This is a genomic window from Agrobacterium sp. CG674 (genome assembly GCF_053521645.1).
In genome coordinates this window covers 1-57671 of record NZ_JBNWDZ010000005.1, presented here as the reverse complement: position 1 = coordinate 57671, position 57671 = coordinate 1, and the positions used below count along the sequence as shown (strand labels likewise).

53 protein-coding genes (1 of these 53 running past the window's edge) are annotated in these 57671 nt (G+C 58.0%); 25 read left to right on the top strand and 28 right to left on the bottom strand.

The genetic code is table 11. The features are described from left to right. Positions 1-137, bottom strand: the 5' portion of a protein-coding gene (gene hemE / locus ACQZ51_RS15165; protein WP_448778430.1) for a uroporphyrinogen decarboxylase. 895 nt of this gene lie to the left of the window's left edge; 137 of the gene's 1032 nt are visible here — the first part of the coding sequence; its start codon is at positions 135-137; its stop codon lies off the left edge, out of view. Positions 138-543: 406 nt separating this feature from the next. Here hemE and ACQZ51_RS15160 point away from each other — a divergent pair, with 406 nt between their 5' ends. Genes ACQZ51_RS15160 through dnaQ form a run of 5 tightly spaced genes read left to right on the top strand, consistent with a single transcriptional unit; the run spans position 544 to position 4152 of the window. Then, positions 544-1365, top strand: coding sequence for a pyruvate, water dikinase regulatory protein (locus ACQZ51_RS15160; RefSeq protein ID WP_448778428.1), 822 nt, complete (start codon positions 544-546; stop codon positions 1363-1365). Between the two features lie 34 nt (positions 1366-1399). Beyond that, positions 1400-1999 carry a Maf-like protein gene (locus ACQZ51_RS15155; protein WP_448778426.1) on the top strand — a complete coding sequence of 200 codons (600 nt, stop codon included), beginning with the start codon at positions 1400-1402 and terminating at the stop codon, positions 1997-1999. Further along, complete coding sequence (locus tag ACQZ51_RS15150; RefSeq protein WP_448778424.1) at positions 1992-2852, top strand: shikimate dehydrogenase; 861 nt, start codon at positions 1992-1994, stop codon at positions 2850-2852. Before ACQZ51_RS15155 ends, ACQZ51_RS15150 begins: the two co-directional genes overlap by 8 nt. Further along, positions 2853-3449, top strand: coding sequence for a dephospho-CoA kinase (gene coaE, locus ACQZ51_RS15145; RefSeq protein ID WP_448778423.1), 597 nt, complete (start codon positions 2853-2855; stop codon positions 3447-3449). A gap of 4 nt (positions 3450-3453) precedes the next feature. Beyond that, on the top strand, positions 3454-4152 hold the full coding sequence (dnaQ, locus tag ACQZ51_RS15140; RefSeq protein ID WP_448778421.1) for a DNA polymerase III subunit epsilon: 699 nt from the start codon (positions 3454-3456) through the stop codon (positions 4150-4152). Between the two features lie 52 nt (positions 4153-4204). Here the strand turns inward: dnaQ and secB are convergent, their stop codons facing one another. Together secB and ACQZ51_RS15130 are read right to left on the bottom strand one after the other, a co-directional pair. Next, a complete protein-coding gene (secB, locus tag ACQZ51_RS15135; protein ID WP_042615668.1) occupies positions 4205-4687 on the bottom strand; it encodes a protein-export chaperone SecB in 483 nt (160 codons plus the stop codon). A gap of 80 nt (positions 4688-4767) precedes the next feature. Next, positions 4768-5316 (bottom strand): FxsA family protein, encoded by a 549-nt coding sequence (locus ACQZ51_RS15130; protein WP_448778419.1) that lies wholly within the window; start codon positions 5314-5316, stop codon positions 4768-4770. A gap of 253 nt (positions 5317-5569) precedes the next feature. On the opposite strand from ACQZ51_RS15130, the gene ACQZ51_RS15125 reads away from it, so the two are divergent. From ACQZ51_RS15125 to gyrB, 5 genes are all read left to right on the top strand, one after another. Next, the gene (locus tag ACQZ51_RS15125; protein WP_192065111.1) at positions 5570-6265 is read left to right on the top strand and encodes a Tim44/TimA family putative adaptor protein; all 696 of its coding nucleotides are present in this window, start codon (positions 5570-5572) and stop codon (positions 6263-6265) included. After that, on the top strand, positions 6262-7383 hold the full coding sequence (mltA, locus tag ACQZ51_RS15120) for a murein transglycosylase A (RefSeq protein ID WP_448778416.1): 1122 nt from the start codon (positions 6262-6264) through the stop codon (positions 7381-7383). Before ACQZ51_RS15125 ends, mltA begins: the two co-directional genes overlap by 4 nt. Beyond that, positions 7380-7970 (top strand): Smr/MutS family protein, encoded by a 591-nt coding sequence (locus tag ACQZ51_RS15115; protein WP_448778414.1) that lies wholly within the window; start codon positions 7380-7382, stop codon positions 7968-7970. Before mltA ends, ACQZ51_RS15115 begins: the two co-directional genes overlap by 4 nt. Further along, a complete protein-coding gene (locus tag ACQZ51_RS15110; protein WP_448778413.1) occupies positions 7967-8332 on the top strand; it encodes a helix-turn-helix domain-containing protein in 366 nt (121 codons plus the stop codon). Before ACQZ51_RS15115 ends, ACQZ51_RS15110 begins: the two co-directional genes overlap by 4 nt. A gap of 160 nt (positions 8333-8492) precedes the next feature. Then, the gene (gene gyrB / locus ACQZ51_RS15105) at positions 8493-10928 is read left to right on the top strand and encodes a DNA topoisomerase (ATP-hydrolyzing) subunit B (protein ID WP_448778411.1); all 2436 of its coding nucleotides are present in this window, start codon (positions 8493-8495) and stop codon (positions 10926-10928) included. Between the two features lie 113 nt (positions 10929-11041). On the opposite strand, the gene ACQZ51_RS15100 is transcribed toward gyrB, so the two are convergent. Then, entirely contained in the window at positions 11042-11644 is a 603-nt protein-coding gene (locus ACQZ51_RS15100) for a nitroreductase family protein (RefSeq protein ID WP_448778410.1), read from the bottom strand. A 197-nt stretch (positions 11645-11841) separates the two neighbouring features. Here ACQZ51_RS15100 and ACQZ51_RS15095 point away from each other — a divergent pair, with 197 nt between their 5' ends. The 8 genes from ACQZ51_RS15095 to ACQZ51_RS15060 all read left to right on the top strand — a co-directional run bounded on the left by ACQZ51_RS15095 (position 11842) and on the right by ACQZ51_RS15060 (position 20002). After that, positions 11842-12684: a fumarylacetoacetate hydrolase family protein gene (locus tag ACQZ51_RS15095; RefSeq protein ID WP_448778409.1), complete on the top strand. Its 843-nt coding sequence runs from the start codon at positions 11842-11844 to the stop codon at positions 12682-12684. A gap of 130 nt (positions 12685-12814) precedes the next feature. Further along, positions 12815-14050 carry a polyhydroxyalkanoate depolymerase gene (locus ACQZ51_RS15090; RefSeq protein ID WP_448778408.1) on the top strand — a complete coding sequence of 412 codons (1236 nt, stop codon included), beginning with the start codon at positions 12815-12817 and terminating at the stop codon, positions 14048-14050. Between the two features lie 45 nt (positions 14051-14095). Further along, the gene (locus ACQZ51_RS15085; protein ID WP_448778406.1) at positions 14096-14863 is read left to right on the top strand and encodes a M48 family metallopeptidase; all 768 of its coding nucleotides are present in this window, start codon (positions 14096-14098) and stop codon (positions 14861-14863) included. 103 nt (positions 14864-14966) lie between these two features. Continuing rightward, complete coding sequence (locus tag ACQZ51_RS15080; RefSeq protein WP_448778404.1) at positions 14967-15602, top strand: phosphoribosylanthranilate isomerase; 636 nt, start codon at positions 14967-14969, stop codon at positions 15600-15602. Positions 15603-15625: 23 nt separating this feature from the next. Continuing rightward, positions 15626-16846 (top strand): tryptophan synthase subunit beta, encoded by a 1221-nt coding sequence (gene trpB, locus ACQZ51_RS15075; RefSeq protein ID WP_243258168.1) that lies wholly within the window; start codon positions 15626-15628, stop codon positions 16844-16846. A 2-nt stretch (positions 16847-16848) separates the two neighbouring features. Beyond that, the gene (gene trpA / locus ACQZ51_RS15070) at positions 16849-17688 is read left to right on the top strand and encodes a tryptophan synthase subunit alpha (RefSeq protein ID WP_448778402.1); all 840 of its coding nucleotides are present in this window, start codon (positions 16849-16851) and stop codon (positions 17686-17688) included. Between the two features lie 36 nt (positions 17689-17724). Beyond that, positions 17725-18618, top strand: a complete 894-nt coding sequence (accD, locus tag ACQZ51_RS15065; protein ID WP_448778400.1) for an acetyl-CoA carboxylase, carboxyltransferase subunit beta — start codon at positions 17725-17727, stop codon at positions 18616-18618. Positions 18619-18658: 40 nt separating this feature from the next. Next, entirely contained in the window at positions 18659-20002 is a 1344-nt protein-coding gene (locus tag ACQZ51_RS15060) for a bifunctional folylpolyglutamate synthase/dihydrofolate synthase (RefSeq protein ID WP_448778766.1), read from the top strand. A 180-nt stretch (positions 20003-20182) separates the two neighbouring features. Here the strand turns inward: ACQZ51_RS15060 and trxA are convergent, their stop codons facing one another. From trxA to chvI, 12 genes are all read right to left on the bottom strand, one after another. Next, entirely contained in the window at positions 20183-20503 is a 321-nt protein-coding gene (gene trxA, locus ACQZ51_RS15055) for a thioredoxin (RefSeq protein WP_243258170.1), read from the bottom strand. A gap of 90 nt (positions 20504-20593) precedes the next feature. Next, positions 20594-24151, bottom strand: coding sequence for a double-strand break repair helicase AddA (gene addA / locus ACQZ51_RS15050; RefSeq protein WP_448778397.1), 3558 nt, complete (start codon positions 24149-24151; stop codon positions 20594-20596). Continuing rightward, positions 24141-27317: a double-strand break repair protein AddB gene (gene addB, locus ACQZ51_RS15045; RefSeq protein WP_448778396.1), complete on the bottom strand. Its 3177-nt coding sequence runs from the start codon at positions 27315-27317 to the stop codon at positions 24141-24143. Before addB ends, addA begins: the two co-directional genes overlap by 11 nt. A 9-nt stretch (positions 27318-27326) precedes the next feature. Next, positions 27327-28052, bottom strand: coding sequence for a nucleotidyltransferase family protein (locus ACQZ51_RS15040; RefSeq protein WP_448778394.1), 726 nt, complete (start codon positions 28050-28052; stop codon positions 27327-27329). Positions 28053-28061: 9 nt separating this feature from the next. Next, a complete protein-coding gene (gene tsaE, locus ACQZ51_RS15035) occupies positions 28062-29576 on the bottom strand; it encodes a tRNA (adenosine(37)-N6)-threonylcarbamoyltransferase complex ATPase subunit type 1 TsaE (RefSeq protein WP_448778392.1) in 1515 nt (504 codons plus the stop codon). Then, a complete protein-coding gene (locus ACQZ51_RS15030) occupies positions 29573-32008 on the bottom strand; it encodes an ATP-binding protein (RefSeq protein WP_448778764.1) in 2436 nt (811 codons plus the stop codon). Before ACQZ51_RS15030 ends, tsaE begins: the two co-directional genes overlap by 4 nt. Positions 32009-32351: 343 nt before the next feature. Continuing rightward, the gene (ahcY, locus tag ACQZ51_RS15025) at positions 32352-33752 is read right to left on the bottom strand and encodes an adenosylhomocysteinase (protein ID WP_448778391.1); all 1401 of its coding nucleotides are present in this window, start codon (positions 33750-33752) and stop codon (positions 32352-32354) included. A gap of 130 nt (positions 33753-33882) precedes the next feature. Next, positions 33883-34158, bottom strand: a complete 276-nt coding sequence (locus ACQZ51_RS15020) for an HPr family phosphocarrier protein (RefSeq protein ID WP_448778389.1) — start codon at positions 34156-34158, stop codon at positions 33883-33885. Between the two features lie 15 nt (positions 34159-34173). Next, positions 34174-34575: a PTS sugar transporter subunit IIA gene (locus tag ACQZ51_RS15015; RefSeq protein ID WP_042619214.1), complete on the bottom strand. Its 402-nt coding sequence runs from the start codon at positions 34573-34575 to the stop codon at positions 34174-34176. 125 nt (positions 34576-34700) lie between these two features. Continuing rightward, positions 34701-35165: an HPr kinase/phosphorylase gene (locus tag ACQZ51_RS15010; RefSeq protein WP_448778387.1), complete on the bottom strand. Its 465-nt coding sequence runs from the start codon at positions 35163-35165 to the stop codon at positions 34701-34703. Continuing rightward, on the bottom strand, positions 35155-36930 hold the full coding sequence (locus ACQZ51_RS15005; RefSeq protein WP_448778762.1) for a stimulus-sensing domain-containing protein: 1776 nt from the start codon (positions 36928-36930) through the stop codon (positions 35155-35157). Before ACQZ51_RS15005 ends, ACQZ51_RS15010 begins: the two co-directional genes overlap by 11 nt. 62 nt (positions 36931-36992) lie before the next feature. Next, positions 36993-37718, bottom strand: coding sequence for a two-component system response regulator ChvI (gene chvI, locus ACQZ51_RS15000; RefSeq protein ID WP_108722659.1), 726 nt, complete (start codon positions 37716-37718; stop codon positions 36993-36995). 341 nt (positions 37719-38059) lie between these two features. On the opposite strand from chvI, the gene ACQZ51_RS14995 reads away from it, so the two are divergent. Continuing rightward, positions 38060-39670 (top strand): phosphoenolpyruvate carboxykinase, encoded by a 1611-nt coding sequence (locus tag ACQZ51_RS14995; protein WP_448778386.1) that lies wholly within the window; start codon positions 38060-38062, stop codon positions 39668-39670. Positions 39671-39780: 110 nt separating this feature from the next. Continuing rightward, complete coding sequence (gene arfB / locus ACQZ51_RS14990; RefSeq protein WP_448778384.1) at positions 39781-40215, top strand: alternative ribosome rescue aminoacyl-tRNA hydrolase ArfB; 435 nt, start codon at positions 39781-39783, stop codon at positions 40213-40215. 66 nt (positions 40216-40281) lie between these two features. Here the strand turns inward: arfB and coaA are convergent, their stop codons facing one another. The 7 genes from coaA to hisB form a co-directional block, all read right to left on the bottom strand. Continuing rightward, complete coding sequence (gene coaA, locus ACQZ51_RS14985) at positions 40282-41265, bottom strand: type I pantothenate kinase (RefSeq protein ID WP_448778759.1); 984 nt, start codon at positions 41263-41265, stop codon at positions 40282-40284. A gap of 14 nt (positions 41266-41279) precedes the next feature. Beyond that, entirely contained in the window at positions 41280-41603 is a 324-nt protein-coding gene (locus ACQZ51_RS14980; protein ID WP_448778383.1) for a phosphoribosyl-ATP diphosphatase, read from the bottom strand. 16 nt (positions 41604-41619) lie between these two features. Continuing rightward, a complete protein-coding gene (gene hisF / locus ACQZ51_RS14975) occupies positions 41620-42396 on the bottom strand; it encodes an imidazole glycerol phosphate synthase subunit HisF (RefSeq protein WP_448778381.1) in 777 nt (258 codons plus the stop codon). After that, positions 42393-43127: a 1-(5-phosphoribosyl)-5-[(5-phosphoribosylamino)methylideneamino]imidazole-4-carboxamide isomerase gene (gene hisA, locus ACQZ51_RS14970; RefSeq protein WP_192065065.1), complete on the bottom strand. Its 735-nt coding sequence runs from the start codon at positions 43125-43127 to the stop codon at positions 42393-42395. The genes hisF and hisA overlap by 4 nt, the downstream gene beginning before the upstream one ends. 1 nt (position 43128) lies before the next feature. Further along, entirely contained in the window at positions 43129-43779 is a 651-nt protein-coding gene (gene hisH, locus ACQZ51_RS14965; RefSeq protein WP_448778379.1) for an imidazole glycerol phosphate synthase subunit HisH, read from the bottom strand. A 1-nt stretch (position 43780) separates the two neighbouring features. Beyond that, a complete protein-coding gene (locus tag ACQZ51_RS14960; RefSeq protein WP_448778377.1) occupies positions 43781-44272 on the bottom strand; it encodes a DUF2628 domain-containing protein in 492 nt (163 codons plus the stop codon). A 76-nt stretch (positions 44273-44348) separates the two neighbouring features. Beyond that, on the bottom strand, positions 44349-44945 hold the full coding sequence (gene hisB, locus ACQZ51_RS14955; RefSeq protein WP_448778375.1) for an imidazoleglycerol-phosphate dehydratase HisB: 597 nt from the start codon (positions 44943-44945) through the stop codon (positions 44349-44351). A gap of 199 nt (positions 44946-45144) precedes the next feature. On the opposite strand from hisB, the gene hslV reads away from it, so the two are divergent. The 4 genes from hslV (at position 45145) to ACQZ51_RS14935 (ending at position 50464) form a co-directional block, all read left to right on the top strand. Next, positions 45145-45672 carry an ATP-dependent protease subunit HslV gene (hslV, locus tag ACQZ51_RS14950; RefSeq protein ID WP_042619225.1) on the top strand — a complete coding sequence of 176 codons (528 nt, stop codon included), beginning with the start codon at positions 45145-45147 and terminating at the stop codon, positions 45670-45672. A gap of 78 nt (positions 45673-45750) precedes the next feature. Continuing rightward, positions 45751-47058, top strand: a complete 1308-nt coding sequence (gene hslU / locus ACQZ51_RS14945; RefSeq protein WP_192065055.1) for an ATP-dependent protease ATPase subunit HslU — start codon at positions 45751-45753, stop codon at positions 47056-47058. Positions 47059-47205: 147 nt separating this feature from the next. Further along, positions 47206-48171: a DUF1402 family protein gene (locus ACQZ51_RS14940; RefSeq protein ID WP_448778372.1), complete on the top strand. Its 966-nt coding sequence runs from the start codon at positions 47206-47208 to the stop codon at positions 48169-48171. 124 nt (positions 48172-48295) lie between these two features. After that, positions 48296-50464, top strand: a complete 2169-nt coding sequence (locus tag ACQZ51_RS14935; RefSeq protein ID WP_448778370.1) for a malate synthase G — start codon at positions 48296-48298, stop codon at positions 50462-50464. Positions 50465-50537: 73 nt separating this feature from the next. Here ACQZ51_RS14935 and ACQZ51_RS14930 read toward each other — a convergent pair whose 3' ends face one another. Next, positions 50538-51227 (bottom strand): L,D-transpeptidase, encoded by a 690-nt coding sequence (locus ACQZ51_RS14930; RefSeq protein ID WP_448778369.1) that lies wholly within the window; start codon positions 51225-51227, stop codon positions 50538-50540. 185 nt (positions 51228-51412) lie between these two features. On the opposite strand from ACQZ51_RS14930, the gene ACQZ51_RS14925 reads away from it, so the two are divergent. Continuing rightward, positions 51413-51898 (top strand): MmcB family DNA repair protein, encoded by a 486-nt coding sequence (locus ACQZ51_RS14925; protein WP_448778367.1) that lies wholly within the window; start codon positions 51413-51415, stop codon positions 51896-51898. A gap of 3 nt (positions 51899-51901) precedes the next feature. Here ACQZ51_RS14925 and ACQZ51_RS14920 read toward each other — a convergent pair whose 3' ends face one another. From ACQZ51_RS14920 to lhpI, 4 genes are all read right to left on the bottom strand, one after another. Then, entirely contained in the window at positions 51902-52492 is a 591-nt protein-coding gene (locus ACQZ51_RS14920; RefSeq protein ID WP_448778365.1) for an ActR/PrrA/RegA family redox response regulator transcription factor, read from the bottom strand. Positions 52493-52575: 83 nt separating this feature from the next. Then, positions 52576-53883, bottom strand: coding sequence for an ActS/PrrB/RegB family redox-sensitive histidine kinase (locus ACQZ51_RS14915; RefSeq protein ID WP_448778363.1), 1308 nt, complete (start codon positions 53881-53883; stop codon positions 52576-52578). Positions 53884-53957: 74 nt separating this feature from the next. Beyond that, positions 53958-56423, bottom strand: coding sequence for an ATP-dependent helicase HrpB (gene hrpB, locus ACQZ51_RS14910; RefSeq protein ID WP_448778757.1), 2466 nt, complete (start codon positions 56421-56423; stop codon positions 53958-53960). Between the two features lie 22 nt (positions 56424-56445). Continuing rightward, positions 56446-57384: a bifunctional Delta(1)-pyrroline-2-carboxylate/Delta(1)-piperideine-2-carboxylate reductase gene (gene lhpI, locus ACQZ51_RS14905; RefSeq protein ID WP_448778362.1), complete on the bottom strand. Its 939-nt coding sequence runs from the start codon at positions 57382-57384 to the stop codon at positions 56446-56448. Between the last annotated feature and the right edge of the window lie 287 nt (positions 57385-57671).

Sequence of the window (57671 nt, the reverse complement as noted above, 5' to 3'; positions counted from 1 at the left end):
AGATCGAGAAAACTCCCTGCTGTCTTCCGCGTCTCGCGGTACTCCGGCAGATATCGTCCTGCCTGTCTCATAAGCCAGATCGGAGGTGGAGTGAGTGTCTCACCGTTGAGAACCCGGATTACGCTTCGCTCGGCCATGCACACATCTTCTCTAAAAATAAAATCTAATAGATCTAAATGATTTTCTATTTCTTAGAGTCTGTGAGTAGCAAGGATTAAAATTCATCCAGTCTAAATGCCGCATCTGTGGGAAAGGCTGATCCAACCGGATAGCGGACTCAGCAGATGGGAAAACTGTGCGGATCAATGGAAATCTATTAGCAGATTCAATTATTTGGGAGAGAGCGCGTGATAGCCAGCCCTGTGGATAAGCTCTGGATGAAATTTAATCGTCTTTATCTCTCCCCATAATCCACAATCACCGATTTGCTGGCTACACCGGAAAGCCAATTGTGGATAAAACGGAAGTTATACGCTCGGTGACCCGGCGATGGCTTCCAGCCCTCATGTTGTGCACCTCTATCAACAGGGAGAGAAAAACAACGTGGAGAACCCAAAAAGTTTCTTCCATCTGCACCTGATTTCTGACTCAACCGGCGAGACTCTGATGTCGGCGGGCAGGGCGGTGTCTGCACAGTTTCACTCGGCCATGCCGCTTGAGCATGTTTATCCGATGATCCGAAACCAGAAGCAGCTGCAAAAGGTCATCGACAGCATCGATCAGGAACCGGGCATCGTGCTCTACACCATCGTCGATGAGAAACTGGCCGAGTTCCTCGATCTTCAATGTCACGCGATCGGCGTGCCCTGCGTCAATATTCTGGAACCGGTCATCGGCATTTTTCAGACCTATCTGGGTGCGGTCTCAAGGCGGAGAGTGGGGGCACAACACGCGCTCAACGCGGATTATTTTGCCCGCATCGAAGCGCTGAACTACGCCATGGACCACGATGATGGTCAGATGCCAGAACATTATGACGAGGCGGATGTCGTCATTATCGGTATCAGCCGAACGTCAAAAACGCCAACCAGCATCTATCTGGCAAACCGCGGCATCAAGACCGCCAATATTCCTGTGGTGCCGGATGTGCCTTTGCCCGACAGTCTTTATAAGGCGACGAAACCGCTGATCGTCGGTCTCGTCGCAACGTCCGACCGCATATCCCAAGTGCGAGAAAACCGTGAGCTGGGCACGACGGGTGGGTTTGATCGTGGACAATATATCGACCGCGCCACCATCATGGAGGAGCTCAAATATGCCCGCGCCCTGTGCGCTCGCAACAACTGGCCCCTGATCGATGTGACGAGGCGCTCGATTGAAGAGACGGCGGCGGCCATTCTTGCCCTGCGCCCACGGACACGGTAATCCCCTTCGCACCCTTGTTTGGAGACCACGGTCGATGAAACCAGAGCTGATACTCGCCTCCTCCAGCGCATCACGCCAGATGTTGATGCGCAATGCTGGACTGACATTTTCCGCCGAGCCCGCCGATATTGATGAGCGCGCCATCGATGCGGCGTTAGAAAAGGATGGAGCGACGCCGGACAGGATTGCCGTAGAGCTTGCCAAGGCGAAAGCGCTTGCGGTCAGCGCGGTAAAGCCGGACGCCATCGTGGTGGGTTGCGATCAGACCATGTCGCTTGGGAGCAGGATTTATCACAAGCCTAAAGACATGGCCCAAGCCCATGCCAATCTCATGTCATTGTCAGGAAAGACCCATCGTTTGAACTGTGGCGCTGCCATCGCCCGCAATGGCGAGATCCTTTGGGAGATCGTGACATTTGCCGATATGACGATGCGCGAACTCAACTCAGCCTTTGTGGACCGCCACCTGGAGCGGGTCGGGGAAAAAGTGCTGTCCAGTGTCGGCGCCTATCAGCTCGAAGGCGAGGGCATTCAATTGTTCAGCGCAATTGAGGGGGACTATTTCACGATCCTCGGCTTGCCGCTGCTGCCATTATTAACGAAACTTCACACATTGGGCCTGATCGATGGTTGATTCACGTGAAACATTAACCATCAAAGCCTTCGTCACCGGCTACCCGGTGAAGCATTCGCGCTCGCCGCTCATTCACGGATATTGGTTGAAACGGTTCGGTGTTGAGGGATCCTATGAGGCATTGGAAATCGCACCGGATAATTTCGCGACCTTCATGTCTGATTTGAAGGCAGGCGCAAATGGTGGATTTGTCGGCGGCAATGTGACGATACCCCACAAGGAATCCGCCTACCGATTGGCTGACCGACCAGATGACATTGCGCAGGAGATGGGTGCAGCCAACACGGTTTGGCTGGAAAATGGGCTCATTCATGCGACCAACACAGACGGCTACGGCTTTGTGTCCAATCTCGACGCATGCCATCCGGGCTGGGACAAGGTTGGCAAGGCGGTCGTGCTCGGCGCTGGCGGGGCAAGTCGTGCTGTTATTCAGGCGCTGCGCAATCGTGGCTATCAGGACATCCATGTGGTCAACCGGACCGTGGATCGTGCCAGGGAACTGAAAGATCGGTTTGGCAAGACTGTCCATGCCCATCCCTTCGATGCGTTGCAGGAGGTGATGTCGGGATGCGGTCTCTTCGTCAATACGACGTCGCTCGGTATGGATGGTCATGGCGCGCCAGAGATTGATTTCTCGACACTGTCTGATGGTGCCGTTGTGACTGATATTGTCTATGTGCCGCTCCAGACACCCATTCTCGCGATGGCTGAGAGTCAGGGATTTGCGACAGTGGATGGGTTGGGCATGTTGCTGCATCAGGCAAAACCGGGCTTTCAGAAATGGTTCGGGCCAATGCCTGAGGTGGATGACGAATTGCGGAAACTTCTCATCGCCGACATTGCGAGGCATTGAATGATCATCATCGGACTGACAGGATCGATTGGCACTGGCAAATCAACAACCGCGAAACTGTTTGCGCAAGAGGGCGTCGCGGTCTGTGATTCTGATGCGGTCGTTCATGAACTCTATGAGGGTGAGGCCGTGGCGCTGGTGGAAAACGCCTTTCCCGGTACCACGCAGGACGCAAAGGTCGACCGGCAGAAACTCGGAGATATCCTTCGACAGAATCCGGCTAAATTTAAAACCCTTGAGACAATCGTTCATCCTCTGGTGCGGCAGAAGCAGGACGAGTTTATGGAGCAGGCACGCCATGCCAATGCCGAAATTGCGCTTCTTGATATACCGCTGCTATTCGAGACCGGTGCCGAAAGCCGCGTCGATACAGTCGTGGTAGTCAGTTGTTCACCGGAGCGCCAGCGCCAGCGTGTTCTTGCCCGGCCCGGCATGACGGAAGAGAAATTTGAATTGATCCTTGCACGGCAGATGCCGGATGAGGAAAAGAGATCACGCGCTGATTTTGTGATCGACACCAACACCAGCGTCGATGACGCCCATGCCCAGGTCCGTGCAGTGCTTGAGACGTTGCGCTCGGCGCGAGAGGAAAGATAAGACGATGCGTGAGATCATTTTCGATACGGAAACCACCGGTCTGGAATCCAAGGCTGACCGCATCATCGAAATCGGCGGCATTGAGCTTTTCAATCACTTCCCGACGGGCAAAACGCTGCATCTTTATATCAACCCTGAAGATCGCAAGGTGCACCCCGATGCGCTGGCGGTTCACGGAATTACCGATGAGTTTCTGCGCGACAAGCCGAAATTCGCAGATGTCGTGCAGGAGATCCGCGACTTCTTCGAAGGTGCGCGATGGGTAGCGCACAATGCGACCTTCGATATGGGCTTCATCAATGCGGAGTTTGCCCGCCTCGGCATAGAGGCGGTGTCGCCGGAACTTGTGACCGACACTCTGTCCATGGCGCGGCGCAAGCACCCGATGGGCCCGAACTCGCTGGATGCGCTCTGCCGCCGGTATGGTATCGATAATGCGCACCGCACCAGGCACGGAGCCTTGCTCGACTCCGAACTTCTGGCGGAAGTCTATATTGAGATGATTGGCGGTCGCCAGACCGCGCTCGGTTTCGGCGGTGCGACCAAAGCACGGACCAATGATGTCGTCGATAAAGGCCCTATCGATATTCCCGTCAGGACGCGAGCCTTGCCGTCAAGGCTGGATTCGGAAACAGCTGCCGCGCATGGCAAGCTGGTTCTCGCCATGGGTGACAAGGCGATCTGGAATAAATACAGCCATTAAAAAACCCGGGCGTTGACCCGGGTTTCTGTTGTCTCTCGTCTATGACGAAAGATTAGTTTGGTACGGCCTGAACCTTGGCGCGGGCCTGTTCTTCCGCAACGCGCTGCGCAAACATCTGCGAGAAATCGATCGGGTCGATCATCAGCGGCGGGAAGCCACCGTTGCGGGTTACATCGGCAATGATCTGGCGTGCGAACGGGAACAGCAGGCGCGGGCACTCGATAAAGAGAACTGGCAGCATGTGCTCCTGCGGGAAACCGGTGATGCGGAAAACGCCGCCATAGGTCAGCTCAGCAACGAAAAGAACCTTATCGCCATCCTTGGCTTCGGCATTCAGCGTCAACACAACATCGAAATCCGAACCGGAAATGGGGTTGGCATTGACGTTGACATTGATGTTGATGGCAGGTGCGCCATCACGAGCCTGAAGCGAACGCGGTGCACCTGGATTTTCGAACGACAAATCCTTGGTGTACTGGGTCAAAATGTTGAGGGAAGGGTTTGCACCGTCCTGCGCACCGTTTTCAGTGGTCATATCATGTCCTCGAGCATGGAATTCTTGCAAGCCCGTCTATCATCTCGACAAATGCCTTACAACCCTCCGACTTCAGCGGATCAGGGTTTTGGAAGGTTGCGGTTGTCCTTGTCAGGCGACCAGGGAGACTGGTTCGGACCATCACGGTGAAAGTCATCCTCATCCAGATCGACAACCTTGGCCGAGCCATCCGGCTGTGGACCGGGACGAAAACCGGGATGGCCAGAAGGGCCGCTGGATGTGCGAGCGCCTGGACCTCTGAATGCACCCGCCACCACGATGCGCGATCCTAGAGCCTTCCACATGAGTGCGCGAACCGCTGGCACGAGCAGCAGAAGACCGATGATATCTGTGATGAAGCCAGGCAGGAAAAGCAGTATGCCGGCGATAACGCGCAGGCCGCCACTGATCATGGCCTGTGCCGGCTGTTCGCCCGTCTTGCCCGCATTCTGCAGGTCACGAACCATGCCAAGCCCGCCGGAGCGCAGGATCATCAAACCGAGGAATGAGGTGAATAGCACAAGGCCGAGCGTCAACCACAGACCGAGCGCCTTTCCAACCACGATGAAACCGGCAATTTCCAGAATGGGCATCGCAAGAACGATGACGGGCAGAAATGACAAACGCATATTGAAGCCTTGCAAACGATGAGAGCGCGACGCGTTCTCTTGACCTTTATCAGAACGCATTCACTGACTGATTTCGGGGATCGGCCGCAAACATCAATGCTCTTTCAGGCAGATCCGACGTGTGAAAACAAACCATATCGCCAATTCGACCACCTTTGGAAACCGGCGATTGCATCTGTCCGTTTGAATGATGGGCAGATGCAGACTATATGATGTGTAGAAAATTAGATTTAAATGGCGGTTTCGGTAAAAGATGGGCTCAAGCGACTTTATTACATTGTTTTTCCTCGTGGCTGCGGTGCTGATTTTCCTTCAGTTGCGCAGCGTCCTTGGTCGTCGAACTGGCAACGAAAAGCCACCTGTCGACCCTTACAGCCCGCGTGACATGGCAAAATCGCCTGCAGACGATAACAAGGTCGTGACCTTGCCAAAACGTGGCGAAGGCGAAGAGGAAAATCGCTTCGCGGAAATCGATGCCATCGCCCCAGTTGGATCTGCGCTTAATGATTCGCTGCGTGAGTTGAACAAGACCGATCCGACATTCCGCCCGAAGGAGTTTCTCAACGGCGCGCGGATGGCTTATGAGATGATCGTGACGGCCTTTGCCGATGGTGATAGAAAGTCGCTCAAGAACCTCCTTTCCAAGGAAGTCTATGACGGCTTTGTTGCGGCGATCGCCGAGCGCGAAAAGCGCGGCGAAGTCGTGAAATCGACCTTTGTCGGCACCGAGAAGATCGACATCACCCATGCCAGCATCCGCGATTCGGAAGAGCAGATCACGCTGCGCATCATCAGCCAGCTGATTTCGGCAACCTATGACAAGGACGGTGCGCTGATCGATGGCGACCCGGAAGCCGTGTCCGAGGTCGATGACATCTGGACGTTTGCGCGCGACATTCGCTCACGCGATCCGAACTGGAAGCTGATTGCGACCGAATCTGAACAATGAGCAGCGCTGGCCGGGATTTTGCCCTCCAAGAGGTGTCGTTTGCTGAACTGCCAGCTTGGCAGGCAGACGACCCTTCGCCGCTATTCCCGGCCATGCAATCCATTCTGGCCCATCTGCGCCAGGCAAAACCTTACCGCACCGGATCACTGGGTTTGAGCGCTGAGGAGCTTTTGGGGTTGCTGGAGGCCGTTGATGCAGGCGGCTTCAAAGATGCCGGCGCCGCCCGGCAGTTTTTCGAGACCCATTGCGTTCCCTTTAAAATATCACCGTCATCGGCAAAGAGCGGCTTCGTTACGGCCTTCTATGAGCCTGAGCTAGTGGTTTCGGCCACGCCTGACGAGACATTCAAATACCCCATCTATCGCCGCCCGTCCGATCTGATTGATCTGGATGAGACCAACCGGCCAGCGGCCATGGATCCCTATTACGCGTTCGGCTTGCAGCGGGATGGCGTCATTTCCCCCTATCCCGACAGGGGGGAAATCGACCGAGGCTATCTGGATGGGCAAGGGCTGGAAATCGCCTGGGCAAAATCGCGGGTCGATCTGTTTTTCGTGCATGTGCAGGGTGCCGCAAGGCTCCGCTACAGCGATGGCACCATCAGGCGCATCACCTATTCCGCAAAGGCGGGCCATCCCTTCTCCGCCATTGGCCGCCTTTTGCTGGACCGTGGTGAACTCGACCCTCAGACCATTTCGATGCAGACGATCCGGCAGTGGCTGGCGCGCAATCCTGACGAGGTGGACGAGGTTCTCTGGCACAATCGCTCCTACATCTTCTTCCGCGAGGCTGATGTGGAAGGGCTGGAGCTTGGGCCGATTGCGGCTGCCAAAGTTCCGCTTGTTGCGGGCAGGGCGCTTGCGGTGGACCGCCTGATCCACACATTCGGTTTTCCCTTTTTTATCAGTTCACCAAGCCTGACGCATCTGGATGAGGGAAAGCCCTTTGGCCGTCTCATGCTGGCGCTCGATACGGGCTCGGCCATCGTTGGGCCGGCGCGTGGCGATATTTTCACCGGCTCTGGCGATGAGGCGGGAGAACTGGCAGGCACGGTGCGCAACCCGGCCGATTTCTATATCCTCATTCCCCGTGGGGCGGCTGAGAGGTATCGGTCATGAAGGGTGGCCGCAAACTGGGCAGGGATGAGCGCATCCTGTGGGGCAAGGTTGCCAAGACGACGCGGCTGATTTCCGGGCGCGTGGAAGACCTGATGGAATTTGAAGCGCTGGAAGCGCAGATCGACCCAGAGCCGCAACCACAGCCACAGCCAAAAACTGCGAAGAAACCCATTCCGCCTTTCCCCAAAATGATTATCGAGCCGATACCGCAATCGGTCGTGGCGGACCCGGATCGCAAGCGCATTCACAGCCCTCTCGAAAGACCGGTCAAACGCAAGCTGACCCGTGGCCGCCTGCCGCTCGAAGCGCGCATCGATCTGCACGGCATGTTTCAGAGCGAGGCCCATGCGGTGCTTCTCGATTTTCTCGTTCGCGCCCATGAACGTGGGTTGCGGCACGTTCTTGTCATCACCGGCAAGGGCCGCTCCATGGGCAGCGAAGGCGCGTTGAAGCGTGCCGTGCCGATGTGGTTTTCCAAACCGGAATACCGGCATTTGATCTCGTCCTATGAAGACGCCTCCATGAACCACGGTGGTGATGGCGCTCTTTACGTGCGGCTAGCACGTCGGCGCGGAGATACATCATGACACCGTTTGCAGAAGCGGTTCGGGTTCTGCGCGAGAAAAAGGGCGTGACGCAGAAGCAGATGGCGTTGGCGATTGGTGTGTCGCCCGCCTACCTCTCGGCACTGGAACATGGGAAACGCGGCAAGCCGAGCTTTGATCTTCTTCAGCGCATTGCCGGATATTTCAACATCATCTGGGACGAGGCGGAAGAGCTTTTCTCGCTGGCGGGCACGTCAGACCCGCGCGTTGTCATCGATACGGCAGGTTTGCCGCCGCAATACACGATGCTGGCGAACGGATTGGCGCGGAATATTCGCAAGCTGCCGCCAAGTGTGATAGATGAATTGTCAGAGGTGCTACAAAAAAGCCGTCCTTGCGAGTGAAACCCGCGCTATCCCCTGCTTTGTGCAGGGTTTTGGCGCTTGTGGACTTTGGATATCGAGACGGAATTTCTATAGTCACACGTCAGATTTAAAGTGATTCGCTGCCGCGCTGTCTCGATATGAGGTGGCGCTGCGACAGATACATTCGGAAAGAGTGCTTATGACTGAACCTATGTCGAGCGAAAACGCCGCCAGTGCAGCCTATGGAGCCGATTCGATCAAAGTCCTCAAGGGGCTTGATGCGGTTCGCAAACGTCCCGGCATGTATATCGGCGATACCGACGATGGTTCCGGTCTGCACCACATGGTCTACGAAGTCGTCGATAACGCCATCGATGAAGCGCTGGCCGGTCACGCCGATCTGGTCACCGTCACGCTGAACGCCGATGGTTCGGTATCGGTGACGGATAATGGTCGTGGTATCCCGACCGATATTCACACCGGTGAAGGCGTCTCCGCAGCTGAAGTCATCATGACGCAGCTTCACGCGGGCGGTAAGTTCGACCAGAATTCCTACAAGGTTTCCGGCGGTCTGCACGGCGTGGGCGTCTCGGTTGTCAACGCGCTGTCGGTCTGGCTGAAGCTGCGCATTCGCCGCAACGGAAAAATCCACGAGATTTCGTTTACCCATGGTGTGGCCGATGGCCCGTTGAAGATCGTTGGCGATTATGAAGGTCGCTCCGGCACGGAGGTTACCTTCCTCGCCAGCAGCGAGACCTTCACCATGACGGAATATACATACGCAACGCTGGAACATCGGCTGCGCGAACTGGCCTTCCTGAACTCCGGCGTACGCATTCTTTTGACGGACAAGCGCCACTCCGACATCAAGCAGGAAGAAATGCTTTATGATGGCGGTCTTGCAGCCTTTGTGACGTATCTCGACCGGGCCAAGAAGCCGCTGGTGGACAAGCCGGTTTACATCATTGGCGAGAAAGACGGTATTACCGTTGAAGTCGCGATGTGGTGGAACGACACCTATCACGAAAACATGCTCTGCTTTACCAACAACATTCCGCAGCGCGATGGCGGCACGCATATGGCCGGTTTCCGTGGTGCGTTGACGCGCCAGGTCACGTCCTATGCCGATAGCTCCGGCATCACCAAGCGTGAGAAGGTTTCCCTTCAGGGCGAAGACTGCCGCGAAGGTCTGACGGCCGTTCTCTCGGTCAAGGTTCCCGATCCGAAGTTCTCGTCGCAGACCAAGGACAAGCTGGTCTCCTCGGAAGTGCGTCCCGTTGTCGAAAACCTCGTCAATGAAGCGCTGAGCACCTGGTTTGAAGAACATCCGACCGAAGCCAAGATCCTCGTCGGCAAGGTCGTGGAAGCGGCTATTGCCCGTGAAGCTGCCCGCAAGGCGCGTGAACTGACCCGCCGCAAGGGCGCGCTCGATATCGCGTCTCTGCCGGGCAAGCTGGCAGACTGCTCCGAGCGTGATCCGGCCAAATCCGAAGTCTTCCTCGTCGAGGGTGACTCGGCTGGTGGTTCTGCAAAGCAAGGTCGCTCGCGTGAAACGCAGGCGATTTTGCCATTGCGCGGTAAAATCCTGAACGTCGAGCGCGCCCGCTTCGACAAGATGCTGTCCAGCCAGGAAATCGGTACGCTGATTACGGCGCTCGGCACCTCGATCGGCAAGGACGAGTTCAACGCCGACAAGCTGCGCTACCACAAGATCATCATCATGACCGATGCTGACGTGGACGGCGCGCATATTCGCACGCTGCTTCTGACCTTCTTCTTCCGTCAGATGCCGGAATTGATCGAGCGCGGTCATCTCTATATCGCGCAGCCACCGCTTTATAAGGTGACGCGCGGCAAGTCCGTGCAATATCTGAAGGACGAGAAGGCGCTGGAAGAATACCTGATCACCATGGGTATCGAGGAAGCATCGCTGACGATGGGTTCCGGCGAAGTTCGTGTTGGCCAGGATTTGCGCGAAGTCATTCTCGATGCGGTGCGCATGCGCACCCTGATCGACAATCTCCACTCGCGCTATAGCCGCTCGATTGTTGAGCAGGCAGCGATTGCTGGTGCGATGAACCCGGAACTGTCAGCAGATCCGAGCAAGGCCGAAGCAACGGTTGCCGAGGTCGCGCGTCGTCTGGATATGATTGCCGAAGAAACGGAGCGCGGCTGGACCGGTGAAGTTCTTGATGATGGCGGCCTTCGTTTCTGGCGCATGGTTCGCGGCGTCAAGGAAGTGTCGACGCTGGATATGGGCCTGATGGGTTCGGCAGATGCGCGCCACATCGACCAGCTCGCAACCCGTATGGGTGACATCTACAAGACGCCACCTGTGCTGCAGCGCAAGGATGGCACGCAGGTCATTGCTGGCCCACGCCCGCTTCTCGATGCCATCTTCGCCGCTGGCCGTAAGGGCCTGTCGATGCAGCGCTATAAGGGCCTTGGCGAAATGAATGCCGAGCAGCTGTGGGAAACCACGCTGGACGCCAATGTGCGGTCGCTCCTTCAGGTCAAAATTCCTGACGCGACCGATGCCGACAGCCTATTTGCTCGTCTGATGGGTGATGAGGTGGAACCGCGCCGCGACTTCATCCAGGAAAATGCGCTGAACGTCGCCAATCTCGATATCTGATGTTTTTCAGTGAATCGTCTTATGTGACGATTCACGTGAAACACAATCTTAACAATGGCCCGGTGGAGATGCTCCACCGGGCCATTTTTATGTCAGCTATGAAGCGTAGACCCTTAGTCAGCCTTGCCGGTGAAGCGTCCCTCGAACGCGACCTCCGACAGAGGCAGCCGGTCACTCGGCACTTCGCGTTTCGCCAGTTCGTCGGGCAGGGTGCTCTTGTCGGCTATGGCGCCGATGGCGACCGCAGCTTCCACGGCATAGCCTTCTGGCACCTCAAGCGTTTCAATGATCTTGTCTTTGAAAATGCCAGCCATGGCATGGGCGTGGTAGCCGAGATACTGCGCCTGCATGGCCATCGACAACCAGGCCGAACCCGCATCAAAAGAATGGGTTGTCGCAGGCTTCTTTTCGCCCTCGCTTGAAACATTGTATGTGCGGGACAGCACGAACAGCAGCACAGCGGCATTTTTTGCCCAGCGCTGATTGCCTTCCATCAGCAGGCTGACGAAGGTGTCCCACTGTGGACTGCCCTTATGGGCATAGATGAAGCGGGTGGGTTGCTGGTTGGAGGAGGATGGAGCCCAGTGGGCGGCGTCGAGAATTGTCAGCAGATGTTCTCTCGGCATTCCAGCGTCACCAAAGGCACGTGGCGACCAGCGATCCAGGAATATGGGATCAATCGGATACTCGGATTGGCGCGAATTGCTGTAGGTCATATCATCTCCTCGACACTGTTTGACATCATGGTGCCATCGGCGCCGTTTTTAGAGCGCCCTAATAGTGTCATACACCCGTGTTTCGAAAAATGCTTGCTTCAAAGCAAGGCGGACCGATTTGACAACGCATAAGGGGTGACACGGATAAATAGTTCGTTCATATATGCAGGCACTTGTCTGACAACGGGAGATTGACCATGAAATTATTGCGCGTCGGCCAGCCGGGCCAGGAAAAGCCAGCCATTCTGGATCAGGATGGAAAAGCTCGTGATCTTTCGGCGCATGTGAAAGATATCGGCGGCGAGGCCATTTCCCCCGAGGGTCTGAAGGCGATTGCCGCTCTCGATCTTTCCACGCTCCCGCTTCTTGCAGATGATCGCATTGGCGCCTGCGTTTCCGGCACGGGCAAATTCATCTGCATCGGCCTGAACTTTTCGGATCACGCTGCGGAAACCGGTGCGCAAGTGCCATCGGAGCCGGTCATTTTCATGAAGGCCACATCGGCCATCGTTGGCCCCCATGATGATGTCATCATCCCGCGCGGCTCTGAAAAGACAGACTGGGAAGTCGAGCTAGGCGTGGTCATCGGCAAGACCGCGAAATATGTGTCTGAAGCCGATGCGATGGATTATGTTGCCGGCTATTGCGTTTCGCATGATGTATCCGAGCGCGCATTTCAGACCGAGCGTCAGGGCCAGTGGACGAAGGGCAAATCCTGCGACACATTCGGCCCTGTTGGTCCATGGCTGGTCACCAAGGATGAAGTCGCCGATCCGCAAAACCTCGGCATGTGGCTGAAGGTCAATGGTGAGACGATGCAGAACGGCTCCAGCAAGACCATGGTCTATGGCGTTGCGCATGTCGTTTCCTACCTCAGCCAGTTCATGTCCCTGCATCCCGGCGACATCATTTCCACCGGCACGCCCCCCGGCGTCGGTCTCGGCATGAAGCCGCCACGCTTCCTGAAGGCTGGCGATGTGGTTGAGCTTGGCATTGAGGGTCTCGGCACCCAGAAGCAGACATTCGTCGCTGACATCTGAGAAGAGCTTTCGATCAATACATATCAGAAGCGCTGGCGGGCAACCGCTGGCGCTTTTCACGTTTTGTGCATGTGCGAAATGATGCTATATTAACGAAAAGACGACGATAAACGACGGGAGGCGTTCATCCATGTTCTATCAGTTCTACGAAATGAACCACGCTGCCATGATGCCGCTGCGGGCGAGCGCTGAACTGATGCGTCAGGCGTGCAACAACCCCTTGAACCCGCTGTCCAATACTGCATTCGGCCGAAGCCTTGATGCGGGCTTCGAGGTTTTCGAGCGGTTGACGCGTCGTTATGGCAAGCCGCAATTCGGGATTTCCGAAACTCTGATCGGTGGGAAATCCGTCTCCGTTTCGGAAGAGACTGTCTGGGCAAAGCCCTTCTGCAATCTGCTGCATTTCAAGCGTGATATGGTGTCAGGCGAAACCACCGGCCCAAAAGTGCTGCTCGTCGCCCCCATGTCCGGCCACTACGCAACCTTGCTGCGCGGCACGGTGGAGGCGCTGCTGCCATCTGCCGATCTCTACATCACGGATTGGATCGATGCGCGCACGGTCTCGCTGACCGAAGGGCGTTTCGATCTTGATGACTATATCGACTACCTGATCGAGATCATTCATCACCTGGGTGAGGGCGTGCATGTCGTGGCGGTCTGTCAGCCCTCAGTGCCCGTGCTTGCGGCAGTCTCGCTGATGGAAGCGGACAATGACCCATGCGCCCCGGCTTCGATGACGCTGATGGGTGGGCCAATCGATACGCGGATCAACCCGACGGCTGTTAATGAGATGGCCATGAGTAAGCCGATTGAGTGGTTCAGGGACAATGTGGTGATGCCCGTGCCATGGCCGCAGCCCGGTTTTGGCCGTTCCGTCTATCCGGGCTTTCTGCAACTGACCGGCTTCATGTCCATGAACCTCGACAAGCACATGACGGCGCACAAGGATTTCTACATGAACCTTGTGAAGAACGACGGCGATTCCACCGAAAAGCACCGCGAGTTTTACGACGAGTATCTAGCGGTGATGGACCTCACAGCCGAATTCTACCTCCAGACCGTCGAAACCGTGTTCATCGATCACGCGCTTCCCAAGGGCAAGATGCTGCACCGGGGCAGGGCGGTTGATCCCTCCAGCGTTAAACGCACGGCGCTTTTCACGGTCGAAGGCGAGAATGACGATATTTCCGGTGCCGGACAGACGAAGGCGGCGCATGATCTCTGTCTGAATATTCCAGCTGATAAGCGCGAGCATTACACGCAGCCGGATGTCGGACATTACGGCGTGTTCAACGGCTCCCGCTTCCGGCGAGATATCGTGCCGCGCATGCTGGATTTCATGCGCAAGCATGACCACGCCGTGTGACACCAAGCACATAGCTTTTTACGGAGCGAATCGCTATGAAAGGCGATGTTTCCGCTTCTCCGAAAGACCCTGAGATCCGTTTCGCCGTCCAAGCCTGCGCCCTCGCAGCGCATGGTGGATGTGGGCGGTCGCAACCTGCCCATCACCATCAAGGAAAATCAGCGCGCCACCCGCATCACGCTTCGCATAGAGCCCGGCGGCAAAGCGCTGAAAATGACGATCCCTTATGGTCTCCATCACCGGGAAGTGGATGACTTTCTGGATCGTCACAACGGCTGGCTGAAAAGCAGGCTCTCGAAGTTCTCCACTGAGGGAAGTGTAGTCGATGGCGGCAGCGTCTCCATTCGTGGTGTGACGCATCGTATCGAACATACCGGCACATTGCGCGGCGTGACGCACATTGCAAAAGAAGCAGATGGCGAGGCGGTCTTGCGCGTCAGCGGATTGCCGGAACATCTTGGCCGACGCATTGCGACCTTTCTGAAAAAGGAAGCGCGGGCTGACCTGGAGCGGCTGGTGGCGCATCACACGGCAAAAGTCGGCAGGCCCGCCAATTCCATTTCGATGAAGGATACGCGCAGCCGCTGGGGCTCTTGCTCGCATGAGGGAAACTTGAGCTTTTCCTGGCGCATCGTCATGGCGCCGGAAAGTGTCATCGATTATCTGGCCGCCCATGAGGTCGCGCATCTCAAAGAGATGAACCATGGACCGAAATTCTGGGCGCTCTGCGAAAAGCTTTGCCCCACCATGGAGGCCTCGAAATCCTGGTTGAAGCGCAACGGCTCGCAGTTGCACGCCATCGATTTCGAATAAATCCTGTCCAAACCGTTTTGGATTCACGTGAAACATTTACGCTTCTGAGAGGAAGATTAGATTTGGCTCGACTCACAGCCTATTTCATGGCACCTCCCAAGGCATGACACCGGAAATCAAGATTTGCGGATTGAAGTCCGCCGATGCCATCGAGCGCGCCGTTCGTCGCGGTGCGAGCCATCTCGGATTTATTTTCTTTGAAAAAAGCCCGCGCAACATCGAGCCTGATATTGCTGGCAAGCTGGCAGATGCCGTGCGCGGCAGTGTCAAGATCGTGGCCGTGACTGTTGATGCCGACAATGACGAGCTGGATGAGATCATCCATCTGTTGAAGCCGGATATGCTGCAGCTGCATGGGCATGAAAGCCCTGAGCGGGTGCTGAACGTCAAGGCTCTCTACGGCCTGCCCATCATCAAGGCTTTTTCCATCCGCGATGCCGATGATCTTGCCAAGATTGATCCCTATATAGGAATAGCCGACAAGTTCCTGTTCGATGCCAAACCGCCTGCGGGTTCCGATCTTCCTGGCGGCAATGGCGTTTCCTTCGACTGGACCTTGCTGCACTCTCTTGACGAAGGCGTGGATTACATGCTTTCCGGGGGATTGAACAAAGACAACGTAGCCCATGCTCTGGCTGAAACCGGGGCTAAGGGAATAGATGCATCTTCCGGTGTCGAGAGCGCGCCGGGTGTCAAGGATCTGGCCATGATCGACGCATTTTTCGATGCGATCCGTTAGGCGAGACCGCAGGGAGTTTGAGAGTGAACGAGACGCCGAAACCCAACTCTTTCCGCGCCGGTCCCGATGAGGACGGCCGTTTTGGTATTTACGGAGGTCGCTTTGTGGCCGAGACGTTGATGCCGTTGATCCTTGACCTTCAGGCCGAGTGGAACAAGGCAAAGACAGACTCCGAGTTTCAGGCGGAACTTGAGCATCTGAACACCCATTATACCGGTCGTCCAAGCCCGCTCTATTTTGCCGAGCGCCTGACACAGGAGCTTGGCGGCGCGAAGATCTATTTCAAGCGCGATGAGCTGAACCACACCGGTTCGCACAAGATCAACAATTGCCTGGGCCAGATCCTGCTTGCCAAGCGCATGGGCAAGACCCGCATCATCGCGGAAACCGGCGCTGGCCAGCACGGTGTTGCATCGGCAACTGTTGCTGCCCGTTTCGGCATCCCTTGCGTCGTTTACATGGGCGCAACCGACGTGGAGCGCCAGGCGCCGAACGTCTTCCGCATGAAGCTTCTCGGCGCAGAAGTCGTTCCGGTCACGGCTGGTCACGGCACCCTGAAAGATGCCATGAACGAAGCGCTGCGAGATTGGGTCACCAATGTCGACGACACCTATTACATGATCGGTACCGCTGCCGGTCCGCATCCATACCCGGAAATGGTTCGCGACTTCCAGTCGGTCATCGGTCGTGAAACGCGCGAGCAGATGATGAAGGCTGAGGGACGTCTGCCGGATATGCTGATCGCAGCTGTTGGCGGCGGTTCCAACGCCATCGGCCTGTTCCACCCGTTCCTGGATGATTCGAGCGTCAGAATCGTTGGCGTCGAAGCGGGCGGCAAGGGTCTTGAGGGCGAAGAACATTGCGCATCGCTCACAGCCGGCTCGCCGGGCGTGCTGCATGGCAACCGCACCTATCTGCTGCAGGACGGTGACGGCCAGATCAAGGAGGGTCACTCGATCTCCGCTGGTCTGGATTATCCCGGCATTGGCCCTGAGCACTCATGGCTGAAAGATACGGGCCGCGTCGAATATGTGCCGATCAAGGACACCGAAGCGCTGGAAGCATTCCAGTTGCTGACGCGCACTGAGGGCATTATTCCAGCACTTGAACCGGCCCATGCGCTGGCGGAAGTCATCAAGCGTGCGCCAAAGATGGACAAGGATCAGATCATCGTCATGAACCTGTGCGGCCGTGGCGACAAGGACATCTTCACCGTGGCGAAACTTCTGGAAATGGGTGCGTAATCATGACTGCTCGTATGGACAAGCGCTTTGCTGATCTGCGCGCTGAAAACCGCCCAGCCCTCATCACCTATTTCATGGGTGGCGATCCGGACTTTGATACATCGCTCGGCATCATGAAATCGCTGCCGGAAGCCGGTGCCGATGTCATCGAACTTGGCATGCCGTTTTCCGATCCCATGGCCGATGGTCCGGCCATTCAGCTGGCAGCCCAGCGTGCGCTGAAGGGCGGGCAGACATTGAGGACGACGCTTGAACTCGCCCGCGAGTTTCGCAAGCAGGACGACAACACGCCAATCGTGCTGATGGGCTACTACAACCCCATCTATATCTATGGAGTTGAAACGTTTCTGGATGATGCATTGGCAGCGGGCATCGATGGCTTGATCGTTGTCGACCTTCCACCTGAAATGGATGACGAACTTTGCGTTCCAGCCTTGGCGCGCGGTATCAACTTCATTCGTCTTGCAACGCCAACGACGGATGAGAAGCGTCTGCCGACCGTTCTCAAGAACACGTCAGGCTTTGTCTATTACGTTTCGATGAATGGCATTACCGGTTCGGCACTGCCGGATCCATCCACGATCTCTGGCGCTGTCCAGCGGATCAAATCGCATACCGATCTTCCCATCTGTGTCGGCTTCGGCGTGAAGACGGCGGATCATGCCCGCGCAATCGGCGCTGTTGCCGATGGCGTCGTGGTGGGTTCGGCCATCGTCAACCAGATCGCCGGAAGCCTGACCAAGGATGGCAAGGCCACCAACGACACTGTTCCCTCCGTGACAACACTGGTAAAGGGACTTTCAACGGGCGTGCGTGCATCGCGCCTTGCCGCTGCCGAGTAAGCCTCGGCTGAGCGCAGATAGTCAGGAGTATTAGACGTGAACTGGATCACCAACTACGTACGGCCTCGGATCAACTCCATGCTTGGCCGCCGCGAGACGCCGGAAAACCTCTGGATCAAGTGCCCCGAAACGGGCGAAATGGTCTTTCACAAGGATCTTGAGGAAAACAAGTGGGTCATTCCCGCTTCCGGTTTCCACATGAAGATGCCCGCGAAAGCTCGTCTTGAAGACCTGTTCGATGGCGGCGTTTACGAAGCTCTGGTCCAGCCAAAGGTGGCGCAGGACCCGCTGAAGTTTCGCGACTCGAAGAAATATTCGGACCGTCTGCGCGACAGCCGCGTGAAGACCGAACAGGAAGACACGATCCTGGCTGGCGTCGGCAAGCTCAAGGGCTTGAAGATCGTCGCCATAGTGCACGAGTTTCAGTTCATGGGCGGATCGCTCGGCATTGCTGCCGGTGAAGCCATCGTCAAGGCATTCGAGCGCGCTATTTCTGAGCGTTGCCCTGTTGTGATGTTCCCGGCTTCGGGTGGCGCACGCATGCAGGAAGGCATCTTGTCGCTGATGCAGTTGCCCCGCACAACGGTTGTGGTCAACATGCTCAAAGAAGCGGGCATGCCCTACATCGTCGTGCTGACCAACCCGACAACGGGTGGTGTAACGGCCTCTTACGCCATGCTGGGCGATGTGCACATCGCAGAGCCGGGTGCGGAAATCTGCTTCGCTGGCAAGCGCGTGATTGAACAGACGATCCGCGAAAAGCTGCCTGAAGGCTTCCAGACTTCGGAATATCTGCTGGAACACGGCATGGTCGACATGGTCGTGGATCGGCGCGAAATTCCCAAGACGCTGGCAAGCCTGCTGAAGATCATGACCAAGGCCCCAGCCGATCCGTCTTCGGAAGACCTGCCAATGGCAGCATCCGCCTGACGTCTATCGCCACTGGGCAGCGGAGACGCCAATGACGGATATGACGACACCTGCCCAGAGCGCAGCGGAACGGATCATCGAAAAGCTTTTGGGGCTTCACCCCAAAGGCTTTGATCTTTCGCTGGATAGAATAACCGCTCTTCTCGAAAAGCTCGGCAATCCGCACAAGCGTCTGCCGCCCGTTTTGCACGTGGCCGGAACCAATGGCAAAGGCTCCGTCACTGCCTTTAGCCGGGCGCTGCTGGAAGCTGGCGGCCTTGCTGTTCACGTCCACACATCTCCCCATCTCGTCAACTGGTACGAGCGCTATCGTTTAGGCCTTCGTGGCGAGAAGGGCCGCTATGTCGAAGATGCCGTTCTGGCCGATGCGCTGGAGCGCGTGGCTGCTGCCAATGACGGGCAGATGATCACCGTCTTCGAAATCCTGACGGCTGTCACCTTCGTTCTCTTTGCGGAACACCCCGCCGATGCCGTGATCCTGGAGGTCGGGCTTGGCGGGCGTTTTGATGCGACCAATGTCATCACCGACCCAGCCGTATCGATCATTATGCCGATTTCGCTGGATCATCAGGCCTATCTCGGAGATAGCGTCGAACTGATCGCCGCCGAAAAGGCCGGTATCATGAAGGCCGGATCGCCTGTCGTGATCGGTCATCAGCAATATGACGCGGCACTTGATGTTCTGGTCCAGACGGCTGAACGCCTGAGATGCCCGACGGCAGTCTATGCACAGGATTTTTCGGCGCATGAAGAGTTTGGGCGGATGGTCTACCAGGACGAAACCAGCCTCATCGATGCGCCCCTGCCGCGTCTTCCCGGTCGCCACCAGCTGGCCAACGCCGCCGCCGCCATTCGCGCCGTCAAGGCTGCCGGTTTCGAGGTGACGGACAAGATGGTTGAGACGGCGATGACATCGGTGGAATGGCCGGGTCGTCTGCAACGCATCACATCAGGCCGGATTGTCGATCTGGCCCCGCCAGGCTCGGAAATCTGGATTGATGGTGGCCACAATCCCGGCGCGGGTGAGGTGATTGCCGAAGCCATGGCCGGTTTCGAGGAAGCCAATGCTCGCCCGCTGTTTCTGATTGCCGGCATGATCAACACCAAGGATCAGGTCGGCTATTTCAAGGCCTTTGCCGATATTGCCCAATATGTTTTCACCGTGCCGATCAACGGCACGGATGCGGCGATCGATCCGGTTGTTCTTGCCCATGCGGTGTTTGACGCTGGCCTCGTCGCGGCACCGACATCATCGATTGAAGAAGCCTTGGAAGAGTTGAAAAAGCGGATTTTGCCGGGTCAGCCCGCACCACGCATATTGATTGGTGGTTCACTTTATCTGGCTGGCAATGCGCTGGCTTTGAACGGCACGGTACCGCAGTAAAAAATTGCGGGCATCGGCCACCGTCATATCGGGGCTTGTCTCGAGGATCTAACCACGTTCAATGTAGGGGTTCGTTAGATCCTCGGGTCAAGCCCGAGGATGACGGGGGTTTGTTTAAAATGTCCCAAAAGAAAAAGCCCGGCGATGACCGGGCTTTTCTCATTCTTGACAGATGCCCAATCAAGCAGCGCTGGAAATCCAGGCCGAAAGGGCTGTCTTTGGTGCAGCGCCAACCTTGATGTCAGCCACTTCGCCGCCCTTGAACATGGCAAGGGTAGGGATGGAGCGAACGCCGAACTGCGCTGCAAGCTCCGGGTTTTCATCAATGTTGAGCTTCACGACCTTGACCTTGCCGGCCAGCTCGTTGGAAATTTCTTCGAGGCTTGGGGCGATCATCTTGCAAGGTCCGCACCATTCCGCCCAGAAATCGACGACGACGGGTTCAGCGGAATCGAGCACTTCTGCCTGGAAATTGGATGTATCGACTTTCACGGTAGCCATGGGTGGCTCTCCTTTCAATGACAAGATTGTCAGTGGTGTTGGTTGATGAGCATGTGATGCTGCTGGCGGGTTATTTCAATGTCCCATATCTCACTTTGTCTCGATTGCAGCAAGCGCATCAGCCAGCGACTGGTCGCTCAGCGTCACAAATGAAGCGTTTTCCGTATAGACCAGCGCGCAGGTGAAGGTCTTGCCGGGATAAAGCGGGGCGAGAATGCTTTTATAGATCGCAAGCTGTGCTTTATGCGCCAGTGGTATCTCGGCATCACGGACAGGCGGCACACGGTTGGTCTTGTAGTCCACCAGAATGACGCGGTCGCCATCTACGGCCAGCCGGTCGATGCGGCCTGATACGGCGTAGTCCCTGTTGCTGAGCCGCAAGGTGCCCATAATCGAGATTTCCGCACGGCTGTTGGCAGAAAAGGCGGATTGAAGGGCTGGTTCGCGCAACACCGATAGCGTGGAATGGATCAGTTTTTCCCGCTCCTTTTCAGGCCAGAACCGCGCGGCGCGCTCCGCATAACGGCGGGCGGCATCCGGCTGCTCCTCGCTCGGATATTCCGGCAGCGTCTGCAACATGCGGTGCACCAACCTGCCACGCTGTAGCGCCAGACCCGAGGATACTTCCTGGCTAGAAAACAGCGGGGAGGTGACCAGCAAATCCTCCGAGCCGTCATCGATGATGGTTCCGGCACCAGACGGGCTGAGCGGACGTGGCAAAGCTGGCGGTGGCGGCAGCGGCTGCATCAGAGATGCAGGCAAAGCATCCAGAACCGGGGCAGGCGGCGGCTCTGTAGTGGCAACGGCCTTGGCATCGCGGCTGGTTGACTGCCACAAAAGGCCATCCCACTCTTCGCCACCAGCGGAAAATACCTGCCGCTTGCATCTGATGTCATCCGCGCCCAGCGAACGGGCAATCATGGCATGCCAGCAATCGGGATTTTCTCGCGGGCCGCGATAGCCGCAGACGATCAGATGGTCGGCAGCACGTGTCATCGCCACATAGAGGAGGCGGCGATATTCCTGCTCGGCGGACAGCTTGAGGCGGTCCTCGTCCCTTGAGACAAGCGCATTGTCAAAACCCTTGCCGGGCAACCAGATCGGCAGCTTGGCAGGACCATTCTCGATGAAGCGAAGCTTCGGCAGGTGGCTGTGAATGAAGGCCTTGGAGCCGCCATCCACCAGAAACACGACAGGTGCCTCCAGACCTTTGGAGGCGTGAACCGTCATTATGCGGACTTCGCCACGCTCCTTGTCCTGCTCACGCTTGATTTCAGGCGCGTCGGTTTCCATCACGGAAATGAAGGATTGCAGGCCGGGAAGGCCAGTCTTTTCATGGTCCAGCGCAAAGGACAGGAATTCGTCCAGCACGTCGCTGGCTTCATTGCCAAGCCGCCCCAGAAACTTCGCACGTCCCTCATGCAGCGTCAGCACGGCGGCGAAGAAATCGTGGATGGTCTGCGTCTTCGACAGTTCGATGAAATGCGTGAGCTTGGCGACCGATGCCGCGAAGGAACGTCCCTCATCCTCTTTCGAGAGAGCCTGCAAATGGTGCCAGACGCTGGTATTTTCAGGGCGCTTTGCCGCGATATCGAAAATATCGTCTTCCGAGTGATTGAACAGCGGGCTTTTAAGAAGGGCCGACAACGACAGATCATCCTGCGGCAAGAGCACGAAACGGCCCAGCGCCAGCAGGTCCTGAATGGCGATATGGTCTGTGAGGCGCAGGCGGTCGGCACCGGCAACGGGAATGTTCTTCCGCTGTTTCAGCTCGCGGGTCAGCGCGTTGACGAAGGCGTGGCGTTTTCGCACAAGAACGAGAATGTCTCCCGCCTCGATGGTGCGCTCCACACCCTTTTCGACCACGGTTTCCTTGCCGATCATCTCGGCGATGCGGGCGGCGATGCGGCGTGCGACGATGGCAGGCGGCGCGCTTTCGCGCAGCGCATCGAAGGGTGCCGTCCAGTCCTCTTCATTCTCCACCGGCTCGGCGGCAACCATGTCCCACAGTTCCACCGTGCCTGCCTGTCCGTGGCGGTTGGAGCGATGCTCGACCGGTTCCTTCTCGGCGCTTAAACCTTCCGCATGTTCGGGAAGGGAGAACACCTGATCGACGGCGGCCAGAACATCTGCCGTGGAACGGAATGACAGTGGCAGGCGCACGGAATGAAATGTCTGTTCGACAGCGGTCACGCGCTTTTGCGTTTCCCGGCTTTCCTGCGAAAACCGCTCCGGTCTTGCGCCCTGAAAGGAATAGATCGACTGTTTCTCGTCACCCACGGCAAAGACCGTGCGTCGTCCCTCGCGTGCAGTTTCTCCATGGAAGAAATCGGCGGCCAGCGACTGGATGATAGTCCATTGCACCGGGCTGGTATCCTGCGCCTCATCCACCAGAATGTGGTCGATGCCCTGATCCAGCTTGTAGTGCACCCATGCACCCGCCGTATCGCGGTTGAGAAGGGTGGCAGCACGTTCGATCAGATCCTCGAAATCCAGCTGGCTGCGCTGTTTTTTCAGGTCTTCAAAATCACCGATCAGCCGCTGCGCCAATGTCAGCGCATGTCTGGTGGCTTCCAGCATTCGCAGAGTGCGGTAGCGATCCCGGCAGGCCACCACATGGGCACGTGCCAGAATGAGGTCATCCAGCAAGGCGGGTGCCGATTTCTGCATGGCCTTGTTGATGACATAGGCGTCGGATTTTGGCGCACCTTGCGAGGTGAGCAGAGCGGCCTCGATGAACTCCACGCGTTTGAAAACATCCATGGTGCGGGCGGCTTCACGCAGGGCGTAGGCAACGTCGATGACCCGTGAGCCGCCGATCTCGTCGGCCAGCGTCAGATAGGTATCCATCGACAGGCCAGAAAGGCCGGGCAGGGGCCAATAGGCTGCCGCCGCCGTTTCTTCCGTCTCGTTCGCGTCGATGCCCGCATGGGCGCGAAGGGTGGCATCGATGCCGCCGGATTGGCGCGCCTTGTCTAGAAAGCCGTTGATGGCGTTGCGGTTGGAAACAATGGCGCTGAGAAGGGACTCGAGGCCGGTCTCATCGGCAATATCGAGGACATAGGCCAACGCGTGGGCCAAGGGTTGATCCGCCTCCAAGGAGACGGCGGTCAAAAGCGTGCGGCGGGCTTCGGCCAGAAGTGTGCTGGCTGCCCGGTCATCCAGCACTGAAAAGTGCCCGGCGACATTGGCTTCCAGCGGAAACTGGTGCAACAGCGCTTCGCAAAAGGCGTGGATGGTCTGGATTTTCAGGCCACCCGGCGTTTCCAGCGCCTTTGCGAAGAGCCGTCGTGCTTCTTTCAGCTTGATGAGATCAGGCACACGGCCTTCGATGGTCGTGATGCGATCACTGAGATCCGCATTGGAGAGTGTCGCCCAGTCGGCCAGCCGGTCGAACACGCGGCTCGACATTTCAGACGCCGCCGCCTTGGTATAGGTGAGGCACAGAATGGCGGATGGGCGGCAACCGGCCAGAAGCAGGCGGATCACGCGCTGCGTCAGCACATGGGTCTTGCCGGAACCGGCATTGGCGGACACCCACGCTGAACTGGCGGGATCGGAGGCGCGGGTCTGCTGCGCGCTCGTCCAGTCGATCCAGCTTTTCGGATCATCCTGTCCGGGGCCGTGGTCTATCAATTCATTCAGCATCGCCATCTCCCGGTTCTGCCGTGGACCATTCGGATACGCGGGCAAGGTGGTCATATTCGCCACCATAGGCTTGCTGTTCCTCGGGAATCAGCCGCGAAACGAAGCCGTTCTGGCCTTGCCGCAGCGAAATCACGAATTTGGCAAGCTGATCGATGGAATCGGTGGCGAGTTCAGCGGCTGATTTCGGCACGGTCTTGGCGCTTGCCTTGGCATGTTCATTGTTGATCGTATCGGTACCGAATCGTTGGCCGGGCCGCAGCCGCACATAGATGAGATCTTCCGGTGTCGGAGATCCCGCATCCTTGAAGGCACCGCGCATGAGGGCCGCTGCTTCCAGCGCCAATTGCGGATCGAGCAGCGAGCGGGCCTGTTTGACCGAGGGTGACAGGCCGGTTTTATAGTCGATGATGTCGGCCATGCCTGTCGTCTTGATGTCGATGCGGTCGGCAACGCCGGTCAGGCGAATGCCCGCTTCTGGAATTTCCTGCCCGGCCCGCACCTCGATATGGCTGCGCTTGACCAGCGCCCGGCGGTCTTTATCCCATTTGAGGAACGCGCGGGCTACCGCCTCGAAACGAGGCCGCCAGACCACATCGATATGCGGCGGCAGGTTTTCAGCGTCGAAACAGGCGTGCAGCACGCGAAACATCGCCTCTTCAGCGGCAGGCGTGCCTGCCACATGGCCCTCGCGGGAATAGGTTTCCATGATGTGATGGTAGAGCGTGCCACGATCAGCCGCACCCGGATCGCGGTTGAACTCATCCAGCGGATCAAGTTTGAGAATGCGCCGCGCATAGATGGAATAGGGGTCGCGCCGCAGCCTGCCCACTTCGCTGAAGGAATAGGATTTCGGCTGCAACTCCGCAGGCGGTGTCGGTGCCGGGCGCTTGGCGGGCTGCTGGTTTTCGCCATCATCCAGCATGTTGGCCCAGTGGCGATAGGCCGTGCCACGCGCCTTCAATGTCTCGGTAAAGCCTTCGCCCCCCAGCGCCAGAAGCCTTTGAAGCCAGCGGGATGCGACGGCAGGCGTCGATCCCTGACGAAGCGAGCGCGTATAGAAAATCTGCCGTGTGCCATTCGCCATCTCGAAATCATGGGCAAGCTGGCCGATGCGCCGTTCCGGCGGCTCAAGCCCGATGGCGGTTTTCATGTTGCGCGACAGGAACGGGTTGTTGGCCGTCTGGCCCGGCCATATGCCTTCGTTGAGCCCGCCAATGATGACGGTATCGACACTTTGCAGGCGGGCTTCCAGCGCACCGAAAATAAACACGCGCGGATGGCGCATGGCCCGGGGCTTGATCGATTCGCCCGCAATCAGCGCCGTCATGATATCGATCCATTGCGGCCCATCGGCCTCCAGCACGCTGCCGCAATCCATCAACTCAGACAGAAGGCCGGAAAGTTTCTCGCCCGCCTCATGTGACCAGAGACTGGCCAGATCGCCCTTCTCATCGATACACATGGCTTCGATGACCCGGCCCGTGCGCTCCGCCCAGTCGGCAAGCGTCAGCCGCGCCGTCAATCGCCCGGTCACAGCGTCCTTGCGAATGAAGGCCGCGTCCAATGGTTCAATGGCCGCGTTGATGCGCCGTGCCAGATCGGCGGCGGCAAGGTCTGTGCCTTCACCAAGAGATTTGCGCCAGTGTGGCGCATGACGATCATCTGCGTGCAGGGCAAGCTGGCGGTGCAGCAGCGCCTCTAGCGTATCAAGTGTGGTTTCGGTTCGCCCACCCCGAAGCGCCAGCAGTTCCAGCCCGGCAACGGCATGACCGACCTCTATTTGCCCGAGACCGAAGCGCGATAGCGGGTGCTTGAGCAGGGACATGACCGCAACGGGATCGCCGGGGCGCAGGATTGCCTCGAGCGCCAGCATCAGCAAGCCCGCCTGCGGCGTGGCCGATAGCGGCGTACCTGCGGAATCATCGGCCTCGATGCCGAAGCGGGCAAGCTCTGTCGCCACCCGGCGCGCAAGGCCACGATCCGGGGTGATCAGCGCCGCTTGGGATTGGCCACTGGTGCCCCCGTTTTCCAGTGCCAAACGCAGGGCAATGGCGATGGCCGTTGCCTCCTCCCGCTCATTGGCGGCTTCGATGATGGCAGCGGATGCAAAGGCCTGTTCAAAAAACGCTTCGCTCTTGTCTTCGCGCCACTCGTTCCATTCGCTGGTGGCCTTGGCTGGCGCAAGTGCGGTGGAAAAGATCGCCGCACGGTCTTTCAGGTCGCCATCCAGAACGCCGATCTGTTCCGCATCATTGCGAGAGACGCCCAGCTTTTGCAGCAGAATATAGAGACCATATTGCGAATGGGTGCGGCTTGACGGGTCATCAGGGCTCTCATTGATGGACTGCCATTGCTCTTCCGGCATATCTATATCGAGGCCCGGCAGAACGACCGTACCCTGGGGCAGGGAGGCCACCGCTGCGATCAGGTCTGCCGCTGCCGGAATGGAGCCGGTGGAACCCGCCACGATGATGGGGTCGTCTGATCCGATCCGAGCAATGCGCTCGGCCTCAGCCCGCAGAATCGCATTGCGATGCCGCCCGGACGAGGATTTGTTCAGTTCATCCAGCCGGGCTGGCCAGAACACACTGGCGATCTTCAGAAAATCGGCAGTCAGCTGCCACCACTGCGCATGGTCTGCGGTGTCGAGCTTGGAGAGTGCGGACCACTCCCGGTCTTCCGTATCCATGGCATCGATAACCTCAGCCAGCGAGCGCGCCAGCCAGATGGCATCGGCCGGGCTTGCGGGAGCGACGAGGGGCGAGTCAGAATGCACGGCGCGGATGGCATCCGGCAAACTATTGCGCCACGCCAGAATGAGGCGGGCGAGCTCGACCAGCCGGGCTGTGCTGGAAATGGGCGGTGCAAGATCAATGGTCGCGGGCGTTTCAACGTCGAAAAAACCGCTATCGTCATCGGTTTCGCCAAGCGGCCTGATGATGGGCAGAATGGCCGATTGTCCGCCCAGCAGATCCACGAATTCCGAGCGCAGCACGCGCGCGGAACGGCGGGTCGGCACATAGATGGTGACCTTCGCCAGGGATAGCGGGTCGGCGGGATCGTAACGGAAGCCGGGAGCCAGCCTGCCATCGCAAAGACTTTCCGCCAGCGTCTTCAGAAAGGGCGTGCCGGGGGCGATGGTTAGAATACGCTTGGCATGCGCCAATGGGTCATCTCACTTGTCGGTTGCTGCGATGGTTCTCTCAGCATCTTCTATAGCATCCGGTGTGCCGACGGTAATCCATTGTCCATCAAGAGACAGGCCAAAAAGCCGGTTTTGGGCAATGGCGCGGTCGAAATAAATGTTGAGATTGAAGACGTCTTCAGGGGCGTCATCCAGAAGCGCCTTATTCATGGCAATCGCCCCGGCATAGACCACAGAGCGCGGCTCGCCTTCACTGTAGCGCGTCAAAGCGCCATCAGGTGCAAGGCTGAAATCCTTCTTGCCATTATGGCCGGTCGTGCGGTCCATATCCACGCACAGCAAAGCCATATCCATGGTTTGCGGGTCGAAGAACTGCGCCAGCTTTTGCAGGTTGGTGGGTTCACCAGGCGTTTCGCCAACCCAGAACAGGTCGGCATTCATGACGAGAACCGGCCCGGCTTCCAAAAGCTTCAGGCCCTTAGCAAGGCCGCCGCCGGAATTCATCAATTGCTCGCGCTCGTCCGAAATCAGAATCCGCACGTCTTTTCGGGCGTTGAGATGGGCAACCATCTGGTCGGCATGGTGGTGAACGTTAACCGCAATGGTCTCGACACCGGCTTCCACCAGCATGTCGATGATATAATCGATCATCGGCCGTCCGGCGATCCGCACCAGAGGCTTCGGGATCGTATCCGTGATCGGTCGCATTCGGGTGCCAAGACCCGCCGCCAGCACCATCGCCTGTCTGATCGTCATGGAAACACTTCACTCTTCGTGGATGGGAACGCCCGCATCTATCAGCCAGTCGCGCAGGGACGCAAGGTCGGGATGGCTGATTGCCGAGCGCAGATAGGAGAAGGTGCGCGGCATGTGGTTCATGTAATGCGGCTTGCCATCACGCTTCATCAGCCGAACCCATATGCCCACCAGCTTGCAATTGCGCTGGGCCGCCATGATGGCGAAGGCTTTTAGGAATGACGCCTCATCAAAACCGGCGTCAATGCGCCTCAGGTCTAGATAATGCGCCATCAACCGCGCTTGCAAGTCAGGTGGAATCGTAACCCGCGCATCCTGAATGATGGAGGCCAGATCATAGGCGGTCGGGCCGATCATCGCATCCTGAAAATCAATGATGCCGACACGCTGAATGCCGGATTTCTCAGCCTGCCAGATGATGTTGGGAGAGTGGAAATCGCGAAGCAAGAGGCCTTTCTCGGCATCATCAAGCTTCTGAATCAGTTGGTCCCAGACATCAAAGAAGCTCTGCCTGTCGCTCTCATCGGTTTCCTTGCCCCTGACGTGTGGCAGAAACCAGTCCAGCAGCAGCGATGTTTCGATTTTCATCGCATCCGCATCGAAGGGTGGCACGCGATAGGTCGTGCCATCGCCAAGCACGATGTCTTTGGGGGCAGGGGCTTTGTGAAGGGCGGCAAGGCAGGCGACGCTTTCCAGATAGCGCTCTTCGATTGGCGCACCATCCTCATCCAGCACACCGACGCGTCCCATATCTTCCAGAAGCAGCAGACCGCCTTTAAGATCCTGCGCGAGGATTTGAGGAACGGAAAAGCCGTTTTCGAGGAGGTATTGATCGATGGCGACGAAGGGGGCCACATCTCGCGCAAGATGCACGATTTCGGCGTAGGTCTTGCCATCCTGGATAACAGGACCCTTCGGTGGCGGCTGCCAGTCCATCAGCAGGGATTGGCCAGCGGCATCGTTCACCAGCTCATAGGTGCGATAGGCCGCGTCGCCGCTGAAATATTGGCGGGATGCGTTTGTCTTGCCATTGGCTTCGAGAAAGTCGCGGATGGCCAGCACCCGTTCCAACCGCGCCCGCTGCCGGGGCGGCGCATCGATAGTCGCGACACGGCCTTCGCCCTGATGGGTGAGGCGCAGCGTGATGGTGCTGTCGGCTGGCATTTCGCTTGCGGCCAGCTCCGGCCACTCGATCAGGCACACACCATCCGACAGCATCTCGTCGATGCCCAGCTCATCCATTTCAGACACATCCGACAGGCGGTAGAGATCCAGATGGTGGACGGGAAAACGCAAGCCATAAGATTGCACGATGGTGAAGGTCGGGCTTGGAACCTCGTGATAGGGGTCGCCCGCAATCGCGCGGATCAAGGCGCGGGCCAGCGTGGATTTACCGGCACCGAGATCGCCAATCAGGGCGATGCAATCGCCGGGCTTGACGGTGAGCGCCAGCTCCTCGCCGAGCCGGATCGTTTCGGCTTCATTGGCAAGGGCGATGGAAAGAGGCAAGACAGTCCCGTTCATTCGGCGGCGATGGAATGCGGATGCGCACCGGATGGAATGCGGCAGCTGACGACGGTACCTTCACCCGGACGGCTGTCGATGGTGACATTGCCGTGGTGGAGGCTGACAAAGCTTTCGACAATCGAAAGTCCCAGCCCGGCGCCCGTGCGACGGCCACCATTGCCGCGCGTGGAGAAGCGGTCGAACACCGATTTCAGCATGTCTTGGGGAATGCCGGGTCCCTGATCGGCAACCGAGAAAACGAAATCGCCTTCGCTGCGCTGGCAGGTCAGCGTAATAGCCGATCCCTCGGGCGCGAAATTGGCCGCATTGGTCAACAGCTTGATGAGAATCTGCTTCAGACGCTGGTGGTCGGCCACGATGGCACCGAGATGCGCAGGCGCGACAATCTCCAGAGACACGCCGCTTTCCTGTAGACGGTCGGTGATCAGCACCGAAACGTCGTCCAGAAGCTCTGTCAGATCATTCTCGGTATAGTTCAGATGCATGATACCGGCATCGACAGTCGCCAGATCGAGAATGTCGTTGACGATGGTCAGCAGAACCGAGGAGGAAGTAGAGATGTGGTCGAGATATTCGGCCTGCCGCGCGCTCAGTTCGCCGATACCTGGCGTTTTCAAAAGATCGGTAAAGCCGATGATGTTGGTCAGCGGCGAACGCAGTTCATAGGACACGTGCTGGACGAAATCGTTTTTCAGCTCGTCTGCCTTGCGCAGCGCCTCGTTCTTTTCCTTCAAGGCGCGTTCAGCGCGCACGCTGTCGGTCATGTTGACGAAGGTCAGCATGGTCTGGGAATCCGGCAAAGGAATAATGGCATAGTCCAGCACCAGGCCGGACAGAAGCTCAAGCGTGCCCTGTTTGGACAGGCGCTCATCATCGAAACTGGTGATGAACTGGCTGAAGGCGCGCCAGCCATCCGGCTTGTCGTAGGATTGCGCACAGACCTCTTCGATGGAGCGAATATGCTTACCAGCTTCCGCTTCGTCAGCGGTGATCGCCCACAATGCACGGAAAGCGGGGTTTGACAGGCGCATGCGCCCATCGGCACCGAACACGGCCACACCTTCGGCAAGGTGGTCGATGGTTTCGCCCTGAACCTTGACCAGCGTGTTGTAACGCATCTGCAGATCGACCTGTTCGGTCAGGTTCTCAAACACCCATGTCGCGCCGCCCTGCGGATGCGCCGTTGCGATGACCCGCAGCGTCTGACCATTGGGCAGGTGCCAGAGGTCTGTCTTGGTATCCAGCGAACGGTAGACGGAAAGCGCTGTTTCCTTCCAGCTCTTCCAGCTCAGCTGCTCGGGCAGCTTGCCATCGGAACGCAGGCGGTCAAACAGTTCGGAATTGTCAGGCTTGGATTCCAGAAGAACCAGATCCAGACCCCAGAGGCTGACAAAGGCCTGATTGTAAAATTGCAGGCGCTGCTGCCCGTCGAAGATCGCAACCGGCGTTCCCAGATGATCCAGCGTTTCGGCGTGGCTTTTCAGCGTGCGCTTCAGCTCTTCACGAACGGTCTCGGCCTCGGTCGTATCAACCGCCATGCCAACGGAACCGCCTGTCGTCTTCAGGTCAACCACGTCAAAGAAGGTTCTGTTGCCGGAAACGACGGTGGAAATGCGGTCGTGGAAGGGTGATTCGGGCGTGGAGCTGGCGCGGATTTTCTGGCGCGTTACAGTGTTCAGCAACTCGCGCTGCTCGGTCACGGCCTGTTCCGGCGTACGGGCATCAACACTCAGCGCATAGCTGTGGTTGACCCATGTTAGCGCGCCCTCGGAATTGCGGCGCCAGACCGGCTGGTCGATGCTGTCGAACAGGTCCTGGAATGTCGAAATCGACGACACCAGACGCTCACGCTCGATTTTCAGCTCGGCCAGTTCGGCGCGCAGATTGTTCAATGCCACGAACTGAGCGAATGCCTTGCCGCCGGAAACGCGACCCTGAACTTCGATCACCTCGCCACGGTGCGTCTCGATGGTCAGATCAAAGCTCTGGGCATGGCTGCGCAGCTTCTCAAGCGCGTTTTCAAGCGGACCCGCAGAGGCGGGGCGAAGCCAGCGGCCGAAGGCCAGAAAGTCCTGATCCGCGAAGGGAACGCCGGTATCGGCAGGCAACTGGCCGATAAACTCGGGGCGCTCACCGGCATTTTCCCAGATGACGATGCGCCTGGACTTGTCGGAAATCAGGGCTTCATATTTAGAAATCTTGGCATTGGCTTCAGCCAGAGCCGTGCGGTACTCGCTGGTTTCCGCCTCGATGTTTCCCCGCTGCCGGACCAGCCAGACAATGGAAAACAGAGTGGCAGAGACCACGCCGATAAACAGCGAATAGGTGATCGTTTCCGACGAGGAGAACAGGCGTTCGCCTCGCTCCAGAACCTCGTTCTGCTGGGCCTGTGCCGCCAGCGCAAAACCGCTCAACGCCGTGCCAGACATCAGCGCCACGACCTTGCCGCGTAGACGCGTTGCCGCTCCGCTTAAAGAAGCCAGCCAGCGTCTGGGCGCAGCTGCGTCGCCATTGTCTGGCTCAACATCATTGTGTTCCCGCTTGCGCGAGACTGAAATTTCTACCGTCATCCCCGGTCTGTCTCCGTCCTATGTGCCGCATTCTCGACAAGACATCCCATTTCCGCGCGCTATGCCCGCGCACGAATCAAGAGATAAGACATTACCGTCTTCGGAAACCTCCGTGAAGGGTGGCGCCAAAAAGATATGGCGGGCTTTGTCAAGCCCGCCATATCCATATCTAGTGCGTTAATTGTGGATATTAACTATAAAATCAATATCTGTAGTGTTCAGCCTTGAATGGGCCGGTCTTGGACACGCCGATATAATCTGCCTGAACGTCAGAAAGTTCTGTCAGCTTTACGCCCAGCTTGGCGAGATGCAGCCGCGCAACCTTCTCGTCGAGGTGCTTTGGCAGCACGTAGACGTCGTTCTTGTACTCGCCCTGCTTGGTGAAGAGCTCGATCTGGCCAAGAACCTGGTTGGTGAACGAGGCGGACATGACGAAGGATGGGTGACCCGTGGCATTGCCGAGGTTAAGCAAGCGACCTTCCGAAAGGAGGATCATGCGGTTGCCCTTGGCGAACTCGATCATGTCGACCTGTGGCTTGATGTTGGTCCACTTGAGGTTCTTGAGCGCAACAACCTGAATTTCGTTGTCGAAGTGGCCGATATTGCCGACGATGGCCATATCCTTCATCTCGCGCATATGCTCGATGCGGATAACGTCCTTGTTGCCGGTTGTGGTGATGAAGATGTCAGCCGAGGCAACAACGTCTTCGAGCAGAACAACTTCAAAACCGTCCATGGCAGCCTGCAGCGCGCAGATCGGGTCAACTTCGGTGACCTTGACGCGTGCGCCAGCGCCCTGAAGCGAAGCAGCAGAACCCTTGCCCACATCGCCGTAACCGCAGACGACGGCAACCTTGCCGGCCATCATCACGTCCGTTGCACGGCGAATACCGTCAACGAGCGATTCCTTGCAGCCGTACTTGTTGTCGAACTTCGACTTGGTCACGCTGTCATTGACGTTGATGGCAGGGAAGGGAAGAAGGCCCTTCTTGGCCAGATCGTAAAGGCGGTGAACGCCTGTCGTGGTTTCTTCAGTGACGCCCTTGATGGCATCGCGCTGCTTGGTGAACCAGCCCGGAGAAGCAGCAAGACGCTTCTTGATCTGGGCGATGAGGATTTCTTCTTCCTCGGACTCTGGCTTCGAGAGCACGTCTTCGCCAGCTTCTGCGCGTGCGCCGAGCAGGATGTACATGGTGGCATCGCCGCCATCATCCAGGATCATGTTGGAAACGCCGCCATCGGCCCACTGGAAGATCTTGTCTGTGTATTCCCAGTACTGCGTCAGGCTTTCACCCTTGACGGCGAAAACCGGAATACCGCTGGCTGCGATGGCTGCTGCAGCGTGGTCCTGGGTGGAGAAAATGTTGCAGGATGCCCAGCGAATGTCTGCGCCCAGTTCCTTCAGTGTCTCAATGAGAACAGCTGTCTGAATGGTCATGTGCAGCGAGCCGGAAATCCGCGCGCCCTTCAGCGGCTTGGATGTACCAAACTCTTCGCGGCAGGACATCAGGCCCGGCATTTCGGTTTCGGCAATATCCAGTTCCTTGCGACCGTAATCGGCAAGGGTAATGTCGGCGACGATATAATCTTGGTCGGCACTCATATGTGTCTCCTGCTCCAAAGATGGCAGGGGCCAGCCGCTGCCTGAAAATTCAGATTGCGGTTTAACAGGCTGAGGCGTTTCTGGCAATAACGATATAAAGAAGTCTTTATGTCTTTATATGACGTGGTTATCAAACTTCTTCGCCGAAGCGATCCGCGACCAGATTTTCAAGTGCGGTAAGCGCTTCCTGCGCCTGGTTGCCGCTGGCTTCCACCAGCACGGTGCAGCCGGGGCTTGCAGCCAGCATCATCAAACCCATGATGGATGTGCCGCCCACGGTCATGCCGTCCTTGGATACCTTGATATCAGCATCGAAGCCGTCGACCATCTGCACGAACTTGGCGGAGGCGCGGGCGTGAAGGCCACGTTTGTTGACGATCAGCAATTCCCGCGAGAGAGACGACATCCGGTAATCTTCTTCTTATTTGCCGCTGAGGACGCGGCTGGCAACGTTGATGTATTTTCTGCCAGCATCGGAGGCCTCCTGCAAGGCCTTCTCCATGTTATCTTCGACGCGAATACTCGCCAGTTTGATGAGCATGGGAAGATTGACGCCGGCGATAACCTCGACATTGCCGCTGTTCATCACGGAGATCGCAAGATTGGATGGCGTTCCGCCAAACATATCGGTGAGGATAATGACGCCATTGCCATCATTGGCACGCGTTACGGCGTCGATAATATCCTGACGGCGCTGGTCCATGTCATCTTCGGGACCGATACACACTGTCTCGATCAATTTCTGAGGGCCGACCACATGCTCTACAGCGTGGCGAAACTCCTCAGCCAGCTTGCCATGAGTGACAAGCACCAGTCCGATCATGAAACGCTCCCTTGCACACGTATTCTGATTGCCGACTATCGCAATGCCGCAATCATGTCTATCGGTGGGGCCACATCTTGATGAGGAAAAGACGAAGCGCAAGCCCCAAACTGCTGGTTTTGTGTTCACATTCCCTTGGTTACGAAAAGATTCTGAGCAAGTGCAGCAAATTTTCCATAGGGCATGATGCTGTCGCGCGGGATCCGCAGAAGCGGCAGAGACAGTCTGGCCCCGAGATCAAGGCGCTCATCCTCAGGCGGAAGCCGGGGGCTAACCGGCGAAGGAACCGAGGTGATCGCGTAGTGCATGGGGGCTGATGCCACGCTTTTGAGCGATATGATGCCGCTGCCGCGCAGCTCCAGAAGCCCGGCGATGGCGTCCGGCCGCTCGGCCATAACCACCCCGTCACGGCCTGAGATGAAGACCTGATCATCCGCCACGAGACACGCGTCGCGGCCGCACCGCTCGCCTTCGGTCATGAAGCTGAAAGCCATTTCGCTTTTTCCGCTGCCGGATGGTCCGACAAACAGCAGGCCGGTCTGGCCGATGACGATGGCCGTTGCGTGGAGATTGAAACGCTCAGCGCTCATTATGGGCGGCGGGAAGCGACAGGCTGAAACGCGCGCCTGATATGACGCCGTATTTGTCGAGAATATTGTCCGCTTTCAGCGTGCCGCCATGGGCCTCGGCAATCTGGCGGCTGATGGAAAGCCCAAGACCGGAATTCTGGCCAAAGCCTTCGCTGGCCGGGCGGTCGGTGTAGAAACGCTCGAAAATACGGTCGATATCTTCCGCCTGAATGCCGGGACCATTGTCCTCGACGCGCACGATGCAGCGGTCTTTCTGACGCACAAGGTGCACAACAATCCGTCCGCCATCCTGCGACACAAAGGAGCGTGCGTTCTCAATGAGGTTCGTAATGATCTGACCGATGCGCAGATCATGGCCGTTGACGATATAGCTGACCTTGGCACCCGGCTTGCGATCCACCACGAAATCAATGGTGACGCTTTTCTTCTTCGCGCTGATCTGGCGCGAAATCTCGACCAGATTGCCCAGCACCACTTCCAGATCGACAGGGGAGGCATCAACGCGGGCAAGCTCCGCATCCAGCCGCGAGGCATCGGAAATATCGCTGATCAGCCGGTCCAGACGGCGCACATCATGGAAGATGATTTCGGTCAGACGCTGCTTGGATTCTTCCGTCTTGGCGCGGGGCAGGGTTTCCACCGCGCTGCGTAGCGATGTCAGCGGGTTTTTCAGCTCATGGCTCACATCGGCTGCGAAACTTTCGATCGCGTCGATGCGGTCATAAAGCGCATTGGTCATTTCACGCAGCGCTATGGAAAGATTGCCGATTTCGTCCTGACGCGCCGAGAAATCAGGGATTTCCTCACGCGCCTTGGCGCCGCGCCGCACGCGAATGGCGGCAGCCGAGAGGCGGCGCAGCGGCGTGGCGATGGTGGAGGACAAGAGCAGCGACAGGACGATGTTGACCAGCGTCGCAATGCCGAAGACGCGCATGATGGCAAGCCGTTCGGCATGCACGATCTTGTCGATATCACCCGCCTGCGTAGAGAGCAGCAGAACACCCAGCACCGCGCGGAAACGCTGTACCGGCACCGCGACAGAAACGATCAGCTCACCCTTTTCCGTTACGCGCACGACGGCACCGCGAACGCCGGTCAGCGCGTTCATCACTTCCGGGTAGATGGAGCCGTCACCACCCGGCGTCTCCTTGTAAAGCGGCAGGCTGCTGGGTTGCAGCATGCGGTTGAAGACGCTGGCCACCCAATCGCCCCAGGTCTGCGTTTCAGGCGTGATCTGCGGCAGATCATAGCGCAGCACCTGACCACGCGAATAAAGGTGGCGCGAATCCAGCAAAATATTCGCATCCGCATCGAACAGGCGCGCACGCGTTCTGGTGGGGGAGATCAGGCGGCGCAACACCGGCGCAACGCGCTCGGGATTGATCGGAAAGGAAAGGTCTTCATCGTTGGGCACCGGCGTAATGCTCTGGCCCGCCTGCAATTCCAGAAGCTTTTCCGGATTGATGGTGATGGAATTGGTATCGACCGAGGCGGATGCCGAAATCGCGCCCGCGATGATTTCACCCTGTGTCAGCAGGCTTTCCACGCGCGCATCGATCAGCCCCTCGCGGAACTGGTTGAGGTAGAGAATACCCCCCACAAGCACTACGGTGGCGGCCACGTTGAAAAACAAGATGCGCCGCGTGAGGCTGGAAAAGACCGCATTGCCGAAAATGCGCCGGACAATCGTCAGCGGATGAATACGATGCCGCCGACCGCTTTCACGGTCTTCGGCATCGGCTTGATCCGATACGTTGTCCTGCATCTTGTTCAGCAACGTCGTCCCTCAGCGCCGGATGTTTCGGCGTCATATCGTCTTTGCCTGTCTCAGGCTGCTTCGCGGAAGCGATATCCTACGCCGTAGAGCGTTTCAATCATATCGAAGTCGTTATCGACGAGTTTGAACTTCTTGCGCAGGCGCTTGATGTGGCTGTCGATGGTGCGGTCATCCACATAGACCTGCTCGTCATAGGCCGCATCCATCAGCGCATCGCGGCTTTTGACGACGCCGGGGCGCTGGGCCAGCGAATGCAGAATGAGAAACTCGGTGACGGTCAGCGTTACAGGCTCGCCCTTCCATGTGCAGGTGTGGCGCTCCTGGTCCATGGCAAGCTGGCCGCGCTCCAATGTACGGGCCTGCTGGTCCGCTGTCGGCTTCAGCGGGCTTGCACCGGGAACGGCTGCATCGCGGCTGCTGGCACGGCGAAGGATCGCCTTGACGCGCTCGACCAGAAGACGCTGGGAGAAGGGCTTTGTGATGAAATCGTCCGCACCCATTTTCAGGCCGAACAACTCATCGATTTCCTCATCCTTGGAGGTAAGGAAGATCACCGGAAGATCCGATTTCTGACGCAGGCGTCGAAGAAGCTCCATGCCATCCATGCGCGGCATCTTGATGTCGAAGATCGCGAGCTGCGGTGGGCGAGCAATCAATCCATCCAGAGCGGACGCGCCATCGGTGTAGGTTTCGACCTTGTACCCTTCTGCTTCGAGTGCAATCGAAACGGATGTCAGAATATTCCGGTCATCGTCCACAAGCGCAATTGTCTGCATAAAATTGGTCTCCATCGTCATAATATCTTTACTCCCGACATCCCATCCCAGCCAAGGTTGTGCGCCGTGAGCATTTCTCATGAGTATAAAGGTGGAACAAATTGTGGCAAAGAAAATCGGCCATGATGTTACAGTTTTATGAGTAGTAATTTTCGTGGATCGGAAATCTGCGGGTTTGGGCCACGAACTAAACCGATTTAAAAAGAAATAAAATCTTTTAAATCGATTAATATATTGAATTTATTCAATTATTTAAATTGACGCCTTGTTTTTTTGAATTGACCAGATTAATTTCCAGACACATTTTAAACGCTCTCGTCTTTTGAAGAAGGAATGCGCCCGTGAAGGAACTTGGAGTATATAATCCTGAGAATGGCGTGTCGGCCCTTGGCCTGTCAGCTGCTGAAGCCGTGCATTACAACCTCATCGAGAGCGAATTGTACGAGCATGCCATCCGCAACGGTGAAGCAGATGTCACCGCCGACGGCGCACTTCGCGCGGTCACGGGCCAGCATACTGGCCGCTCCCCCAAGGACAAATTCGTCGTCCGCGATGCCTCCACGGAAGACTCGATCTGGTGGGATAACAACAAGCCCCTTTCGCCTGAGCATTTCGAAATCCTCCACAAGGACATGCTGGCCCATGCCGCTGGCAAGACGCTTTATGTCCAGGACCTGATCGGTGGCGCAGACGAAGACAACGCGCTTGCGACCCGCGTCGTGACCGAGCTTGCATGGCACGGCCTGTTCATTCGCAACCTGTTGATCCGCCCGGCGCGTGAGACGCTGTCGTCTTTCAAGCAGAAGCTGACGATCATCAACTTGCCAAGCTTCAAGGCTGATCCTGAGCGCCACGGCGTGCGCACCGAAACCGTTATCGCCTGCGACCTGACGAAGGGCATCGTTCTGATCGGCGGCACCTCTTACGCCGGTGAAAACAAGAAGTCCGTTTTCACGGTTCTCAACTACCTTCTGCCTGCCAAGGGCGTCATGCCCATGCACTGCTCGGCCAATGTTGGTCCAGATGGCGATGCGGCTGTGTTCTTCGGTCTGTCCGGCACCGGCAAGACAACGCTTTCTGCCGACCCATCGCGCACACTCATCGGCGATGACGAGCATGGCTGGGGCGAGGACGGCATCTTCAACTTCGAAGGTGGTTGCTATGCCAAGGCCATCAAGCTTTCGGCGGAAGCCGAGCCTGAAATCTATGCCGCGACCCGCCGTTTCGGCACCGTGCTGGAAAACGTCGTTCTCGATGAGAACCGCGTTCCGGATTTCAACGATACGTCGCTGACGGAAAACACCCGCAGTGCCTATCCGCTGCATTTCATTCCGAACGCATCGGAGACGGGCCTTGCCGGTCACCCCAAGACCATCATCATGCTGACGGCAGATGCCTTCGGCGTCCTGCCGCCTATTGCCCGGTTGACGCCGGAACAGGCCATGTACCACTTCCTCTCTGGCTACACCGCAAAGGTTGCCGGCACGGAAAAGGGCGTGACGGAGCCGGAAGCCACCTTCTCCACCTGCTTTGGCGCACCCTTCATGCCGCGCCACCCGGCAGAATACGGCAACCTGCTGCGCGATCTGATCGGCAAGCACGGGGTTGATTGCTGGCTGGTCAACACCGGCTGGACTGGCGGTGCCTACGGCATCGGCAAGCGTATGCCCATCAAGGCAACCCGCGCACTTCTCAGCGCAGCCCTGACCGGCGAGCTGAAAAACGCCCAGTTCCGCACCGATGCGAACTTCGGCTTTGCAGTACCGACGGCGCTCGAAGGCATCGATAGCGGCATTCTCGACCCGCGCTCCACATGGGCAGACGGTGCTGCTTACGATGCGCAGGCCAAGAAGCTGGTATCCATGTTCGTCACGAATTTCACCAAGTTCGAAGACCATGTCGACGGCAAGGTTCGTGATGCAGCCCCAGGCCTTCGCGCCGCTGCCGAGTAAATATCCGCAAAGGATTCACGTGAAACCCGGCCTCGCGCCGGGTTTTTTCGTTTATGTTCGTGGTTTTCATTCGCGTCGATCTGTGGCATCACCGCCGCCGGAGAACGAATATGGCCAGCGCCGCATTATTTATCAGCAACAGAATAACGATTGCCGGATGGGAACTGACGGAGCAATTCGTGCTGGCTGGTGGGCCGGGCGGGCAGAACGTCAACAAGGTCTCGACCGCCGTTCAACTCTTCTTCGATGTTGCTGGCTCACCCTCGCTTTCCGACCGAGTAAAGACCAATCTTCTTCACCTTGGCGGAAGGCGTGTCTCAAAGGATGGCGTTCTGATGATCGAGGCCAACCGGTTTCGCACGCAGGAGCGCAACCGCGAAGATGCACGCGAGCGGTTGAAGGAACTGGTTCTGAAAGCCGCAGAGCCACCACCACCCGTGCGCCGGGCCACCAAGCCCACCAAAGGTTCTGTCGAACGACGCCTGAAGGCCAAATCCGGGCGTTCCGATGTCAAGAAGATGCGCAGCAGACCCGATAAGGAATAGCCGTTAGAGCAATTCCAGCAAACGTGGGAACCGGTTTTGCGTCCGGAATTGCGGTAAACAAATGCTCTAGATTTTGCGCAGCGCCACCGTGTCGATCAGGTGGTTCTGGCCCTTGCGCAGAATAAGATCAGCGCGCGGGCGCGTCGGCACGATGTTGCGGCGCAGGTTTTTCAGGTTGATGTTTTCCCAAAGACCTTCGGCAATCGCCAGCGCAGCTTCCTCTGAAATGGAGGCGTAGCGGTTGAAATAGGATGATGGATCACGAAACGCCGTCTGGCGCAGGTTCATGAAGCGGTTCACATACCACTGGTGGATCAGCGCCTCGTCAGCATCGATATAGATCGAGAAGTCGAAGAAATCCGAAACGATCGGCACGATGCGCCCGCCTTCCGGCAGATCCCGCGATTGCAGGACGTTGATTCCCTCGAAAATGAGAATATCGGGCCGGTCGATGGTGGTGAACTCGTTGGGCAAGACATCGTAGATCAGGTGAGAATAGCTCGGTGCCTGCACATCAGGCTGCCCGGCCTTGATGGCAGAGAGGAACCGCAGGAGAGAGCCGATATCATAGCTTTCGGGGAAACCCTTGCGCTCCATCAGATTTTCCCGACGCAACACCTCGTTGGGGTAGAGAAAACCGTCCGTGGTGATCAGATCGACCTTGGGGCTAGAAGGCCAACGCGCCAGAAGCTCTTTCAGAATACGTGCCGTCGTCGATTTGCCGACTGCGACCGATCCGGCAATGCCGATGACGAAAGGCGTCTTGTTGACACCTTCCATATTGAGAAACCGGTTGCGCTGGTCAAACAGCACCTGCGATGCCTCGACATGGGTGGAGAGAAGGCGCGACAGCGACAGATAGATGCGCTTGACCTCATCCATATCGATAGGGTCGTTCAGCGAGCGCAACCGCTTCAGCTCGTCGGCTGAAAGCGTCATCGGCGTGTCGGCGCGAAATTTCGACCACTCTTCCGAGCTGAAGAAATTATAGGGTGAATATTCGTCGGGGCGGAAATGATCGAGCGTGTTTGGCATGCCTTGTCCTCCCATGCGTGCCACGGTCGTCATGGATTGGGTCTCGATTCCTTTTCCTGAATCCCGGATTGGCCGGTGCGGCGCTCCAGCTCAGCCAGCACATCGGCAAGCGGAATATCCGCAATCTTCAGCACCACCAGCAGATGGTAGAGCAGATCGGCGGCCTCATCTGTCAGGTTCTTGCGATCATTGGATATGGCGGCGATGACGGCTTCCACCGCCTCTTCGCCAAGCTTCTTGGCGGCGCGGGGCTGGCCCGCCGCCACAAGCTTGGCCGTCCAGGATTGCTCGGGCGAGGCGCTGGCGCGTTCAGCGACGATGCGCTCCAGATCGGAAAGGGAAAAGCTGGTCATCTCTCGCTACCTTGGCTTAATCGAGGCGCATGGCGATGCCGTGCTCGGCCATATAGGCCTTGGCTTCACCGATGGAATAGGTGCCGAAATGGAAGATGGATGCGGCAAGAACCGCCGTCGCATGGCCATCTCTCACGCCCGCAACGAGATCGTCCAGAGTGCCGACGCCGCCGGATGCCACGACAGGCACACGGACCTGATCGGCAATGGTGCGGGTCAGCGCAATGTCGTAACCGCTTTTGGTGCCATCACGGTCCATGGAGGTGATGAGCAATTCGCCAGCACCGCGCTCCACCATCTTGATGGCAAATTCCACGGCGTCGATACCGGTTGGCTGACGACCGCCATGGGTAAAGATTTCCCAGCGGTCTGTTTCGCCGAGACCTGAAACCTTCTTGGCATCGATGGAAACGACAATGCACTGATTGCCGAATTTATCGGCCGCTTGCGCCACGAAATCAGGGTCTTTCACGGCAGCGGAATTGATCGAGACCTTGTCGGCACCGCATAGCAAAAGCTTGCGAATATCTGAAACGGCACGAACGCCACCGCCGACCGTGACCGGCATGAAGCAATGGTCCGCCGTGCGCGACACGACGTCGAAAATCGTGTCGCGATTGTCGGATGAGGCAGTGATATCGAGAAAGCAAAGCTCGTCGGCACCGGCAGCATCATAGGCTTTCGCCGCTTCCACCGGATCACCGGCATCGATGAGGTCAACGAAGTTGACGCCCTTGACGACGCGACCGTCTTTGACGTCGAGGCAGGGAATAATGCGGGCTTTCAGCGTCATGCGCGTGCCTCCTTGATCAACGCCAGAGCGTTTGCCGGGTCGATGCGGCCATCATAGAGAGCGCGACCGGAGATAGCACCTTCCAGCTTGGCGGCGTCAGGCTCCAGCATGCGCTTGATGTCTTCAATGGAGGCAAGGCCACCAGACGCGATCACGGGAATGGAAACGGCATTGGCCAGTTCCAGCGTGGATGCCCAGTTGATACCGGCCAGAATGCCATCGCGGTCAATATCGGTGTAGATGATGGCGGCAACGCCCGCACCCTCGAAACGCTGGGCAAGTTCGATCACGCCCAGCTCAGACGCTTCCGCCCAGCCTTCCACGGCCACCTTGCCGCCCTTGGCATCGATGCCAACGGCAATCTGGCCGGGAAAACGCTTGCAGGCCTCAATCACCAGAACCGGATCACGCACGGCAACCGTGCCGAGAATGACGCGGGCAAGACCGCGGGAAAGCCATGCCTCGATATGGTCAAGCGTTCTGATGCCGCCACCCAGTTGCACCGGGTTCTTGGTGGCTTTCAGAATGGCGTCAACGGCATCGCCATTGACGCTCTGCCCAGCAAATGCGCCGTTCAGATCCACCACATGCAGCCACTCGAAACCCTGATCTTCAAAGGCCTTGGCCTGTGCGCCGGGGTCTTCGTTGTAAACGGTTGCCTGGTCCATGTCGCCAAGCTTGAGGCGAACGCACTGGCCGTCTTTAAGGTCGATTGCAGGAAATAGGATCATGTCAGGGCTTCCAGCGCAGGAAATTCGAAATGAGGGAGAGGCCGAGCGTCTGGCTTTTTTCCGGGTGGAATTGCGCCCCGACCTTGTTGTCACGACCGACGAAGGCCGTCATCGCGCCACCGTAATTGGTGGTGGCAATGACGTCGTCTGCGTGCTTGGCGGCAAGGTGGTAGGAATGCACGAAGTAGGCGTGCAACCCGTCCGGGCCGGTCTTGATGCCGTCAAACAGCGGGTGAGGGCGGTGCAGGTCCAGCGTGTTCCAGCCGATCTGCGGAATCTTGAGGGCAGGGTCGGAGGGCGTCATCTCCACCACATCGCCGTCGATCCAGCTCAATCCGTGGCTCGTCGTCTTTTCAAGACCGCGAGAGGACATGAGCTGCATGCCAACGCAAATGCCGATAAAGGGGCGACCTTTCGTCTCGACAGCCTCAACCAAGGCCTCGTGCATGCCGGTTACGGCATCCAGACCGGCGCGGCAATCGGCATAGGCACCTACGCCGGGCAGCACGATGCGGTCTGCGGATGCGACGGCTTCCGGCCTGTCGGTGAGGTCGATGGTTGCATCGATACCGGCTTCACGGGCGGCACGCTCGAAGGCTTTCGTTGCCGAGCGCAGATTGCCGGAGCCATAATCAATAATTGCCACACGCATGTCAGCGCCTTCCATTCAAATCGAACTGAAACGAGCCTGCCGGATCGTTCATGAATCCATTGCCGTTGGTGCGGTCCCGTTTCCACTCCGGCTGCGGAATGGCAGAGACCTGCGCTATGTCATCTTCCGGCAGGTTGGAAAAATAGGTCTCTTCGGCGGTCGAGAGATCGTGAGCGGGAATGACCGCCTTCAGCGTCCAGCCGTTCAGGAGCAGATGTCGCGCCACGATATTGCGGCCTTCCAAGCCGGCTATCAAACCCACCGTCAGGGCAAACAGCGCGCCGATGACGCCAAAGCCTTCAAGGCCTGACATCTGGCTGGCCGCCACCTGAAGCACGATGATGGCGATGGACAGCCACCAGAGGCGGTGGATGGCAAACCATGCCCAGGGAAACAGCAGTGCCAGCCATGAAAAGCGGTCGGCTATGAACCGCGTGGAACGGTGATCGCGGTCGGGACCAACAGGTGCTTCCAGAACGAAATAAGATGTCATCGGCTTTCCTGACAACGTTCACAGCACCGGCTAAAAGCATCCATGCCCTTGAGCCGCACTGGCTGTTTCATCCGGTTCAGGCCAGCATGCCCTTTGTCGAGGGAACGCGGTCTGCCTGGCGTGGGTCGATCTCGGTTGCCACACGCAGCACACGGGCAACCGCCTTGAAGCATGTCTCGGCAATATGGTGGTTGTTGGCACCGTAATGGTTGAGAATATGCAGGGTGATGCCTGCATTCTGGGCCAGTGCCTGGAAGAATTCGCGCACCAGTTCCGTATCGAACGTGCCGATTTTCGGCGCAGAAAACGCAACATTCCAGACCAGAAACGGACGACCCGAGATATCGACGGCGGCCTTGGTCATGGTTTCGTCCATGGCCAGATCAAGCGATGCATAGCGGGCAATGCCGCGACGGTCGCCGAGTGCCTTGGAAATGGCCTGACCGATGGCGATGCCGGTGTCTTCCACGGTATGGTGGTCATCGATGTGCAGATCGCCTGTCACGTCGATCTCCATGTCGATCAGGGAATGGCGACTGAGCTGGTCGAGCATATGATCGAAAAAGCCCACGCCGGTGGAAATTTTCGATGTGCCTGTCCCGTCAATATTCACGCGCACGGAAACGTTCGTTTCGTTCGTCTTGCGGGAAATCTCGGCTCTACGCTCTGCCATTGGGCTTCTCCGTATCAATATCGGCGTTCCTTATCAGCACAGGCAGTAAATATCCAGCCATTACATTGTCTTGCCGCATCGCAAACGGGTCAGCTGCGGTCGCGTCATTTGCAATCGTAAAAACCGGACTTACATAGGTTTTGAAACGGATCGACGACGGATCCCGTGTAACGCCCTTGCAAGGGCAAACAGGTGTTTGATGACAACAATTATTACGGTGAGAAAAGCCGGCAAGGTTGTGATGGCCGGTGACGGTCAGGTCAGCCTCGGCCAGACGGTGATGAAGGGCAATGCCCGCAAGGTGCGCCGCATCGGTAAGGACGGTGATGTGATTGCAGGTTTCGCAGGTGCAACGGCAGATGCGTTCACGCTGCTCGACCGTCTCGAAAAGAAGCTGGAGCAATATCAGGGGCAGTTGATGCGGGCAGCCGTGGAGCTTGCCAAGGACTGGCGCACGGACAAATATCTGCGCAATCTCGAAGCTATGATGCTGGTGGCCGATAAGTCGATCACGCTGGCCATTACCGGCAATGGCGATGTGCTGGAGCCGGAGCATGGCACAATCGCCATCGGGTCCGGCGGAAATTACGCCTATGCCGCTGCCCGCGCCTTGATGGATTCGGACAAGTCGGCGGAAGAGGTTGCGCGTCAGTCGCTCGATATTGCCGCCGATATCTGCGTCTACACCAACCATAATCTCGTGATTGAAACGCTCGACGCAGAGTAGACTGCGCCTTCCAGAACTCATGGGTCTCACGGGCCGGGCCGAAATGGCTGGCCGCAATGGGACGCCGAAAGGAACAAGATGACGACTTTTTCTCCCCGCGAGATTGTCTCTGAACTCGACCGCCACATTATCGGCCAGAACGATGCCAAGCGCGCGGTCGCCATTGCGCTGCGCAACCGCTGGCGCCGCCAGCAGCTGGCTGACGATCTGCGCGATGAGGTGATGCCGAAGAACATTCTGATGATCGGGCCGACCGGTGTCGGCAAGACCGAGATTTCCCGCCGTTTGGCAAAGCTCGCCGGTGCGCCCTTCATCAAGGTCGAAGCCACCAAATTCACCGAGGTCGGCTATGTCGGTCGCGACGTCGAACAGATTATCCGTGACCTCGTGGAAATCGGCATCGGCCTGATCCGCGAAAAGAAGCGCGTGGAAGTGCAGGCAAAGGCCCATGCGAGTGCTGAAGAGCGCGTGCTGGATGCGCTTGTCGGCTCAACCGCATCACCAGCCACCCGCGACAGCTTCCGCAAGAAGCTGCGTGATGGCGAGCTGGACAAGAAGGAAATCGATATCGAGATTGCCGATACCAGCTCCGGCATGCCCGGCTTTGATATTCCCGGCATGCCGGGCGCGAATATCGGCGTGCTCAATCTTTCTGATATGTTCGGCAAAGCCATGGGTGGCCGCACCAAGAAGGTACGTACATCGGTAGAAAAATCCTACGCCGATCTCATTCAGGACGAATCCGACAAATTGCTGGATAATGACCTCATCCAGCGCGAAGCGGTGAAGTCGGTGGAAAATGACGGCATCGTCTTCCTCGATGAAATCGACAAGATCGCTGCGCGCGATGGGGGCATGGGTGCCGGTGTGTCACGCGAAGGCGTGCAGCGCGATCTGCTGCCGCTGGTGGAGGGCACGACGGTGTCCACGAAATATGGACCTGTGAAGACAGACCATATTCTCTTCATCGCATCCGGCGCATTCCATGTGTCGAAACCATCGGACCTTCTGCCGGAACTTCAGGGCCGCCTGCCCATTCGCGTGGAACTGAAGCCTCTGACCAAGGAAGATTTCCGCCGCATCCTGACGGAAACGGAAGCGAGCCTCATCCGCCAATATATCGCGCTGATGGCGACGGAAGAGCTGAGCCTCGAATTCACCGATGACGCTATCGACGCTCTGGCAGACGTTGCGGTTCACCTCAATGCCTCGGTCGAAAATATCGGTGCGCGGCGTTTGCAGACGGTAATGGAGCGGGTGCTGGATGAAATTTCCTTCAACGCACCTGACAGAGGCGGCTCTGCCGTGAAAATCGATCAGGCCTATGTGAAGGAACATGTCGGCGATATCGCTGCGGATACCGACCTTTCGCGCTATATCCTTTAAACCATAAGAGTGCGGCAGGCCCTGCCGCACTCTTATTTTACTGGACTTCTCTCGACATCAGGCCACGGATTTCGCTAATGAAAGCGTTAACGGCTCTGGAATGAAATGGTCCGGTCATCGCACCGGTCGAGAAAAAGGCGTCTGCTCGTGCGTAAAACTCTTCTGGCATTGGCTGCTGTCGTGGCTTTCGGTTCGCTCTCGCAGTCCTATGCGCAGGCGGCAACAACGGTCCCGCCCGGCAACCGCAATGCTGAACAACCCGGCGTTCCCGGCGCCTCGGCGCGGCGCACCAAGGGCTCCAACTCGACCTTTGATCGCAAGTACCAGAAGGTGGTCGAGCTTTTGTCCACCGACAAGCAGCTCATATCCAAGATCAAATCCACAGCCAGCCGTTATGGCATCGACCCCATCCACATGGTCGGCGCCATCGTTGGCGAGCATACCTATAATGTCGATGCCTATGACCGGCTGCAATCCTATTACGTCAAGGCTGCGGCCTATGCGGGCAACAGCTTCCGCTTCGGTTACAAGGATGAGAGCATCGCGCAGTTTCTGGCGCATTCGCAATTTTCCAAATGCGGCGCCAAGCGTGATTCCGTCAGCCTGTGGACCTGCCGGGAAGATGTGTGGGATGACAGTTTTCGCGGCAAGACGGTAGATGGCGTGAGCTACCCTGACAATCGCTTCAGCGCGGTTTTCTTCCAGCCATTCTATGCGGGCCAGACATTCGGCCTTGGCCAGATCAACCCGCTGACGGCGCTGATGCTGTCGGACATGGTCGCACGCATATCAGGCTATGAAAAACTGGATGAGAACGACGCGGCAGCGGTCTACACCGCCATCATGGACCCGGATCGCTCACTGGCCTATATGGCCGCCGCCATCCGCAAATCCATCGATGACTATAAATCGATTGCCGATCTGGATATTTCAAAGAACCCCGGCGTCACGTCCACCCTCTATAATCTGGGCGGCAGTCAGCAGCGTGCAGCGTCATTGGCTCGAAAGAACCGCGAGCGCGCTGGCAGCGGACAGGGACCCTTGATGCCCGAGGAAAATTACTACGGCTGGCTGGTGAACGACAAACTGCCGGAGCTGCAAGGACTTCTCTAGTCCTTAAGACAGATCGGAAGCGGTTGCCGAAAGAAAAAATCATTCGGCACGCGGCTGCGATTGACGAGACGGGCGTTCAGCGTCCACTCTCAGGCTAAAGATAACTGACATGGGAGATATACCGGTGAGCCGCATTGAACAGCATGGTCTTTCGTTTGACGAAACACTCTATCGTTTCCTGACAGACGAGGTGCTTCCGGAAACCGGTCTGGATGCGCAGAAATTCTTTGCGGGCTTTGCGCAGATCGTTGATGATCTCTCACCGAAAAACCGTGAGCTGCTGCAAAAGCGCGATGGTTTTCAGGAAAAGCTGGATGCGTGGTACCGCGAAAATGGCGCGCCGGTTGATCTTGCCGCCTACGAGACCTTCCTGCGCGATATCGGCTATCTGCTGCCGGAAGGCAGCGCCTTCAACGTCAATACGCGAAATGTCGATCCCGAGATCGCAGGTCTCGCCGGTCCGCAGCTCGTCGTGCCGGTTATGAATGCACGCTATGCACTGAATGCTGCCAACGCCCGTTGGGGTTCGCTTTATGATGCGCTCTACGGCACGGATGCGATTTCCGATGAAGACGGTGCCGAGAAGGGCAGGGGATACAACCCCAAGCGTGGCGCAAAGGTCATCGCCTGGGCGAGAGAGTTTCTGGATCGCTCCGCTCCGCTGGCAAGTGGCAGCTGGTCCGAGATTTCCGGCTTCAGGATTGCTGATGGCGTTCTGGAAATCGGCCTTGGCGCGGAATGGGTCGGTCTCGGCGATCCAGCGCAATTTGCGGGCTACAATGGCGAAGCATCCGCGCTGTCATCCATCCTTCTGACGAAGAACGGTCTCCACGTCGAAATCGTCATCGACCCCTCGACGGATATCGGCAAAAGCGATGCCGCAGGCATTTCCGATGTCATCCTCGAATCGGCGCTTACGACGATCATGGATTGCGAGGACTCGGTTGCCGCTGTGGATGCGGAAGACAAGGTTGTGGCCTATCGCAACTGGCTTGGCCTGATGCGCGGCGATCTGACCGAGGAAGTCGCCAAGGGCGACAAGACATTCACCCGCCGCCTCAACCCGGACCGCCACTATACCGCAGCAAACGGTTCGGCGCTGACGGTGCCGGGGCGCTCGCTGATGCTGGTGCGCAATGTCGGCCACCTCATGACCAACCCCGCCGTGCTGGATCGGGATAACAGGGAAATCCCCGAAGGCATTATGGATGCCATCGTCACCGGCCTCATCGCGCTATACGATGTCGGCCCCGGTGGTCGCCACCAGAATTCACGTGCAGGCTCCATGTATGTGGTGAAGCCAAAGATGCACGGCCCGGAAGAGGTGGCCTTTGCCTCTGAGATTTTCGCTCGCGTTGAGGCGCTGATCGGCATGACACCCAATACCATCAAGATGGGCATCATGGATGAGGAGCGCCGCACCACCGTCAACCTCAAGGAGTGCATTCGCGCCGCCAAGGATCGCGTCGTCTTCATCAATACCGGCTTCCTGGATCGCACCGGCGATGAAATCCACACCTCGATGGAAGCGGGTCCGATGATTCGCAAGGGCGACATGAAGCAGGCGGCATGGATTGCGGCTTATGAAAACTGGAATGTCGATATCGGTCTTGCCTGCGGTCTTTCCGGCCACGCCCAGATCGGCAAGGGCATGTGGGCCATGCCTGATCTGATGGCCGCCATGCTGGAGCAGAAGATCGCCCATCCCAAAGCCGGTGCCAACACCGCCTGGGTTCCGTCGCCAACAGCCGCCACGCTTCACGCCACCCATTACCACAGTGTGGATGTGGCTGAAGTTCAGGAAACCTTGAAGGATCGCGACCGCGCCAAGCTTGCCGATATCCTCTCCGTTCCGGTTGCGGTTCGTCCGAACTGGAGTGCGCAGGAAATCCAGCTCGAACTGGACAACAATGCGCAAGGCATTCTGGGATATGTCGTGCGCTGGGTCGATCAGGGCGTCGGCTGCTCGAAGGTGCCTGACATCAACAATATCGGCCTGATGGAAGACCGCGCCACCTTGCGCATTTCCGCCCAGCACATGGCCAACTGGCTGCGCCACGGCGTGGTCTCGCAAGAGCAGATTGTCGAGACCATGAAGCGCATGGCCAAGGTGGTCGATGGACAGAATGCCGGTGATACCGCCTATCGTCCGATGGCCGAGAATTACGAAGGCTCGATTGCCTTTCAGGCGGCTCTGGAACTGGTCCTCAAGGGTAGGGAACAGCCCAACGGTTACACCGAACCGGTCCTCCACCGCCGCCGTCTGGAGCTGAAGGCCAACCAACCCGCATAATGACTGAAGCAACAAAAAAAGCCGCCGGAAATGATGTTTCCGGCGGCTTTTTCGTGTTCGATTGCGGGTGATCTTACTGGATCACGATAACCTTGGAGCTGCGGCCCGGACGGACGCGGCTATAGAGGTCGATCACGTCTTGGTTGATCATGCGGATGCAGCCAGAGGAAGCCGCGGTGCCGATGGATGCCCATTCCGGCGAACCGTGGATACGGAACAGCGTATCCTGGCCCTTCTCGTTGAAGAGATACATGGCGCGTGCACCCAGTGGGTTGGTCAGGCCTGGGCCCATGCCACCTTCGACATAGCGGGCAACTTCAGGCTTGCGCTCTGCCATTTCCTTTGGCGGGTGCCACATTGGCCATTCCTGCTTCCACGCAACATAGGCTTCGCCAGCCCATGCAAAGCCCTGCTTGCCAACGCCGATACCGTAGCGCACAGCCTTGCCGCCTGGCAGGATGTAATAGAGGAAGCGCTCGCGGGTGTTGACGATCACGGTGCCCGCTTTTTCCTGCGTCGCATATTCTACGATCTGGCGGTGGAAACGCTGGTTCACGCGGTTGATCGGAATGGCTGGCAGGGCATAGCCGGCATCGGTCGTCGCGCCATAGACTTCGTCGCCGAAAATCTGTGTCGTTTCAACATAGGCCGGTGCCGGGGCGCTTGCAGTTGCGGTCTGCGTCGACGTCGATGTCGAGGCGCAACCGCCCAGAGCAAAGGCCGACGACAGGCCGAGGGCAGTCAAAAAATTGCGGAGGCGCATAGTGTTCTCGCGGGAAAATATCGCCATCATCAGGCGATGGAGGAAGCTCTATTGAATAAAGGGGTTATTTTCGATTAATCTTGTGTTGGCAAGCCGTGGCCTCGCAGCAGAAGAATATGACGCTCGAAATTCTGGCCGGATGGCCTTTTTGCAACATCAGAGGGGCTTCTGGCCCGGAATAATCCATGACTATTCTTTCCATCATCAATACCAACCCGTTAATCGACGGACGGCAATCGCCCAATGCGATGCTGGTTCGGCGCGGCGTTCAGGTGTTGCTGAACGAGATGCGGCACTCGGTGCTGCCGGAATTGTCGCTTTCCAGCGGGCGTCGGGCAGATCTGATCAGCCTGTCGGTGAAGGGCGAGATATGGATCATCGAGATCAAATCCTCCATCGAGGATTTCAAGGTGGATCGCAAATGGCCTGATTATCGCCAGCATTGCGACCGGCTGTTCTTCGCCACCCATAGCGGCGTGCCGTTGGATATCTTTCCGGAAGACTGCGGTCTGTTCGTGTCCGATGGCTATGGCGCGCATATGGTTCGTGAAGCGCCGGAACACAAGATGTCGCCCGCCGCCCGCAAGTCGCTGATGCTGGACTTTGCCCGCACTGCAGCCCGCCGCCTGATGATGGCTGAGTGGTCAACCGGGAAAGATTACGCCGACTAAACCTTACTTCGGCGCACGCTTGGCCAGAATGCGCTGCAGGGTGCGCCGGTGCATGTTGAGCCGCCGCGCCGTTTCCGAAACATTGCGTTCGCACATCTCATAGACGCGCTGAATATGCTCCCAACGCACCCGGTCGGCGGACATCGGGTTTTCCGGCAGGTCCACCTTGTCGCCTTCCCGCTGGGTCAGCGCGTTGAACACATCGTCTGCGTCGGCAGGTTTGGCAAGATAATCCAGCGCGCCGAGCTTTACAGCGGTCACGGCGGTCGCAATGTTGCCATAGCCGGTCAGCACCACGATCTGCGTGTCGTCCCGGTGCTGGCGAATGGCCTCGATAACCTCAAGACCATTGCCATCGCCCAGCCGCAAATCCACAACGGCATATTTCGGTGGCGCAAGCCTTGATTTGGCGATGCCTTCGCTGACTGATTCGGCTGTCTCGACGGTAAAGCCCCGTGTTTCCATGGCGCGTGCCAGGCGGCGCAGGAACGGACCGTCGTCATCCACGATCAGAAGGGAGGCGTCCGGGCCTATCGGGTTTGCCGTGTCCACGGTTGTTTCAGCTGCCTGATTGTTCTGCTGCTCGTCACTCATGCCTGATCTCCTGGCCTGATCTCGCGGCCATTTCGTCTTATATAGGGCTGTGGCCGTCTTGCCGCCAGCCACGCCTCACAAAGTTACTTAGCCCTGGTATCGTCCATAATGTCGCGGGGCCAGAGAACGGTCACCCGCGCGCCGGCCGCTTCCGGGCCACGGTTTGCAAAGGTCAGTGTGGCGCCTGAACGTTCCAGAAGCGTCTTGGCGATGAAGAGGCCGAGGCCCAAGCCGCCCGCCCGCGTCACATCCTGCCGCCTCGTCACATAGGGCTCGCCGATCCGCGCCAGAATGTCAGGCGCATAGCCCTGTCCGTCATCCTCGACCGTCACCTTGACCTGCTGTGCATCGTACTCGACGGTTACAGTCACCGCCTCCTTTGCGTAATCGACCGCATTTTCCAGCAGATTGCCAAGGCCATAGATGATCCCGGCATTGCGTGCACCCACAGGCTCGCCGCTTCTCCCGCTTTTTTCGACCAGCCGAAGCTTGATGCCAAATTCTCTGTGCGGTGCCATCACCTCCTCAATCAGCGAGGATAGCGGAAGCTTGCGCAGATGCTCCTCGCCTTCAGCTGATAGTGAAGTCAACCGCCGAAGAATGTCGCGGCATCGCTGGCTCTGGCTGCGCAGCAAGGCCACATCTTCGCGAAAACGGTCATCGTCGCCGAGTTCCCGCTCCATCTCCTTGGCCACGACGCTGATGGTGGCAAGCGGCGTGCCCAGCTCATGGGCCGCCGCTGCGGCAAGGCCATCGAGCTGCGAAAGATGCTTTTCCCGTTCCAGCACCAGTTCCGTTGCCGCCAGCGCATCCGCCAGCTGGTTTGCCTCATGCGACACGCGATAGGCGTAGAAAGCGGCAAACAGCATCATTGCAACAATGGAGCACCAGATGCCGATATGGATGATGATCTGGATAGGCAATGTTTCATCCGGGTACCAGGGAACCGGAAAGGGCGAGAAAGCGATGGTCGTAACGCAGACAATCGCGAACGCCAGCAGCATCAGCGAATGTTTCAGGGGCTGCGAGGCAAACGCTATGATGACCTGCACGCAGATCAGCGGCGCAAACGGGTTGGAAAGCCCGCCGGTAATATAGATCAGCGCCGTCAGTTGCAGCAGGTCGAACGCCAGAAGCATCGTCGCTTCCCAGGGCTCAAGCCGGTAGGTCGAGGGAAAGCGTGCGGACAGGAAAAGATTGGCCACCGCAAGCGCGCCGATCAGCACGGCACAGGTCAGCAGAGGTAGCGGAAAATTCAACCCGAATGCCACGATCAGGATCGTCGCACTTTGTCCCACCACGGCCAGCCAGCGCAGCCAGACAATCGTCTGCAGGCGAATGTGACGGCTGGCCCGGCCAAGCCGCGTGTTTTCTTCTGCCTGGGCTGCCATCAACCCGTCTCCTTCAAGGCATGTCTCACAAAGCGTTCAGCACGTTTGCGAGTGGGACATGCGAAATGATATTACTATGTGCCGCGCGGCTTCACGCGATTGGTCGGTTGTGCCGAAGCGGGGTCTTCCGGCCACGGGTGGCGCGGGTAACGTCCCCGCATGTCCGCGCGCACATCCTTCCACGAGCCCGCCCAGAAACCGGGCAAATCCCGTGTGGTCTGTATCGGCCTGTGCGCGGGTGACGTCAATTCCAGAAGCAGTGGCAATTTGCCGCCCGCGACCGCCGGGTGCTGCTTCAGGCCGAAAAGCTCCTGCACGCGAATGGTCAGCGTCGGTTCTTCGCCATCATAGCTGATGGGGTGCTTCTGCCCGGTGGGTGCCTCGAAATGCGTCGGCAGCAATTTGCCCATTTCGCGCTGCGCCGCATGGGGCACCAGCGACAGAAGACCATCCATGATGCCGCCGGACTTTACGTCCTGAATGCTCTTTGCATCATGCTGAAAAGGCACGAACCATTCGTCCAGACGCGCAACAAGCGCCTCTGCGGATGTATCCGGCCACGGGTCGCCAATCGTGCGGTGCAGAAACCCTAAGCGCTGGCGCAATTGTTGCGCCTCTTTGGAAAAGGCGAGAATTCCCAGCCCATGCTCACGAATACCGTTTGCCAAAGCAGAGGCGGCTTTTTCACCCGTTGGTTTTCCAAGCGGTGTTTCTTCCAGAATGATGGCACCGATGCGGGTCACGCGGCGGGCGCGAACCTGGCCGCTGGCCTTGTCGAAAAACAGCTGGTCCTCTCGGGTGATCGCGTCAGGAACACGCTCTTCCACATCCACGCGGCGGATCGAGGCTGCGGCTAGAATGCGCGGCTGCGCGGCCCGTCCGGTCACATCAGCCACCACAAGCATCTTCTCGGTCGCCAGCCGTTCCGTCTCGGCAAGCTCTGCGCCCCGGCCATTGGCCATGACATAACGCCCCCGCCCACCGCGCTGGAAGGCGATGCGATCGGGATAAGCATGCAGTAGCAGTTCCCCAGATGTGATAGGCTCGTCGGATCGGGCAGCATTGCCAAGAGATGTCGCTACGCGTTTGGCCAGACCCTTCGCAGCCACGGCGCGTTCGCCTTTCTCATGTTTGAAACGCCGCAGTCTTTCCTCAAGATCGATATCGCTTCCGCCAAGTCCCTGTTCGGTCAACAGCACGGCGAGCATGGCCGCCTCGATGCCATGTCCAATATCTCCGGCGGCAATAACCATGGCTGACAGGCGAGGGGGCATCGCCAGCTCACGCATCTTCCGGCCACGCGGCGTGATGGCACCCACGGCATCCAGCGCGCCAAGGCTGGTCAGAAGGGCGCGGGCTTCGCCAAGCGCCGTCTGCGGCGGCTGATCCAGAAAGGCGAGGGATGTGGGGTCGCTGACGCCCCAATGGGCCAGATCCAGCGCAAGGCCGGAAAGATCGCTCGCCAATATCTGTGGCGGGGTAAAGGCCGGCAAGGCCGCCGTCTGTCCCTGATGCCACAGCCGGATGGCAATGCCCGGTTCTGTTCGCCCGGCGCGCCCCGCCCGCTGATCGGCAGAGGCGCGGGACACCTTGACGGTTTCCAGCCTTGTCATGCCGGTGGAGGGTTCAAACACCGGCAAACGCTGCAAACCGCTATCGATCACAACCCGCACGCCATCAATGGTAATAGACGTCTCGGCAATCGATGTTGCCAGCACGATCTTGCGCTTGCCGGGCTCTGTCGGCTTGATCGCTGCATCCTGTTCTTTCTGGGAGAGATTGCCAAAAAGCGGCGTGATACTCGTTTCCGGCCCGAATCGACCGGTGAGCCGCTCGACAGTGCGCAGGATTTCGCCCTGTCCCGGCAGAAAGGCGAGAATCGACCCTGTCTCGCTGCCATGCGCGTCGATGATGGCCCGCGCCACCTTGTCTTCAATCCGCTCCTGTCCCGGCCTGTCATCATAACGGATGTCGATGGGAAAGCTGCGCCCAAGGCTCTTGATCACAGGCGCATCTTTCAGCATGGCGCTGATCCTGTCGACATCCAGCGTCGCAGACATGACGAGGATGCGAAGATCGCCGCGAAGCCCGGCCTGCACATCGAGCGCCAGCGCAAGGCCAAAATCACCATCGAGGGAGCGTTCGTGGAACTCATCGAAAATGACAGCAGAAACGCCTGAAAGCTCGGGGTCATCAAGAACCATCCGGGCAAACACACCCTCGGTCACCACCTCGATCCGGGTCTTGCCGGAAATGCGGTTGTCCAGCCGCATGCGGTAGCCCACGGTTTCCCCCACGCTTTCGCCAAGCAAGGATGCCATGCGGCTGGCGGCTGCCCGTGCTGCCAGCCTGCGCGGCTCCAGCAGAATGATCTTGCCATCGCCACGCCACGGCTGATCCAGCAGGTAAAGCGGCACAAGCGTCGTCTTGCCAGCGCCCGGTGGCGCGCAAAGCACCGCCTGTGCGCGGGCTTCCAGCGCCGCGCCAATCTCGCCCAGCACTTCTGTCACCGGCAGGGTTGGCAGCCCTTGTTCTGTCATCTGTGTCATGCCACTCACAAACTTACTTCACGCTTTCATAGGCAAGGATTGCGCCTGCAAGGTCCTCCAGCGCGGCACCCACCGATTTGAACAGCGTGATCTCGTCCTTGCTGCTGCGTCCCGCATGGCGACCGGAAACCAGATCCGCCAACTCGGCGTGAATGTCGCTGCGCTGGATGATGCCTGCCTCCAACGGCTGAACGATATCGCCACCTTCCTTCAACGCACCCGCAAATGTATCGACAAACACGGAGGCCCGCTGCACCGCCGCGTCATCGCTCTCGCGCATGGTGGGCTTGAACGCGCCGACCAGATCCAGATGCGCGCCGGGTTTCAGCCATTCACCCTTGATAAGCGGTTCATTCGATAATGTGGCGCAGGAGATAATATCGGCCGAGCGCGCCGCTTCTTCCAGATTGCTGCAGGCCTTGGCATTGAAGCCAAGCTGGCGCGCTTCTTCTGCGGCCTTCTCAGCAGACGCGATATTGCGTCCCCATATATGGATGGTATCGAGCGGGCGGATGGTTGCATGCGCCTCTATAAGATTAAGGGACAATCGACCAGTGCCCATCATCAGCATGGACGTCGCATCTTCGCGTGCCAGATATTTCGCTGCCAGTGCAGAGCTCGCAGCCGTTCGCCGTGCCGTAAGCTCTCCGCCTTCTATCGCCGCCAGCATCTCCCCAGTCTTGCCGGAGGAGAGGAGATAGGTGCCGAATATGGCGGGCAGGGAACGCTGGCTGTTGTCTGGAAAGACGGAGAGGATCTTCACACCCATATAAGAGCCCGGCACCCAGGCCGGCATCATCAACAGTGTGGCATTGCTCTCACCGGGAACCTCGACCTCGTGATGGTGCCGCACCGGCATAACACAGCCGCCGCGAAACATCGTTTCGATGGCATCTATAAGAGCTGGCCATTGCAGGGCGTTGCGGGTTTCTTCGGTGTTGAGAACAAGCATGGGGCGGCTCCGGTCTGATGAACAGAGCAGACCTTAGCAATCTCACGAGACCGGGTGAAGCGAAGGAGGCGCAATGGCCTGCAAATCGGAGGGAATTGTGGGGCCGAAACTATCCACACCGCAGAAAAACGAAAATACCGCTTTATAACCAATCGCTTAGTGTTTTTTTGTATTTTCTGTCTATGCCCCTGTTGACTATATCAGGGGTGTAGTTCTATAAGTCCGCTCACTGACGAGGGCGGCGGCGCTGCTAGCGACGATGTCCTTCGTTCTAGAGAAAACCTGGA

What these genes read in the sequence shown, in the direction of transcription:
- ACQZ51_RS15015 (WP_042619214.1), bottom strand. Translation starts at nt 34,575, where the DNA reads ATGATCGGACTGGTGCTTGTCACTCATGGCAAGCTGGCTGAGGAGTTT.
- addA (WP_448778397.1), bottom strand. Translation starts at nt 24,151, where the DNA reads ATGCTGAATGAATTGATAGACCACGGCCCCGGACAGGATGATCCGAAA.
- ACQZ51_RS14915 (WP_448778363.1), bottom strand. Translation starts at nt 53,883, where the DNA reads ATGGCAGCCCAGGCAGAAGAAAACACGCGGCTTGGCCGGGCCAGCCGT.
- gyrB (WP_448778411.1), top strand. Translation starts at nt 8,493, where the DNA reads ATGACTGAACCTATGTCGAGCGAAAACGCCGCCAGTGCAGCCTATGGA.
- hrpB (WP_448778757.1), bottom strand. Translation starts at nt 56,423, where the DNA reads ATGACAGAACAAGGGCTGCCAACCCTGCCGGTGACAGAAGTGCTGGGC.
- ACQZ51_RS15130 (WP_448778419.1), bottom strand. Translation starts at nt 5,316, where the DNA reads ATGCGTTTGTCATTTCTGCCCGTCATCGTTCTTGCGATGCCCATTCTG.
- coaE (WP_448778423.1), top strand. Translation starts at nt 2,853, where the DNA reads ATGATCATCATCGGACTGACAGGATCGATTGGCACTGGCAAATCAACA.
- lhpI (WP_448778362.1), bottom strand. Translation starts at nt 57,384, where the DNA reads ATGCTTGTTCTCAACACCGAAGAAACCCGCAACGCCCTGCAATGGCCA.
- ACQZ51_RS15125 (WP_192065111.1), top strand. Translation starts at nt 5,570, where the DNA reads ATGGGCTCAAGCGACTTTATTACATTGTTTTTCCTCGTGGCTGCGGTG.
- hisA (WP_192065065.1), bottom strand. Translation starts at nt 43,127, where the DNA reads ATGATCCTATTTCCTGCAATCGACCTTAAAGACGGCCAGTGCGTTCGC.
- tsaE (WP_448778392.1), bottom strand. Translation starts at nt 29,576, where the DNA reads ATGAACGGGACTGTCTTGCCTCTTTCCATCGCCCTTGCCAATGAAGCC.
- hisB (WP_448778375.1), bottom strand. Translation starts at nt 44,945, where the DNA reads ATGGCAGAGCGTAGAGCCGAGATTTCCCGCAAGACGAACGAAACGAAC.
- trpA (WP_448778402.1), top strand. Translation starts at nt 16,849, where the DNA reads ATGACTGCTCGTATGGACAAGCGCTTTGCTGATCTGCGCGCTGAAAAC.
- ACQZ51_RS15110 (WP_448778413.1), top strand. Translation starts at nt 7,967, where the DNA reads ATGACACCGTTTGCAGAAGCGGTTCGGGTTCTGCGCGAGAAAAAGGGC.
- hisF (WP_448778381.1), bottom strand. Translation starts at nt 42,396, where the DNA reads ATGACGCTGAAAGCCCGCATTATTCCCTGCCTCGACGTCAAAGACGGT.
- ACQZ51_RS14920 (WP_448778365.1), bottom strand. Translation starts at nt 52,492, where the DNA reads ATGAGTGACGAGCAGCAGAACAATCAGGCAGCTGAAACAACCGTGGAC.
- trxA (WP_243258170.1), bottom strand. Translation starts at nt 20,503, where the DNA reads ATGGCTACCGTGAAAGTCGATACATCCAATTTCCAGGCAGAAGTGCTC.
- ACQZ51_RS14930 (WP_448778369.1), bottom strand. Translation starts at nt 51,227, where the DNA reads ATGCGCCTCCGCAATTTTTTGACTGCCCTCGGCCTGTCGTCGGCCTTT.
- hisH (WP_448778379.1), bottom strand. Translation starts at nt 43,779, where the DNA reads ATGCGTGTGGCAATTATTGATTATGGCTCCGGCAATCTGCGCTCGGCA.
- ACQZ51_RS15005 (WP_448778762.1), bottom strand. Translation starts at nt 36,930, where the DNA reads ATGCAGGACAACGTATCGGATCAAGCCGATGCCGAAGACCGTGAAAGC.
- ACQZ51_RS15020 (WP_448778389.1), bottom strand. Translation starts at nt 34,158, where the DNA reads ATGTCGTCTCTCTCGCGGGAATTGCTGATCGTCAACAAACGTGGCCTT.
- ACQZ51_RS15155 (WP_448778426.1), top strand. Translation starts at nt 1,400, where the DNA reads ATGAAACCAGAGCTGATACTCGCCTCCTCCAGCGCATCACGCCAGATG.
- ACQZ51_RS15100 (WP_448778410.1), bottom strand. Translation starts at nt 11,644, where the DNA reads ATGACCTACAGCAATTCGCGCCAATCCGAGTATCCGATTGATCCCATA.
- ahcY (WP_448778391.1), bottom strand. Translation starts at nt 33,752, where the DNA reads ATGAGTGCCGACCAAGATTATATCGTCGCCGACATTACCCTTGCCGAT.
- hslU (WP_192065055.1), top strand. Translation starts at nt 45,751, where the DNA reads ATGACGACTTTTTCTCCCCGCGAGATTGTCTCTGAACTCGACCGCCAC.
- ACQZ51_RS14960 (WP_448778377.1), bottom strand. Translation starts at nt 44,272, where the DNA reads ATGACATCTTATTTCGTTCTGGAAGCACCTGTTGGTCCCGACCGCGAT.
- ACQZ51_RS14925 (WP_448778367.1), top strand. Translation starts at nt 51,413, where the DNA reads ATGACTATTCTTTCCATCATCAATACCAACCCGTTAATCGACGGACGG.
- ACQZ51_RS15085 (WP_448778406.1), top strand. Translation starts at nt 14,096, where the DNA reads ATGTTTCCGCTTCTCCGAAAGACCCTGAGATCCGTTTCGCCGTCCAAG.
- hslV (WP_042619225.1), top strand. Translation starts at nt 45,145, where the DNA reads ATGACAACAATTATTACGGTGAGAAAAGCCGGCAAGGTTGTGATGGCC.
- ACQZ51_RS15115 (WP_448778414.1), top strand. Translation starts at nt 7,380, where the DNA reads ATGAAGGGTGGCCGCAAACTGGGCAGGGATGAGCGCATCCTGTGGGGC.
- ACQZ51_RS15060 (WP_448778766.1), top strand. Translation starts at nt 18,659, where the DNA reads ATGACGACACCTGCCCAGAGCGCAGCGGAACGGATCATCGAAAAGCTT.
- dnaQ (WP_448778421.1), top strand. Translation starts at nt 3,454, where the DNA reads ATGCGTGAGATCATTTTCGATACGGAAACCACCGGTCTGGAATCCAAG.
- ACQZ51_RS15040 (WP_448778394.1), bottom strand. Translation starts at nt 28,052, where the DNA reads ATGACGATCAGACAGGCGATGGTGCTGGCGGCGGGTCTTGGCACCCGA.
- mltA (WP_448778416.1), top strand. Translation starts at nt 6,262, where the DNA reads ATGAGCAGCGCTGGCCGGGATTTTGCCCTCCAAGAGGTGTCGTTTGCT.
- ACQZ51_RS14980 (WP_448778383.1), bottom strand. Translation starts at nt 41,603, where the DNA reads ATGACCAGCTTTTCCCTTTCCGATCTGGAGCGCATCGTCGCTGAACGC.
- arfB (WP_448778384.1), top strand. Translation starts at nt 39,781, where the DNA reads ATGGCCAGCGCCGCATTATTTATCAGCAACAGAATAACGATTGCCGGA.
- ACQZ51_RS15090 (WP_448778408.1), top strand. Translation starts at nt 12,815, where the DNA reads ATGTTCTATCAGTTCTACGAAATGAACCACGCTGCCATGATGCCGCTG.
- ACQZ51_RS15095 (WP_448778409.1), top strand. Translation starts at nt 11,842, where the DNA reads ATGAAATTATTGCGCGTCGGCCAGCCGGGCCAGGAAAAGCCAGCCATT.
- ACQZ51_RS15010 (WP_448778387.1), bottom strand. Translation starts at nt 35,165, where the DNA reads ATGAGCGCTGAGCGTTTCAATCTCCACGCAACGGCCATCGTCATCGGC.
- ACQZ51_RS15030 (WP_448778764.1), bottom strand. Translation starts at nt 32,008, where the DNA reads ATGTCTGGCACGGCGTTGAGCGGTTTTGCGCTGGCGGCACAGGCCCAG.
- ACQZ51_RS15080 (WP_448778404.1), top strand. Translation starts at nt 14,967, where the DNA reads ATGACACCGGAAATCAAGATTTGCGGATTGAAGTCCGCCGATGCCATC.
- chvI (WP_108722659.1), bottom strand. Translation starts at nt 37,718, where the DNA reads ATGCAGACAATTGCGCTTGTGGACGATGACCGGAATATTCTGACATCC.
- ACQZ51_RS15150 (WP_448778424.1), top strand. Translation starts at nt 1,992, where the DNA reads ATGGTTGATTCACGTGAAACATTAACCATCAAAGCCTTCGTCACCGGC.
- coaA (WP_448778759.1), bottom strand. Translation starts at nt 41,265, where the DNA reads ATGGGAGGACAAGGCATGCCAAACACGCTCGATCATTTCCGCCCCGAC.
- secB (WP_042615668.1), bottom strand. Translation starts at nt 4,687, where the DNA reads ATGACCACTGAAAACGGTGCGCAGGACGGTGCAAACCCTTCCCTCAAC.